Annotated in this window: 42 protein-coding genes and 1 tRNA gene; 29 read left to right on the top strand and 14 right to left on the bottom strand. The window is 45.8% G+C overall.

Annotation, left to right across the window (positions count from 1 at the left end):
* Positions 1 to 56: 56 nt before the first annotated feature.
* From DXD25_RS02855 to DXD25_RS02835, 5 genes are all read left to right on the top strand, one after another.
* Positions 57 to 1,553, top strand: a complete 1,497-nt coding sequence (locus DXD25_RS02855) for a UxaA family hydrolase (protein WP_117661708.1) — start codon at positions 57 to 59, stop codon at positions 1,551 to 1,553.
* Positions 1,554 to 1,569: 16 nt separating this feature from the next.
* Entirely contained in the window at positions 1,570 to 2,880 is a 1,311-nt protein-coding gene (locus tag DXD25_RS02850) for a Na+/H+ antiporter NhaC family protein (RefSeq protein WP_117661707.1), read from the top strand.
* Positions 2,881 to 2,928: 48 nt separating this feature from the next.
* A complete protein-coding gene (locus tag DXD25_RS02845) occupies positions 2,929 to 3,624 on the top strand; it encodes a hypothetical protein (RefSeq protein WP_117661706.1) in 696 nt (231 codons plus the stop codon).
* A 67-nt stretch (positions 3,625 to 3,691) separates the two neighbouring features.
* Positions 3,692 to 4,378 carry a glycoside hydrolase family 25 protein gene (locus DXD25_RS02840; RefSeq protein WP_117661705.1) on the top strand — a complete coding sequence of 229 codons (687 nt, stop codon included), beginning with the start codon at positions 3,692 to 3,694 and terminating at the stop codon, positions 4,376 to 4,378.
* A 131-nt stretch (positions 4,379 to 4,509) separates the two neighbouring features.
* Positions 4,510 to 5,778, top strand: a complete 1,269-nt coding sequence (locus DXD25_RS02835) for a zinc ribbon domain-containing protein (RefSeq protein ID WP_117661704.1) — start codon at positions 4,510 to 4,512, stop codon at positions 5,776 to 5,778.
* Positions 5,779 to 5,901: 123 nt separating this feature from the next.
* Here DXD25_RS02835 and DXD25_RS02830 read toward each other — a convergent pair whose 3' ends face one another.
* A complete protein-coding gene (locus DXD25_RS02830; protein ID WP_117661703.1) occupies positions 5,902 to 6,681 on the bottom strand; it encodes a DnaJ domain-containing protein in 780 nt (259 codons plus the stop codon).
* 111 nt (positions 6,682 to 6,792) lie between these two features.
* Here DXD25_RS02830 and DXD25_RS02825 point away from each other — a divergent pair, with 111 nt between their 5' ends.
* From DXD25_RS02825 to DXD25_RS02815, 3 genes are all read left to right on the top strand, one after another.
* A complete protein-coding gene (locus tag DXD25_RS02825; protein ID WP_117661702.1) occupies positions 6,793 to 8,556 on the top strand; it encodes a bifunctional UDP-sugar hydrolase/5'-nucleotidase in 1,764 nt (587 codons plus the stop codon).
* A gap of 87 nt (positions 8,557 to 8,643) precedes the next feature.
* Entirely contained in the window at positions 8,644 to 9,417 is a 774-nt protein-coding gene (nudC, locus tag DXD25_RS02820) for an NAD(+) diphosphatase (RefSeq protein ID WP_117661701.1), read from the top strand.
* An 81-nt stretch (positions 9,418 to 9,498) separates the two neighbouring features.
* Entirely contained in the window at positions 9,499 to 10,677 is a 1,179-nt protein-coding gene (locus DXD25_RS02815) for an MFS transporter (protein ID WP_117661700.1), read from the top strand.
* 263 nt (positions 10,678 to 10,940) lie between these two features.
* Here DXD25_RS02815 and DXD25_RS02810 read toward each other — a convergent pair whose 3' ends face one another.
* Complete coding sequence (locus DXD25_RS02810) at positions 10,941 to 11,384, bottom strand: DUF3127 domain-containing protein (RefSeq protein WP_117661699.1); 444 nt, start codon at positions 11,382 to 11,384, stop codon at positions 10,941 to 10,943.
* Between the two features lie 307 nt (positions 11,385 to 11,691).
* Between DXD25_RS02810 and dnaN the strand changes: the two genes are divergently transcribed.
* The 7 genes from dnaN to DXD25_RS02770 all read left to right on the top strand — a co-directional run bounded on the left by dnaN (position 11,692) and on the right by DXD25_RS02770 (position 19,649).
* Positions 11,692 to 12,813 (top strand): DNA polymerase III subunit beta, encoded by a 1,122-nt coding sequence (dnaN, locus tag DXD25_RS02800; RefSeq protein WP_089542583.1) that lies wholly within the window; start codon positions 11,692 to 11,694, stop codon positions 12,811 to 12,813.
* Between the two features lie 64 nt (positions 12,814 to 12,877).
* A complete protein-coding gene (locus tag DXD25_RS02795; protein ID WP_117661697.1) occupies positions 12,878 to 13,741 on the top strand; it encodes a 3'-5' exonuclease in 864 nt (287 codons plus the stop codon).
* A gap of 1 nt (position 13,742) precedes the next feature.
* Complete coding sequence (gene coaBC / locus DXD25_RS02790; RefSeq protein WP_117661696.1) at positions 13,743 to 14,987, top strand: bifunctional phosphopantothenoylcysteine decarboxylase/phosphopantothenate--cysteine ligase CoaBC; 1,245 nt, start codon at positions 13,743 to 13,745, stop codon at positions 14,985 to 14,987.
* The gene (locus DXD25_RS02785) at positions 14,923 to 15,888 is read left to right on the top strand and encodes a DUF4835 family protein (RefSeq protein ID WP_117661695.1); all 966 of its coding nucleotides are present in this window, start codon (positions 14,923 to 14,925) and stop codon (positions 15,886 to 15,888) included. Before coaBC ends, DXD25_RS02785 begins: the two co-directional genes overlap by 65 nt.
* Positions 15,889 to 16,018: 130 nt before the next feature.
* Entirely contained in the window at positions 16,019 to 17,677 is a 1,659-nt protein-coding gene (recN, locus tag DXD25_RS02780) for a DNA repair protein RecN (protein WP_117661694.1), read from the top strand.
* On the top strand, positions 17,674 to 19,323 hold the full coding sequence (locus DXD25_RS02775; RefSeq protein ID WP_117661693.1) for a lipopolysaccharide assembly protein LapB: 1,650 nt from the start codon (positions 17,674 to 17,676) through the stop codon (positions 19,321 to 19,323). Before recN ends, DXD25_RS02775 begins: the two co-directional genes overlap by 4 nt.
* A gap of 251 nt (positions 19,324 to 19,574) precedes the next feature.
* A tRNA-Arg gene (locus DXD25_RS02770) sits at positions 19,575 to 19,649 on the top strand.
* Between the two features lie 131 nt (positions 19,650 to 19,780).
* Here the strand turns inward: DXD25_RS02770 and DXD25_RS02765 are convergent.
* Entirely contained in the window at positions 19,781 to 23,695 is a 3,915-nt protein-coding gene (locus tag DXD25_RS02765) for a glycoside hydrolase family 2 TIM barrel-domain containing protein (RefSeq protein WP_117661692.1), read from the bottom strand.
* 268 nt (positions 23,696 to 23,963) lie between these two features.
* Here DXD25_RS02765 and fucO point away from each other — a divergent pair, with 268 nt between their 5' ends.
* On the top strand, positions 23,964 to 25,118 hold the full coding sequence (gene fucO, locus DXD25_RS02760) for a lactaldehyde reductase (protein ID WP_089542590.1): 1,155 nt from the start codon (positions 23,964 to 23,966) through the stop codon (positions 25,116 to 25,118).
* 163 nt (positions 25,119 to 25,281) lie between these two features.
* On the opposite strand, the gene DXD25_RS02755 is transcribed toward fucO, so the two are convergent.
* From DXD25_RS02755 to DXD25_RS02740, 4 genes are all read right to left on the bottom strand, one after another.
* Positions 25,282 to 25,617, bottom strand: a complete 336-nt coding sequence (locus tag DXD25_RS02755) for a type II toxin-antitoxin system RelE/ParE family toxin (RefSeq protein ID WP_117661691.1) — start codon at positions 25,615 to 25,617, stop codon at positions 25,282 to 25,284.
* Positions 25,607 to 25,867: a hypothetical protein gene (locus DXD25_RS02750; RefSeq protein WP_117661690.1), complete on the bottom strand. Its 261-nt coding sequence runs from the start codon at positions 25,865 to 25,867 to the stop codon at positions 25,607 to 25,609. Before DXD25_RS02750 ends, DXD25_RS02755 begins: the two co-directional genes overlap by 11 nt.
* A 667-nt stretch (positions 25,868 to 26,534) precedes the next feature.
* Positions 26,535 to 27,011 carry a lipocalin-like domain-containing protein gene (locus DXD25_RS02745; RefSeq protein WP_117661689.1) on the bottom strand — a complete coding sequence of 159 codons (477 nt, stop codon included), beginning with the start codon at positions 27,009 to 27,011 and terminating at the stop codon, positions 26,535 to 26,537.
* Between the two features lie 16 nt (positions 27,012 to 27,027).
* Positions 27,028 to 28,611, bottom strand: a complete 1,584-nt coding sequence (locus DXD25_RS02740; RefSeq protein ID WP_117661688.1) for a capsule assembly Wzi family protein — start codon at positions 28,609 to 28,611, stop codon at positions 27,028 to 27,030.
* Positions 28,612 to 28,774: 163 nt separating this feature from the next.
* Between DXD25_RS02740 and DXD25_RS02735 the strand changes: the two genes are divergently transcribed.
* Genes DXD25_RS02735 through DXD25_RS02715 form a run of 5 tightly spaced genes read left to right on the top strand, consistent with a single transcriptional unit; the run spans position 28,775 to position 34,048 of the window.
* Entirely contained in the window at positions 28,775 to 29,857 is a 1,083-nt protein-coding gene (locus DXD25_RS02735; protein WP_117661687.1) for a chain-length determining protein, read from the top strand.
* A 14-nt stretch (positions 29,858 to 29,871) separates the two neighbouring features.
* On the top strand, positions 29,872 to 31,128 hold the full coding sequence (locus DXD25_RS02730; protein ID WP_117661686.1) for a DUF6337 family protein: 1,257 nt from the start codon (positions 29,872 to 29,874) through the stop codon (positions 31,126 to 31,128).
* Between the two features lie 3 nt (positions 31,129 to 31,131).
* Positions 31,132 to 32,373: a flippase gene (locus tag DXD25_RS02725; protein ID WP_117661685.1), complete on the top strand. Its 1,242-nt coding sequence runs from the start codon at positions 31,132 to 31,134 to the stop codon at positions 32,371 to 32,373.
* Entirely contained in the window at positions 32,370 to 33,239 is an 870-nt protein-coding gene (locus DXD25_RS02720; protein WP_117661684.1) for a hypothetical protein, read from the top strand. Before DXD25_RS02725 ends, DXD25_RS02720 begins: the two co-directional genes overlap by 4 nt.
* Positions 33,239 to 34,048, top strand: coding sequence for a glycosyltransferase family 2 protein (locus DXD25_RS02715; protein ID WP_117661683.1), 810 nt, complete (start codon positions 33,239 to 33,241; stop codon positions 34,046 to 34,048). Before DXD25_RS02720 ends, DXD25_RS02715 begins: the two co-directional genes overlap by 1 nt.
* 16 nt (positions 34,049 to 34,064) lie before the next feature.
* Here the strand turns inward: DXD25_RS02715 and DXD25_RS02710 are convergent, their stop codons facing one another.
* Entirely contained in the window at positions 34,065 to 35,309 is a 1,245-nt protein-coding gene (locus DXD25_RS02710; RefSeq protein WP_117661682.1) for a hypothetical protein, read from the bottom strand.
* Positions 35,310 to 35,476: 167 nt separating this feature from the next.
* On the opposite strand from DXD25_RS02710, the gene DXD25_RS02705 reads away from it, so the two are divergent.
* Both DXD25_RS02705 and DXD25_RS02700 read left to right on the top strand, forming a co-directional pair.
* A complete protein-coding gene (locus DXD25_RS02705; protein WP_117661681.1) occupies positions 35,477 to 36,286 on the top strand; it encodes a glycosyltransferase family 2 protein in 810 nt (269 codons plus the stop codon).
* 56 nt (positions 36,287 to 36,342) lie between these two features.
* Positions 36,343 to 36,978 carry a sugar transferase gene (locus DXD25_RS02700; protein WP_117661680.1) on the top strand — a complete coding sequence of 212 codons (636 nt, stop codon included), beginning with the start codon at positions 36,343 to 36,345 and terminating at the stop codon, positions 36,976 to 36,978.
* A 207-nt stretch (positions 36,979 to 37,185) separates the two neighbouring features.
* On the opposite strand, the gene DXD25_RS02695 is transcribed toward DXD25_RS02700, so the two are convergent.
* From DXD25_RS02695 to DXD25_RS02680, 4 genes are all read right to left on the bottom strand, one after another.
* Positions 37,186 to 38,460 carry a TolC family protein gene (locus DXD25_RS02695; RefSeq protein ID WP_117661679.1) on the bottom strand — a complete coding sequence of 425 codons (1,275 nt, stop codon included), beginning with the start codon at positions 38,458 to 38,460 and terminating at the stop codon, positions 37,186 to 37,188.
* A 31-nt stretch (positions 38,461 to 38,491) separates the two neighbouring features.
* Entirely contained in the window at positions 38,492 to 41,683 is a 3,192-nt protein-coding gene (locus tag DXD25_RS02690; RefSeq protein ID WP_117661678.1) for an efflux RND transporter permease subunit, read from the bottom strand.
* Positions 41,684 to 41,724: 41 nt separating this feature from the next.
* Positions 41,725 to 42,978, bottom strand: coding sequence for an efflux RND transporter periplasmic adaptor subunit (locus DXD25_RS02685; protein WP_117661677.1), 1,254 nt, complete (start codon positions 42,976 to 42,978; stop codon positions 41,725 to 41,727).
* Positions 42,979 to 43,126: 148 nt separating this feature from the next.
* Entirely contained in the window at positions 43,127 to 43,549 is a 423-nt protein-coding gene (locus tag DXD25_RS02680; RefSeq protein ID WP_147327827.1) for a hypothetical protein, read from the bottom strand.
* Between the two features lie 172 nt (positions 43,550 to 43,721).
* Here DXD25_RS02680 and DXD25_RS02675 point away from each other — a divergent pair, with 172 nt between their 5' ends.
* The 4 genes from DXD25_RS02675 to ligA all read left to right on the top strand — a co-directional run bounded on the left by DXD25_RS02675 (position 43,722) and on the right by ligA (position 49,946).
* Positions 43,722 to 45,800: a cytochrome c biogenesis protein CcdA gene (locus DXD25_RS02675; protein WP_117661675.1), complete on the top strand. Its 2,079-nt coding sequence runs from the start codon at positions 43,722 to 43,724 to the stop codon at positions 45,798 to 45,800.
* Between the two features lie 85 nt (positions 45,801 to 45,885).
* A complete protein-coding gene (locus DXD25_RS02670; protein WP_117661674.1) occupies positions 45,886 to 47,193 on the top strand; it encodes a GTP-binding protein in 1,308 nt (435 codons plus the stop codon).
* A 245-nt stretch (positions 47,194 to 47,438) separates the two neighbouring features.
* Complete coding sequence (locus DXD25_RS02665; RefSeq protein ID WP_089542609.1) at positions 47,439 to 47,963, top strand: N-acetyltransferase; 525 nt, start codon at positions 47,439 to 47,441, stop codon at positions 47,961 to 47,963.
* 15 nt (positions 47,964 to 47,978) lie between these two features.
* Positions 47,979 to 49,946 (top strand): NAD-dependent DNA ligase LigA, encoded by a 1,968-nt coding sequence (gene ligA, locus DXD25_RS02660; protein ID WP_187360419.1) that lies wholly within the window; start codon positions 47,979 to 47,981, stop codon positions 49,944 to 49,946.
* Positions 49,947 to 50,007: 61 nt separating this feature from the next.
* Here ligA and DXD25_RS02655 read toward each other — a convergent pair whose 3' ends face one another.
* Together DXD25_RS02655 and DXD25_RS02650 are read right to left on the bottom strand one after the other, a co-directional pair.
* Positions 50,008 to 51,297 (bottom strand): serpin family protein, encoded by a 1,290-nt coding sequence (locus DXD25_RS02655; RefSeq protein WP_117661672.1) that lies wholly within the window; start codon positions 51,295 to 51,297, stop codon positions 50,008 to 50,010.
* A 74-nt stretch (positions 51,298 to 51,371) separates the two neighbouring features.
* Positions 51,372 to 52,439, bottom strand: a complete 1,068-nt coding sequence (locus tag DXD25_RS02650; RefSeq protein ID WP_117661671.1) for a hypothetical protein — start codon at positions 52,437 to 52,439, stop codon at positions 51,372 to 51,374.
* Between the two features lie 171 nt (positions 52,440 to 52,610).
* Here DXD25_RS02650 and DXD25_RS02645 point away from each other — a divergent pair, with 171 nt between their 5' ends.
* Positions 52,611 to 53,801 carry an ATP-binding protein gene (locus DXD25_RS02645; RefSeq protein ID WP_117661670.1) on the top strand — a complete coding sequence of 397 codons (1,191 nt, stop codon included), beginning with the start codon at positions 52,611 to 52,613 and terminating at the stop codon, positions 53,799 to 53,801.
* Between the two features lie 60 nt (positions 53,802 to 53,861).
* Positions 53,862 to 57,440, top strand: coding sequence for a pyruvate:ferredoxin (flavodoxin) oxidoreductase (gene nifJ, locus DXD25_RS02640; RefSeq protein WP_117661669.1), 3,579 nt, complete (start codon positions 53,862 to 53,864; stop codon positions 57,438 to 57,440).
* The last annotated feature ends 231 nt before the right edge of the window (positions 57,441 to 57,671 follow it).

Below are 57,671 nucleotides of genomic sequence, written 5' to 3'. Positions count from 1 at the left end.
ATGAAGAGACAAGAATAGAATTATAAATGATAAATAAACAAAAACAAAACTACAGAATGAAACTATCAAGCTTTATCAAGATTAACCCTGCCGACTCGGTAGTGGTTTGTTTGCGTCCTATGCAGAAGGGCGAGGTTATCGAGGTGGATGGCAAGAGTATCACTCTCTTGCAGGATACTCCAGCTGGTCATAAGGTGCTCATCGATGATGCTGCCGAGGGACAGAACATCATCAAGTATGGCTACCCTATCGGTCATGCCAAGCAGAATCTGAAGCAGGGTGAATGGGTGAATGAGAACAATCTCAAGACCAACCTTGCCGGTACGCTGGAATATACCTATAATCCAGTAGATGAGCAGTTGGACATTGCCAAGGAATCACGTACCTTCCAGGGCTATGTACGCAAGAATGGCGAAGTAGGTGTAAGAAACGAGGTGTGGGTAGTACCAACCGTAGGTTGCGTGAATGGTGTTGCCGAGAAACTCGTAGAGCTCCTGAAGAAGGAGACTGGCTGTGAGGGCATTGATGCCATCCACGCTTGGCATCATAATTTCGGTTGCTCTCAGCTTTCCGGCGACCACGAGAACACCCGCAAGATTCTCCGTGATATCTGTCTGCATCCGAACGCTGGTGCTGTTCTCGTTCTCTCATTGGGTTGTGAGAACAATCAGCCTGACGACTTCATGAAGATGTTGGGCGATTACGATCAGGATCGCATCAAGCTCCTGGTAACCCAGAAGGTTGAGGGTGATGAGATCGAAGAAGGAATGAAGATTCTCCGTAATCTCTATGCCAAGGCTAAGGAGGATAAGCGTGAGGAGGTACCGGTAAGCAAGCTTCGCGTAGGTTTGAAGTGTGGTGGTTCTGACGGCTTCAGTGGTATCACTGCCAACCCTCTCGTTGGTGAATTCTCAGACTGGTTGGTTGCTCAGGGCGGAACCAGCATCCTTACCGAGGTGCCTGAGATGTTTGGTGCTGAGACTATTCTGATGAACCGTTGTGAGAACAAGGAACTCTTCGACAAGACCGTTCATCTCATCAATGATTTCAAGGAGTACTTCCTCAGTCATGGTGAGCCTGTTGGTGAGAATCCTTCTCCAGGTAACAAGGCAGGTGGTATCTCTACTCTGGAAGATAAGGCACTGGGTTGTACCCAGAAGTGCGGTCGTGCTCCTGTCAGTGGCGTGCTGCAGTATGGTGACCGTTTGGAGACAACAGGTCTGAACCTCTTGTCAGCACCAGGCAATGACCTCGTGGCAGCAACCGCATTGGCTTCAGCAGGCTGTCAGCTTGTGCTTTTCACAACGGGTCGTGGTACCCCATTCGGAACATTCGTTCCAACCATGAAGATTTCAACCAATAGCAAGCTTGCCCAGAACAAGCCAAATTGGATTGACTTCAATGCCGGAGAACTGGTTGAAGGCACCGATATGAAGGAGTTGGCAAACAAGTTCATCGATAAGATCATAGCAGTTGCCAGTGGCGAGGAAGCCCGCAACGAGTACAACGGCTATCGTGAGATTTCCATTTTCAAGAATGGAGTAACATTGTAATAACTTAAAAAGAAACATGAGTAATAAGAAAGGATTGTTGGCGTTGTCGCCATTGTTTTTATTGATTGTCCTCATCGTGGCATTCACCGTCTATTCAGTAGATGCCAGTCATAAGGATACTAACTTGTCGCTTACCGTGGCATTTATGATCTCCAGTATCTATGCCATAGCGATTTCTGGTGGTATGCCCATCAAGAGTCGTGTAGATACCTATAGCAAGGGTGCCGGTGCCAACAATCTGATGCTCATGTTGTGGATATATGTATTGGCAGGTTCCTTCGCAGCTTCGGCTAAGGCGATGGGAGCTGTCGATGCAACAGTCAATCTTGCACTCAGCATTCTTCCGGCAAGTATGATTCTGCCGGGACTGTTTCTGGCAGCCTGCTTTATCTCCGTATCCATCGGAACAAGTGTAGGTACTGTTGTGGCACTTGTTCCGATAGCTGCGGGACTCGCCCACTCCATGGACGTTAATACAGGTATGATGACAGCTATCATCGTTGGTGGAGCTTACTTTGGAGACAATCTCTCCTTTATCTCTGATACCACGGTAGTTGCTACCCAGACTCAGAATTGCAAGATGAGCGATAAGTTCCGTGTCAACTCTCTTATCGTAGTACCTGCCGCCGTAATAGTACTGGCTATCTATGCCGTGATGGGTATCGGTCTGCAGGCACCTACTGATATTCCGGAGGTAGAATATGTCAAGGTAGTCCCTTATCTGGTAGTGCTTGTCACTGCTGTGGCGGGTATGAATGTAATGGCGGTTCTTACGATGGGAACATTGCTCTGTGGTGTGATAGGTATAAGCTGTCAGCTCCTGGGTGCTACCGGAGGTTACGATCTCTTCGGCTGGTTCTCAGCCATGGGTAACGGAATCATCGGTATGGGCGAACTGGTCATCATCGCAATGATGGCGGGTGGCATGCTCGAAATCATCCGTGAGAATGGCGGTATCAATTATATCATCGACAAGATTACGGCACACGTCAGCAACAAGCGAGGAGCCGAACTGTCTATTGCCGCACTGGTTTCCATGGTCAATGTATGCACTGCCAACAATACGGTTGCCATCCTCACGGTAGGCAATATAGCCAAGAAAATCGGTGATAAGTTTGGAGTTGACAACCGCAAGGCAGCCAGTATCCTCGATACTTTCTCCTGTACGGTTCAGGGCTTGATACCTTACGGAGTACAGATGCTTCTGGCAGCAGGTCTTGCCAATCTGAGTCCGATGGATATCCTTCCATACCTCTATTATCCTCTGGCTATCGGTATAGCTGCGCTGTTTTCGATACTATTTCGTTACCCGAAGCGATACAGCTAGAATGGAAGTAGCTTATTGCCAATTGTTTAACTTTTAAATGAATACACGATGGATTTTTTACAGAGAAACCTTTTTGTCAAGCTGCGTTCCGATCACTTTCATACGAAGGAGGAGATGGAACCGATGACTACCTTCAAGCAGAAGAAGATAGCCCAGATGATGAAGAACCTCAGCGATGTGCCTGCGGGTGAAGTACGCATGAACAATGGTTTCCTGAACCGACGTTTAGCCAGCATACAGGAAAACGAGCGTCATGCCATCGACACCTCTATTGAGACCATTCATTTACTTCGCATCATCGTATCCAATATCAATGGAATATTAGCCAATGGCGTTAATCTCGGTGGCATCATCGAGATGGGAAACTACCTGCGCACCAAGGGCGACAAGGTAGATTTCGTAAAACTGGAAAATTGGCTGCGCAAGCTCCGCATCCAGCGTATGGCGCAGTTGCAGGGCAGTGTACTTATCCTTTTCTTCGAATTTGAACAGGATGAGATACCTTTCGTGCGCCGTGTAGAACGTGGTGCCTACAAGCTGACCCTCCGTTCGCTTTATTATAATAGTCTCGATCAGCAGGAAATTTTATTCGAGCAGACCCAGGCTGGATTCGTTCGCACCACCGGTGGCACGATGCGCAAAAACCTGCGCCGCAGTATGCGGTATCTGGAATATGCGCCCATAGAAACTATCAGCAATTTCTGCAATAACTTCTACCGCTCGCTCTCAGAAATCGAAGAATAATATAAAATATATAAAAAATAAGCATACTCTGTGACGAATTTCAAGCGATTTTCGTACCTTTGCATCTATGAAACGATTTTGTATAACAATAATATCATCTATTATAACACTATGCGCAAGTGCGCAGGTGCAATGCGAGGATACCTGCAGTCATGTGCATGGCATAGACCTCAGCCACTATCAGGGCAATGTGTTCTGGGAAACGGTGGGCGATAACTCCAAGATGGCGTATGTTTATCTGAAGGCTACCGAAGGTGGAACCAATGTAGATAGCAAATATAAGCAGAATATTGATCTGGCTCATAGATATGGACTCAAGGTGGGTTCATACCACTTTTACCGTGCCCGTATTCCGCAGAAGACCCAGTTGGAGAATTTCATGGCTCAATGCCGACCGGGCGACCAGGATCTCTTGCCTATGATTGACGTAGAGACCAAGAGTGGTTTGGAAACAGAAGAATTTTGCGACTCACTCTTTAAGTTCCTGCATCTCGTGGAAAAGGCATACAAACAGAAGCCGCTCATCTATACGGGTGCCAACTTCTATGACCATTATCTCTTGGGAAAGCTCGACAGTTACAAACTGATGATAGCACAATATACCAAGCGAGAACCAGTGCTCAAGGATGGAAGAGACTTTGAAATGTGGCAATATACCGGTAAGGGAAAGCTGAACGGTATCAATGGCTACGTGGATAAGAGCAGATTCATGGGCAGGCATCGATTGAGAGAGATTAGATTCAGACACAGATAAGACATTGGAACTTTGAACTTTGAACTTGGAACTTTGAACTTTATGATTAGTTTTAAGGTAAAGAGTGAATAGGGTCTGAAAGCATAGAAACAAGAATATATTTTAGTAAAACATAAACTTTAAATAAAACTATGGCAATTATTAAATGTCCAGAATGTGGCCGCCAGATTAGTGACAAGGCTCCAACCTGTCCTAGTTGTGGCGTTGAGATAGCTGGAAAAATCACTAAATGCCCTCATTGCGGTGAGGTTTATTTCAGCAGTCAGGAGATGTGCCCAAACTGCCATGAGATAGCAGTAGGGGTAACTCGTCCTCTTGCGGAAGCAACATCACCGGTGTCGTCTGCAGCATCGTCAGCAACACCGCAGGCTCCTGCGGCTCCAACAACTCCAACAACTCCAACAGCTCCTTCTGTCCCTCCAACCCCTCCTGTCCCACCAGTACCTCCTGTACGTCGTCCTGGTGTTACTGCGAGCGGAAATGATGGCGGAGAGGGCAATACTCCTCAGGAACCACAGAAGAAAAAGAACACCCGCTCTATCTTCATCATCTCATTCATCTTTGCTGTCTTGGCGTGTGGCATTATGTATTACTTCTACGACAGTGCCAATCGCAACAAGGAGATGGAAGCTTATGAGTATGCGATGCAAAGCAGCGATCCGATGGTACTGCAGAGTTATCTCGATACCTACAAGGATGCGGATGAAGCACATCGCGATTCCATCATGGCTCATCTAGACCTGTTGAAGCAGAACGACCAGGATTGGACCAATGCGGTAGTGAGCGGATCGAAAGAAGCTTTGGAAGCATATCTCCAGAAGTATCCTAACAGTTTGCACAAACAGGAAGCTTTGCTTAAAATAGATTCCCTCGACTGGAATGTAGCTAAGGCTGCAGATACAGCTGATGCCTACCAGGCATACCTGAATGCTCATACAGATGGTGCTCATATCGAAGAGGCAGAAAATGCCCTGAAGAAGGTGAAGAGCCGTGACCTCCAGCCAGAAGAAAAGCAGATGGTGAGCGGATTGTTCCGTCAGTTCTTCCAGAGCATCAATTCCCGTAATGCGGATGGATTGACAGCTACCTGCGAGGATATTCTCTCTTCCCTGCTTGGTAAGAACTCGGCTACCAAGGCTGATGTCGTTACCTTTATGGACAAGCTCTATAAAGATAATGTAGCCAATATGAACTGGCACATCAACAACGACTACCAGATAAAGAAGCGCGAGGTTGGCGATGAGGAATATGAGTATCAGGTACAGTTCTCTGCCCGTCAGGACGTAGATTTGACAGATGGCACCAAGAAGGAACAACTCTTTAAGATTTCTGCAGTTGTTTCACCTGATGGCAAAGTTTCTGCCTTCAATATGAACAAGGTTTCTGAGCCACAGCAATAGAATTGTTCTGATTAAAAGATTCGTAGTTCAAAAACAATATAAAAGAATCATAAGATTCAAAAACAATATAAAAAGAAAGCTCCGATGGATTTGTTGAGTCCATCGGAGCTTTCTTTTTTCCTTTTACTTTGCTTCCTTCATCTGTCGGAGCAATTCCTTCTGTTTTTCATTCAGACCAGTAGGCAACTTCACGTTATAGGTAATCATCAGATCACCGAAGGTTCCATCACCTCTGTCATAACCCTTGCCGCGAACACGTACCTTGGTACCGTTCTGGGTTTCTGGTTTGATCTTCAGTTTAATCTTCGAACCATTGCTCAATGTGATGATACCCTCACCACCGAGCAGTGCGGTGTACATGTCGATATTCACATTCATGTTCATCTCGCCCGTATTCGTTCTGGCGCTATGACCACCGCAGCCGCCGTTGCATCCGCCTGTACCATATTCAGCACCGGCACCGAAACCAGCACCTGCTCCGCCGAATCCGCCAAAGCCACCGAAACCGGCACCTTGTGAACTGCGGGCACAACCTCCGCCGAAGAGATTTTCGAAGAAGCTGGAGAAACCGCCTCCTCCACCACCGAAGCCACTGAAGTCGAAGCCTTCGAATGGGTTTCCACCTGCGGTACCTCCGCCGGCAGCTCCATCATAGCCTCCACCACCGAAGCCTCCTACATTCTTCCACTGTTCGCCGTACTGGTCGTACTTAGCACGCTTTTCCGGATCGGAAATCACCTCATACGCCTCGTTCAGCGCCTGGAACTTAGCCTTTGCCTTTGGGTCGTTAGGATGCAAATCCGGATGAAACTGTTTAGCACGCTTGCGATATGCAGCGCGCACATCCTTCTGCGGGATGTTCTTATCTACACCGAGAATCTTGTAATAATCTACAAATGCCATAGTATAATACCTCCTATTTTTATGATTTTTATAAGAATCCAACAAAAAGTATGCCGTAATTGCCAACTTTTTTGTAATTTTGCAGTTGAAACAAAAAAATCGAGAAAAAGTATGAAACAGTTATTCGCAGCGCTCTTGTTGGCGCTCACTTTTAATTCGCAGGCAATGGCTCAGCCGCGCACCGTCAAACTCAGAGTGATTCAGACGAGTGATGTCCATGGTTCTTTCTTCCCATACGATTTCATCAATCGCAAACCGAAGGCAGGAACCCTGGCACGCGTATCCTCTTATGTAAACGATCTGCGCAAGACCTATAAGGACAATGTCATCCTCCTGGAAAATGGCGATATCCTTCAGGGACAACCTACCTGCTACTTCTATAATTACGTCAACACCCAGGCTCGTAATGTAGCAGCTGATGTCGTCAACTATATGAAGTATGATGCCCAGGCTTTCGGTAATCACGATGTAGAGACCGGTCATGCGGTTTACGATAAGTGGATCAGGGAGTTAAACTGTCCGGTGCTGGGTGCCAATATCATTGATACCAAGACCGGTAAGCCTTATGTGAAGCCTTATATCATCCTGAACCGTGAGGGCGTGAAGATAGCCGTTCTCGGTATGCTGACTCCAGCTATTCCTAACTGGCTGACAGAGAATCTCTGGAGCGGAATGAAGTTTGAGAATATGGTGACCAGTGCCCGTAAATGGATGAAGATTATCCAGGAGAAGGAGAAACCGGATGTTGTCATCGGTGTCTTCCACAGCGGTAAGGATGGCGGTATTGTCACTCCCGAATATGAGGAGGATGCCTCCCTGCGAGTAGCAAAGGAGGTGCCAGGCTTCGACATGGTACTCTTCGGACATGACCATACCCGCTGCAATGAGACGATCCTGAATGTGGAAGGTAAGCCTGTGGTGTGTCTCGATCCTGCCAATAATGCCCTGAATGTGGCAGACGCCGAGGTGACCATTACCCTGGACAAGAAGAAGGTGAATGGCAAGAAACAGTATGTTGTGACAGACAAAAAGATAGTTGGCAGTCTGCCAGATGTGACAAAATGTCCTATTGATGAGGATTTCATGAAGGCATTCGAGCCACAGATTGCAGAAATCAACAAGTTTGTCAGCAAGCAGATCGGAACTTTCAAGAATACCATTCACAGCCGCGAGTCTTTCTTCGGCAGCTGCGCCTTCAATGATTTTATCCTCAACCTGCAGCTTCAGATCACGAATGCTGATATTGCCTTCAATGCGCCCCTCCAGTTTAATTCTACCATCAAGGCGGGACCTATTTACGTTGGTGACATGTTCAATCTCTATAAATATGAGAATCAGCTCTACGTGATGCGCCTTACCGGTGAGGAAATCCGCAAGCATCTGGAGATGAGCTATGACCTCTGGGTGAATACGATGAAGAGTCCTGATGACCATCTGCTCCTGCTCGACACCCAGACTAAGGGCGATCAGCAGCGTCTGGGCTTCAAGAACCTCTCCTTCAATTTTGACAGTGCTGCCGGCATCGATTATGAGGTAGATGTTACCAAACCAAACGGCGAGAAGGTGAAGATTCTGCGTATGAGCAATGGCCAGCCTTTCGATGAAAAGAAATGGTATAAGGTGGCAGTGAACAGTTATCGTGGCAATGGTGGCGGCGAGCTCCTTACCCGTGGTGCCGGTATTCCAAAGGATAGTCTGGATAGCAGAATCATCTATCGCAGTGAGCGCGACCAGCGTTACTACCTGATGGAGGCCATCGAAAAGATGGGAACCGTAGAAGCCAAGCCAAACAACAATTGGAAGTTCGTGCCGGAAGCATGGACCAAGCCTGCAGCCCAGCGTGACTATGAGTTGCTTTTCGGAAAAAAGCAATAGCCCACTAGTCCCCAAAAGCCGCCGGGAACTACCCGTCAAAGCATATCATAAAGTTCAAAGTTCAATATTCAAAGTTCAAAGTAAAGAATGAAGTATTGGTTTATATTTTGCAAGACAGATATCTTGCTAGAGAAGAGAGAAGACGGAACCTATACGATTCCATGTAGTGAGGAAAGTCCGATAGCAACCAAGCCTTGGACCCATATCCTCAATATCACACCGATGAATGACGGTACGGAAGTGAAGACTTTCACCATTCCAGAGCCCGTAACCGACAATCCGAAATATGAGATGTGCGGTTTACGTCCTAGCTTTTACAAGCTCTCCCCAGAGTTGTATCAGAAGGCGGGAAAATGTCAGGAACTGAACTATTGGGATATGAACACCCAGTTTTGCGGTGTATGCGGTTCACCGATGAAGATGTCAACAGATATCAGCAAGAAGTGTACCGAGTGTGGCAAGTCTGTCTGGCCTTCTCTCGCTACAGCCATCATCGTTCTTATCAAGAAGGGCGATCAGGTGCTGCTGGTTCATGCCCGCAACTTCAAGGGTAACTTCGATTCCTTGGTAGCCGGTTTTGTGGAAACAGGTGAAAGTCTGGAGGAAGCCGTTCATCGTGAGGTAATGGAAGAAACCGGTCTGACCATCAAGAACCTCAAGTATTTCGGTTCCCAGCCATGGCCGTTCCCAAGTGGCTTGATGGTAGGATATACAGCCGAATATGTAGATGGTGAGATTCATCTTCAGAAGGAAGAGCTTTCCCGCGGCAAATGGTTCAGCAAGGACAATCTCCCTGTTTTGCCGGAGAAATTGTCGATTGCCCGCAAACTCATTGATGCCTGGTTGGAGAATAGAATATAAACTTCCCTAACTTCACTTAACTTCCCCACATGCGAAAGTTCAGTATAGGGTAGAATCTTGAAATTAAGAAATACAGAAGAGATGAAAGAAAAACTTTGGAATGCGAATTACATCAAGGTGATGACCACCAACTTTCTGCTCTACTTTGCCTTCTATCTCCTCACCCCACTCCTCCCACTCTATCTGAGTGAAACTTTCGGGGCTACGAAGGATGTGATAGGCATTGTTCTGAGCGGATATACGGTGGCGGCACTCATCATCCGTCCCTTTAGCGGATATGTAGTGGATGGATTTTCCCGTAAGAAAGTGCTGATGGTCTGTCTGACGGCTTTTGCCATCTTCTTTGCAGGATACATAGCAGCCAGTACTATCCTGATGTTTGCCATCTGCCGAACCCTGCATGGTGGACCTTTCGGAGCGGTAACTGTTGCCAACAGTACCTGTGCCATCGATGTCTTGCCATCGAGCAGACGCAATGAGGGTATCGGTCTTTATGGATTGAGCAACAACTTCGCCATGGCGATAGCCCCTTCCATAGGTATCTATCTGCACAATCTGGTGGGTAGCTATATGGTACTTTTCTGGATAGCCTTTGTGGTGGCCATTGCTTCTGTAGTGATAGCTGGAACGGTGAAACTTCCAGAGAAGGAAATCATCAGAAACAAAGAGAAGCTCTCGCTCGACCGCTTCTTCCTGACCCGCGCCTGGCTGTTGGCCATCAACATCTGCATGTTTGGTTTCTGCTGGGGTGTATTGAGCAACTATCTCGCCATTTACAGTAAGGAGGAATTAGGCATTACCGGAGGAACGGGAACCTATTTTGCAATCCTCTCTATGGGATTGTTCATGAGCAGATTGCAAGGCAGAAAGGCTTTGAGTCAGGGTAAGCTGACCCAGAATGCTGCCGAAGGAATGCTGATATCGCTCGTTGGTTTTACGATATTCGTAGCCATCAAGCATCCGGTAGCCTACTATCTTTCAGCTGCATTGATAGGATTGGGAAATGGTCACCTGTATCCAGCCTTCCTGAATATGTTTATCAATGTAGCCCGCCACGACCAGCGTGGTACTGCCAACAGCAGTATTCTGACCGGTTGGGACCTGGGATTCGGAATCGGTTGTCTTCTGGGTGGTGTTGTAGCCGAGCATTTCGGTTATAGTGGTGCCTTCTGGATGGTAGTGGTCGAAAATGCCGCCGCAGTGGTATTGTTCTTTGCTGCCTCCCGGGCATTCTTTGAAAAAAGAAGACGAAACGATTAGTAAAGGAATAAAAAAGTATAAGTTTTTTCCAGGTAAAAGTTTAGCTTCCATCAAGGGCTAAACTTTTACCTTTAAGGCTAGAAATATTTACCCTTAAGGGAAATTATATTTTTCCTTAAGGATAAATCTTTTTTTCCTTAAGGGTAGTTTACTGCTGGTTTTAAACTGGTATAGAAGTCAATTAAAGAAAAAGAGCATTCGTAAGGATTGTGGAAACAAACCCTTTCGAATGCTCTTTGCAATTTTCTTACATGCTTTCTCTCTTAGAATGGGAGATCGTCTGCGCTGCCACCTGCTGCAGGAGCTGCTGGCTGAGCTGGAGGGAATGGAGCTGTTGCACCCTGAGCAGGAGCTGGAGCTGCCTGAGGAGCTGCACTTACTGGAGGGAATGGAGAACCAACTGGCTGCATGCCACCCTGCATGGCAGCAACAGCATTAGGATCTACACGCTGAACATTCCAAGCGCGGACACTGTTGAACCAACGACCATTATATTCGTGTGCATCCAAATCAAAAGAAACCAAAAGTTCCTCACCACTCTGGATGTTGAACTGAGCAAGACGGTCTGCTCCGAAAACATCGAAGCAAAGCTTCTTTGGATACTGCTCGTGAGTTTCGATAACGAACGACTGAGCCTTCCACTCACCTCTTGCAGAAACGCCGCTTCTTTCAGGTAAAACGGCAATTACCTTTCCTTGTAATTCCATATTATTATTTTAAAAATTGTTTCAATCCTTCGCCTGCCGAGCCCCATTTTCATCGAGAATCAAAAGATGTATAGAGAGGCTCAAAAACGAGTGAATCTATCTGTTATTTTTCTTTCTGACTGCGAAATTACTAAAAATAGTTTTAAAACAAAAACATTTCTTCGATTATTTTTGTCTATCCCCAATATTTTTTGTATTTTTGTGCTCATAATTGCGCAAATGCTCCAATTTACCCATCAAGTAAGGAGCATCAGCAATGAAAATGAGATAAGTAATATAGAAAATTAATAATATAAAATAACGACTCATGAGATTTACAGTTTCAAGTTCAGCATTGAACAGCAAGCTCAATATGCTTGCTAAGGTGATTGGCAGCAAGAATTCTCTGCCTATCCTTGACAATTTCCTGTTTCAAGTTGCCAACGGCGAGATGACCATCACCGCAAGCGACAGTGACAACATCATCAAGAGTACCATCGCTCTCACTGACTGCGATGGCGAAGGCGAGTTCTGCGTTGCTAACCGCGTCATCCTGGATGCATTGAAGGAGTTGCCTGAGCAGCCTCTCAGCTTCGATGTAGATACAGATAGTTATGCCATTAAGATTGTATATCAGAATGGTCTCTATAATTTCACAGGCTTGAATGCTGAAGACTATCCTCCAACACAGGACATGGGTGATGCCTGCACTACCCTCGTCTTGCCAGCACAGGTGCTGATCGACAATATCAACCGTTCTCTCTTTGCAACAGCCAGCGATGAGCTGCGCCCTGTAATGAATGGTATCTATTTCGACCTTACTCCCGAATCGCTTGCCATCGTTGCAAGTGATGGCCATAAGTTGGTAAGAAGCAAGAACTTCACTGTCAAGAGTGAGACTCCTTCTTCATTCAACCTGCCTAAGAAGCCAGCATCATTGCTGAAGAACATTCTGAGCAAGGATGATGAGGCAACCATCAAGTTTGATGCACGCAGAGCTGAGATTCAGTTTAGCGATGGCGTATTGAAATGCCGCCTCATTGATGGTCGCTATCCTAATTACAACTCAGTGATTCCTGCCAACAACCCATGTGAGATAACCGTAGATCGCAAGGGCTTGCAGAGTGCATTGCGCCGTGTTTTGCCATTTGCCAGCGAGAGCAGCCAGCTGATCCGTTTCCATATCGAGAGCGGCCGTTTCGAGGTTTCTTCAGAAGACATCGATTTCTCTACTTCTGCCAAGGAAGTTTTGGCTTGCGAATATAGCGGTTCCAGCATCAGCATCGGTTTCAAGGGTAGCAGCTTGATGGAAATCCTGGGTAATCTGAACAGCGATCAGGTTGTCTTCCACTTGGCTGATCCTAGCCGTGCCGGTATTATTGTACCAGCTGAGCAGCCAGAAGACGAGGACATCCTCATGCTCATCATGCCAATGCTCCTTAACGAATAAGGAGCTTGGTTCATCTAAACACCCCTTCCCTATCAGTAATATATAGTAATAAATACTAGAAGTAATGAAATTAAATCTTACTAAGCCTCTGATCGTGTTCGACCTAGAGACTACCGGTCTTGACATGGTAAAAGACAGAATCATCCAGATCTCCTATATCAAGGTGTATCCAGATGGAACAGAGGTTCGTAAAAACCAGTTTGTCAATCCCGAGAAGCCAATTCCTGAAGAGGTGGTTGCTCTTACAGGTATCAGCAATGATGATGTGAAGGATGCACCAACCTTCAAGCAGTTGGCGGCTACCTTCAACCAGGAGTTCTCCGGTTGTGATTTCGCTGGCTATAACTCCAATCATTTCGATGTACCTATGCTTGCAGAGGAATTCCTGCGTGCAGGCATCGATTTCGATTTCTCCAAGAGTCGCCTCATTGATGCCCAGAATATCTTTATGAAGATGGAGCGTCGTAACCTGGCTGCTGCCTACAAGTTCTATTGCGGCAGAAAGATGGAGGAAGACTTCGAGGCACACCGCGCCGACCAGGATACCGAGGCTACCTATTGCGTACTGAAAGGCGAGCTGGACCGTTATGCCCCTGGTGTTCAGGAGGAAGCCGACCGTGTGCTTAACAATGACATGGACGAGCTTGCGGAGTTCTCCAAGCGCAACGACAATGTAGATTTTGCTGGCCGCATCGTTTGGCAGGAGTTGAAGGATGCTGACGGCAATGTGATACTCGACGAAAAGGGCAATCCTCGCAAGCACGAGGTATTCAACTTCGGCAAGTACAAAGGATGGGATGTGGCAGAGATCCTGACCAAGGATCCTGGTTACTTCACCTGGGTATTGGGAAGCGATTTCACCAACAATACCAAGCAGGTACTCACCCGTATCCGTCTGCGCGAGTTCAACAAGAGAATGGGAAAATAATATGTTAAAAGGAAAGAAAATCGTATTGGGCATTACGGGTTCCATTGCAGCCTACAAGTCATGCCTTATCATCCGTGGTCTCATCAAGAAGGGAGCTGAGGTACAGGTGGTCATTACGCCTGCCGGTAAGGAGTTCATTACCCCTATCACCCTCTCTGCGCTGACCCACAAGCCTGTGGTAAGCGAGTTCTTCTCACAGCGTGATGGTACCTGGAATTCGCACGTGGATCTCGGTCTCTGGGCGGATGCGATGGTCATTGCACCATGTACGGCATCTACCATGGGCAAGATGGCGCATGGTATTGCAGACAATATGCTCATCACCACCTATCTCTCCATGAAGGCACCAGTCTTCATTGCTCCTGCTATGGACCTTGATATGTACAAGCATCCTTCTACCCAGGCCAACATGAAGACCCTTCTCGGCTATGGTAACCATATCATCGAACCGGAAGTGGGATTCCTTGCTTCAGGATTAGAGGGAAAGGGACGCATGGAGGAACCGGATGTCATCGTGAATTACCTGGATAGATACTTCAACATGATGGAGAGTGCCGATGAGGTTGCTGATGTAGAATCAGAGAACCAGAAGACTGCAGGGAAAGATCTTTGCGGTAAGAAGGTGATGATTACTGCGGGACCAACCTATGAGAAGATAGACCCAGTGCGTTTCATCGGCAATTATTCTTCAGGAAAGATGGGATTCGCACTTGCCGAAGAATGTCTTCGCCGTGGTGCGGATGTTACTTTGGTGGCAGGTCCTGTTTCATTAGACTGTAGTCCTGCTATCCACCGCATCAATGTGGAGAGCTGTGAGGAGATGTATCAGGCAGCCACAGCAGCCTTTGCTTCTTCTGATGCAGCCATTCTCTGTGCAGCCGTAGCAGACTTCCGTCCTGCCAATGTAGCTGATAAGAAAATCAAGCGCGAAAAGGATGACCTGGAGTTGACACTGGTGCCTACCCATGACATCGCAGCAGCTTTGGGACAGATGAAACAAAAGAATCAGCGAATCGTAGCTTTCGCCCTGGAAACCAACGATGAAGAGAGTAATGCCCAGAAGAAGAGAGTGAAGAAAAACGCCGACTTCATCGTGCTCAACTCTACACGTAATCCGGGCACTACTTTCCGCACTGACGACAATCAGATTACCATCATCTCTGAAAAGGGAAAGAAAGAATATGAAAAGAAACCGAAGACTGAGGTGGCTCGCGACATCATTGACGAGCTGGCTCTCCTGTTTTAGTCCGGTATCTTTAGCTGGTGGCCTCCTGTGCTGCAGTCCTTCTACGATTTCAGCACAGGAGCTGCAAGCTAAGATTACCATCAACCATGCCCAGATCTCGGGTACGGAAAAAGGCGTATTCGACAATCTGCAACAGACCTTGCAGCAATTCGTCAACAATCGCCAATGGACTCATCTTCAGTTTCAGAAGAACGAACGCATCATCTGCAACTTCAATATCACCGTCACCAAGTATGACAGAGACAAGAATCTCTTTACCTGCAAGGCGCTGATACAGGCCAATCGCCCCGTCTTCAATTCGGCATACACCTCCACCTTATATAATAATGTGGACGATAACTTCACGTTTCGTTTTGCAGAATACGACCAGTTGGAGTTCAATGAGCAGCAGATAGACAATCAGCTTACAGCTCTCTTTGCCTATTATGCATATCTTATCATCGGTATCGATCTGGATAGTTTTGCACCCAAAGGTGGTGAAGACATCCTGCAGCGCTGCATGAATCTGACAAACAATGCCCAGAATCTGGATTATCCCGGATGGAAGGCTTTCTCTGATGACCGCAACCGATATGCTATCATCTCAGACTATCTGGATGGAGCGTTGGAACCCTTCAGACAGTTGCAGTATGACTACTATCGGAAAGGACTCGACGAGATGGCGAATAATGCGGAAAGAGGTCGTATCGAGATAACCGCCGCCCTGGAAACAGGACTGAAGAAGGCGAAGGAAAACCGCCCACTCAGTTTGTTGCCACAGATATGGACCGACTTCAAGAAGGATGAACTTGCCAACATCTATCGCGGCAAGGGAACCCAAAAGGAAAAGGAGAGCATCTATGAACTCCTCTTCTCCATCAATCCTTCACAGAATAAATATTGGGATCAGGTCAAGGAATAATCTTTCAGGAATCATCTGTCTGGATAGATTTTTCAGGTTGGAATCTTCATGAGATCATCTTCCAGAACGGAAGCTTCTGAAAATCAGAATCAGCTTTCCCTTTATATCTTTATCAAAAAGTAGAATAAATATGCTCAAGCAATTATATATCAAGAACTTCACGCTCATCGACGAGCTGAACATCTCTCTCTATCCTGGCTTCTCCGTCATCACGGGTGAGACAGGAGCAGGAAAGAGTATCATCCTCGGTGCCATCGGACTGCTTCTGGGTAACCGTGCCGACAGCAAGGCGATCAAGGCAGGAAGAGACCGTTGCGTGATAGAGGCTCACTTCGATCTCTCCAGATATGGTATGCAGAAATTCTTCGATGATAACGACATCGACTATGATGCCGATGATACAATCATCCGAAGAGAGTTGACTGCAGCCGGTAAGAGCCGTGCCTTCATCAATGACACCCCGGTGCCTCTCACCCGTATGAGAGAATTGGGAGAGCAACTCGTGGATATCCATTCGCAGCATCAGAATCTTCTTCTGCAGAAAGAAGACTTCCAGTTGAATGTGGTGGATATCATCGCTCAGGATGCCGACCAGCTCAAGGTTTACCAAAAGGAGTATTATGCCTATCGCAAAGCCAAGGAACTTCTGGAAGAGCTGAAAGCCGAGATTGCCAAGAACCGTGAGAACGAGGAGTTTATGCGCTTCCAGCATAAAGAGCTGGAGGATGCAAATCTACAGGAAGGCGAATTGGAACAGCTGGAACAGGAAGCAGAAACCCTGAGCCATTCGGAGGACATCAAGACCGCTCTCTACGAGGCAGACAGTGCGCTTTCAGGAGAAAACGACAGCATACTTGACAAACTGAAGAACGCCACTCATCAACTGGAAAATATCTGTGATGTCTATCCAAGTATGGCTGATGTGGCTGGCAGAATGCAGAGCAGCTATATCGAACTGAAGGACATCGCACAGGAAATCAGCAGTAGTGTAGATCACGTGGAATTCGATCCTAACCGATTGGATGCCATCAATACCCGTCTGGACAAGCTCTACACCCTGCAGCAGAAGTTCCATGTGGAAACGGTGACTGAACTCATTGCTACCCGTGACCGCATAGCAGAACAGCTTTCGCATATCGATAATGGCGATGAAGACATCGAAGAGAAGGAAAAAGAAGTTGCTGCTCTCCTTGTCAAGGCTGAAAAGCAAGCTGCCCTACTCACTTCCATCCGTCAGAAATCAGCAAAGGAGATCGAAAAAGAGATGAAGGGCAGACTCATCCCGCTGGGCATTCCGAATGTGAGATTCGAGATTGCTTTCGCAGATAAACCACTGTCTGGAAATGGTGCCGATAAGGTCAGCTTCCTCTTCAGTGCCAATAAGAGTACCCAGCTACAGCCTGTCAGTCAGGTTGCTTCGGGCGGTGAGATTGCCCGTGTGATGCTCTCGCTGAAGGCAATGATCAGTGGAGCCGTTAAGTTGCCAACCATCATCTTTGATGAGATTGATACCGGCGTAAGCGGCAAGATAGCAGAAAAGATGGCAGATATCATGGAAGAGATGGGACTCCAGAACCGACAGGTACTCTCCATCACTCATCTACCACAGATAGCAGCCAAGGGTAGCCATCATTACAAGGTATTAAAGGAGGAAACCGAGAACGGAACCATCTCGCACATGAAAGAACTCAACAACCAGGAGCGCATTGAGGAAATTGCCCAGATGCTCAGTGGCAGTGACATCACACAGGCAGCTCTTGCCAATGCCAAAGAATTATTGAGAATATGAAAAGAATAAATATGATACTGATGGGACTGATGCTGGGTGCATCATCCCTCTTCGCTCAGCCAGGCTCTGTACAGAAAGCCGCCAAGAGCGTATTTACACTCACCACCTTCAACAAGGATGGTAACATCATTTCTTCTACACAAGGTGTGTTTATTGATAACAAGGGAACGGCTATCGGTACCTTCAAACCGTTTATCGGTGCTGTGAAGGCTACCATCGTGGATGCCAGCGGAAAGTCGATGGACGTGGATGCTATCCTCGGTGCCGATGAACTTTACGATGTGGCTAAGTTCAGAGTATTGGGTAATACCACGGCAGCCAACATTGCAACGGCAGAATCACCTGCGGGCAGCAAGGTTTGGCTCGTTCCTTATTCTATCAAGAAGTCACCTTTCCAGCAGGAGGATATCGCAAGCGTTGAGAAGTTTAAGGAAACTTACAATTACTACATCTTCTCCAACACCGTACCGGACAATGCAGTGGGTTGCCCATTCGTCAACAAAAGCGGACAGGTGATTGGTATCATGCATAGCAATGGTCAGGTAACTGCCATTGATGCCAACTATGCCAAGGAGTTGAAGGTGACGGGTCTTTCTACACTGGATGCAGCCCTTCGCGAAACAGGCATCCGTACCGCTCTTCCTGATACCGAACAGGAGGCGATTACGATGATGACGCTCAACAAGTCTCAGGTGTCCCGCGACATCTATGACAAGTATGCAGATGAGTTTATGACCAAGTTCCCTGCTTCAGCATTCGGCTATAAGGAAAAAGCAACTCTTCTTGTAGATAAGAACGAGTTTGCCGAGGCTGCTAAATGTATGGAAAATGGAATCAAGAAATCTTCTGCCAAGGATGAAGCCCACTCCAATTATTCTGATGTCATCTATCAGAAACTGATCTATAAGGGTGATTCTGCCTATACAGCCTGGACTTACGACAAGGCGATAGAAGAGGCACAGAAGGCATACGCCATCAATGCCAATCCTGTATATCAGCATCAGGAGGCACGCATCATCTTTACCAAGGGTAATTATCAGAAGGCATACGATATGTTCATCGCCCTGACCAAGACTTCGGTCAAGAATCCGGAAATCTTCCTGGAGGCAGCTCAGGCTAAGATTCAGCTCAAGGCTCCTGCTACGGAGATTAAGGTTTTGCTGGATAGTGCAGTCAATGAGGCTAAGAACTCGGGCACCATGGCAGGTCCTTACTATCTGGCTCGTGGTGATTTCCAGGCGGAACAAGGAGAGTATCGCAGTGCGATAGCCGACTACAATATGTATGATTCGATTGTCCGTCCTGTTAATCCTGCATTCTTCTATGCAAGATACAAGGCTGAGACCAAGTTGCGCATGTGGCAGCCAGCGCTGATTGATATTGCCCGTACCTGCTACCTCGCTCCAAACGAGCCTACTTATTTTGCAGAATGGGCTAGTCTTGACTTGCGTGTGAAGCGATATGCAGAAGGCATCAGTGCAGCCAAGCATTGCATAGAGATTGCTCCAGAATATGCCGATGGCTATCTCCTCCTCAGTTTGCTCCAGATGGAGAACAAGCAGAAGGAAGAGGCTCGCAAGAACCTGGAAAAAGCAAAGGAACTGGGAGATACCCGTGCTGAGGGTTATCTCAAGAAACTGAAATAATAAAATTAAAGGTACATCAAAGGATTGCACTTTCAAACGCCCTGAAAGGGCAAAAGCTCATAGGAGGGTGTGCCATAAGTCACATACAATACGCCCTGAAAGGGCAAAAGCTTTAAAAATAATCGAAGAAGATGCTCTTGCTATAAAGAATTTACGTAATATTGAAATAAAAGAAAAAAATATCCCAAAATATTTGGTGGATTCACAAAAAAGTATTACCTTTGCACTCGCTAATGAAAAATGGCAGTGTTGGTTCCGTAGCTCAGTTGGATTAGAGCAACAGCCTTCTAAGCTGTGGGTCTTGGGTTCGAACCCCAACGGAATCACAAAAGTGGATTAATCGAAAGGTTAATCCACTTTTTGTTTATATACATCCCGGGAAAAATGAAAGCAATATATGTTTTAACTAAAAAAGGCCGATGCAATATGCACCAGCCTTTTTCTTATCTTCTACTTATTATTCAGTAATCAGTGTAAACTCTGAACCCGAAGCATAATCCTGGCCATTCTGCTCATTCAATGCACGCAGACGGAAGTAGCGAGCCTTGACAGGCTTGTTCAACATCACCTTCTGCAGCTTGGCTGTCTTCTCAAAATGACCCTTCAAGATTGGCTCACCCCAAGTCTTGTTGTCGTTGCTGACGTAGATTTCATAATCCTTGATGCAACCATTCAGGGAACCATCCTGGCGAGCCAGATAAGTAAAGCCCTTGATGACCTTCTGCTTGCCAGCATCGAAGTCAACCCAGTGAGGATACTTAGCCAATGTAATGGAATACATCGTATGCCAGAATGTAGAAGGATCGCCATCTACCAAGTAGGCAGCATCACCTTCATCAGGCTCCTGGCTGGAAGCAAAGGCAATCTGAAGACCGGATGTCTGCTGATTCTGCTGCATCTTCTTCATAACCTCCTTCATCATTTCACGACCGGTAGCTGAAACCTTCACGATATTTCCAAGCTCTGACTTCACCGCAGGACGGATAATGAATCCGAATGTGGTAGGAGTACTGCGTACCTGATCTGGTGTCAAAGGACCACCCTGTCCACAGCTGGCACCGCCCAATCCTGTAACCTTTGCATCGAGGTGCAAGTGAGTACCGCTGCTCTTTGGCAACTGATATGGATGTGCTGCCAAAGTCAACTCCTGCTGACTCCAAGGCAATGCTGAGGCAGACATTGTACTGTCAGAGATGAATACTACACCCTGCTGGCTGTCGTTGGTAACGGCACACCAACGAACCTCCTCGCGGTTGCCCTGTGCCTGTGGCTTAGGAAGCATGATGCCCTGCTCTGCTACCGGACTGTGGTACCAACCGATAAACTGGCTGGTCTTGCGGTCGTTATAGTTGTTGACAGGTCCACGTCCATAATAATCATACTGGTTCAACTCGCTTGGCAATACCATAGAATAGCCGATACGAGGCAAGATGACCTTGGAACGGTTAGCACCGATGGCACTCTGCATCTCGATAGAACCATCCTTATAGATAGTATAGATCTGGCGTGAAGTGAACTTCAGGTCAGCATCAGTCAAGGCATGCTTGTTCTTCTCGAAGTTATAGCAAGACTCTGGGTCACGGTCGCGGTTGCTGTAATTCACATCGCATCCCTCCTTACCCTGACTCTCTACAGTGAAGTCGAGCTGGTAAGAACCATCCTTCTTGGCAGTATAGTTCCAGTTCTTCACTACATGCTGCAGGTCGTACAGACCATTCTTGAACCATGCATTGTGGTATCCGATACCGGCATCGTTGTCTGTAGGAGCACGATATGCATCGAGCTTAGGACCATTGCCATCCTTGATGATATCCTGGCTGCCATACTTCAGGCTATAGATAGCACCGGTATTCAGGTCGAATGCCACCTGGAAGTTGCCGCCATGGATGTTGGCACGCTTAGCCGCCTTATCTACCGAAAGCTTCATCGCCTTACCGTTCTTGGCAACAGTAGCGATAGAAGGAGCAGCAACCTCAGCGCCCTTCACTCTCAACTGCTCTTCCATCTGAGGATACCCCTTGGCAGCCCATGGCATATCCTTACCCAGAAGGAACTGAACTGTTACGAAGTACTCGCTCTTTGGATCGAGGCTTGCATAATCGTAAGGCAAGGTATAGAAGCCCTTCTCGCGAGGACCCACGATATTCTTGGCACCCTGCAATGGCTGATTCTTTGAAATGCAGACGCCATCCTTATAGAGAGACCATACAATCTGGTAATTCCTGAGAGGCTCGAAGTAGTTCTTGTTGAAGATTTCAATCTGTCCCTGCTTCATATCCACAGCCTTCACGCCTACATTCTGATAAACCTTCTTTACCTCGTAGTACTGAGCCTTAGGTGAGAAGTCTGGGCGAAGGATACCATTCATGCAGAACATACCATCGTTTGGCTTGTTGTCCTTACCGAAGTCACCACCGTATGCCCAGTAGGTCTTTCCGGTTACAGGATCCTGCTTGTTAAGGGCCTGGTCAACCCAGTCCCAGATAGCTCCACCCATGAAGAAGTTAGTGCTCTCGATGGCATCCCAGTAATCTATCAGGTTACCGCAGGCATTACCCATAGAGTGAGCATACTCAGAGATGTGGAACGGATATTTCAGCTTGTACTTGCCCTGTACGGCTCCCTGAACCCAGGCGATGGAAGGATACTGGTTAGAACCCATATCCACGATATCATTGTTGCGCTCATACTGAACTGGGCGGCTGGTATCATAAGCCTTGATGGCATTATAGCAATCTACGAAAGTCTTGCCAGGACCAGCCTCGTTACCCAAACTCCAGATTACTACAGAAGGATGATTCACGGTAGCGTGTACCATCTCCATGTTTCTGGCGATATGAGCGTTGCGGAACTCAGGTACATGAGAAAGACTCTGCTTGCCATAGTAGTACTCATGGCTCTCGAGGTTAGCTTCATCCTCCAGATAGATACCATACTTATCGCAGAGATAATACCAGTAAGGTGCATCAGGATAGTGGCAGTTGCGCACATGGTTGATGTTTCCACGCTTCATCAGGAAGATTTCGTTCTCCATCTGCTCGCGGGTAGCAGTATGACCTAACAGTGTATTGTTCTCATGACGGTTGACACCCTTCAGCTTGATAGGCTGTCCGTTGAGATAGTAGTATCTTCCAGCTAATCCGAACTCATCCTTCTCGGCAGGAGTCTCCTTGATTTCCACCTTTCTGAAGCCAACGATGGTAGAGAAGGTCTGAACCGTTCTGCCCTTGGCATCCTTCAATTCTCCTACCAATGTATAACGGTAAGGAGCTTCTGCACTCCAGAGCTTCACCTTGTTGGCTGCATCGAGCGTAGTCTCCAGCATAATCTCGCCCTTGGAATTCAATTTTCCTACGAGAGGAGTAGAAGCTGTAACGCCTTCCATCAGGTCATTGTCGTCGGAATAGAGACGGTTGGCATAGAGTGAATACTGCAAGGTATAACCCTTGATTGCCTTCTTGGAAAGGTTCTGCAACTGGGCAGAGATATGCAAGGTGGCATGGCTGTAGGTTTCATCCAGGTCAGGAATAGCCTTGATGTCTCTTACCTGAACCTGTGGTTTGGCAACCAAAGCCACGGTGCGGAAGATACCAGGCAAGCGGAACATATCCTGACTCTCCAGGAAAGAACCGTCTGAATGGCGATAAACCTCTACAGCTACCGTATTCTCCTCACCCTCCTTATTAAGATAAGGTGTAATGTCGAATTCAGCCAGGTTGCGTGAGTTCTTGGAGAATCCCACATACTTACCATTTATATATAGGTAGAAGAATGAATCTACACCATCGAAGTTGAGATAGATCTGCTGCCCCTTCCAATCTGCAGGTACGGAGAAGGTTCTGCGATAAGAGCCCACCTCATTGCGGTTGCGATAGGTCATCCAGTTGGTAGGAGGTGTACGCATCACTCCACCCTTCCAGTCGTTCATCGGCTGCCAGGAGTGCTGGAAGATGACACGCTGGTTAGAATAGAGCGGATCTCCATACTTGTTCTTTCCATCTTTCTGCAGTCCAGCCAAATTCCAGTTCATAGGCACCTTGATATCGTCCCACTGAGAGACATCATAGTCTGTACGGTAGAAATCCTTAGGACGCTCATCCGGATTTGGAGCCCAATGGAACTTCCATAATCCATCGAGAGATTTCCAGTAAGAACTGTTCTCCGGTAAAACCTTTCTCGCCTCTTCGACATTGCGGAACGAGAAGAACCAAGCATGCGGCTGCTGCTTGTTGACAGCTACGGAATCAGGACTTTGCCACTCCCATCCCGTAGGCGCAGCCTGCTGATTGTAGAAGTAGCCTCCTAAAGTACCATCTGCCCATGCCGATGAGCAAATGAGTCCGGTTAAAAGTAATAAATAAGTTTTCTTCATAAGTTGATGTTATTGTTTCTAATTATATTCTTTGCAAAGTTACGCTTTTATTTTGAAAGAGCAAAATAGTAGAAGGGAAAAAGCGAGAAAACACCCGATTTTTTGAGATAAGCCTTTAATCTTTGCCCTACCCGATGATTTTTTGCACGAAAAACTTGGCAGAATCACAGAAAAGCTGTATCTTTGTCGCATACAATCAATCTTATGGCAATATAGATATACTAAATATATTATTAATTAATAAATTCAATCTTAAACAAAGACATTTATGGTAAACAGATTCATTCTTAATGAAGTTTCCTATTTCGGTCCAGGTGCCCGCAAGGAGCTTCCTACAGTAATCGCTAGTCGTGGTTGGAAAAAAGCTTTGGTTGTAACAGACAAGGGCTTGATGAAATTTGGCGTTGCCAAGATGGTACTCGACGTATTGGACGAGGCTAACATTGCTTACGAGGTATTTGATGACGTAAAGCCAAACCCAACAGTTTCCAATGTTACTGCAGGTATTGAGGCTTGCAAGAATGCTGAGGCAGACTTCATCATCGCTATCGGTGGTGGCAGTTCTATGGATACCGCAAAGGGTATCGGCGTGGTTGTTACTAACCCAGAGTTTGCCGACATCGTTTCTCTGGAGGGAGTTGCACCTACCAAGAACAAGTGCTTGCCTATCGTAGCTCTTCCTACTACTGCTGGTACCGCAGCAGAGACCACCATCAACTATGTGATTATCGACGAGAAGCGCCAGCAGAAGATGGTATGCGTGGATCCTAACGATATTCCTGCCGTTGCTATCGTAGATGCTGAGCTGATGTACTCTTTGCCAAAGGGTCTCACCGCAGCTACCGGTATGGATGCGATGACTCACGCTATCGAGGGCTTGATTACCAAGGCAGCTTGGGAGATGAGTGATATGTTCGAGCTCAAGGCTATCGAGATGATTCATAAGTACCTGCCTATCGCAGTGAATGACCCTACCAATCCTGAGGGTCGCAACGGTATGGCTGTAGCTCAGTATATTGCCGGTATGGCATTCTCTAATGTTGGTTTGGGCGTTGACCATGGTATGGCTCATCCAATGAGTGCCCTTCATGATGTTCCTCACGGAGTAGCATGTGCCATCCTGCTTCCTACCGTGATGCGTTTCAATATGGAGGTAAGTGTACCTAAGTATGTACAGATAGCCAAGGTTGTGGGTGTTTACAAGGATGGTATGACCGACCAGGAGGCAGCAGAGGCAGCATGCAATGCTATCGAGGAGTTGTCTAAGTTGGTAGGTATTCCACAGCATCTCAGCGAATTGGGCATCACAGAGGCTGACATCCCTGCCCTTGCCGAGCAGGCATTCACCGATGTATGTACTCCAGGTAACCCTCGCGAGGTTTCTAAGGAGGATATCATCGCCTTGTATCACAAGATTTTGTAATATAGGCTAAAGATACAATCATACTTTAATATTTTAATCGCCCTGAAAAGAACAAGCATAAATAATGTTTCACCTTTCAGGGCGATTTTTTTATTCATTTAATCTCTCAATTAGGCTTTTAATTTCTTTTCCTTCATATTTTCCTTCTTTCTTAAATCGCATATCAAACTAAGCCATTCTTCTTCAACAAATCTGTCAATTCTTTCCCCTTTAAAGTACTTCGCTCCGATTTATCATAAATATAAAGCAAGCCGAGACCATCCTCTATATCAGCTAACACCACTGTTATAATACGGGCACCGCCACTTTTACCAGTTCCTTTCGATTTGATAGCCATACGAACCTTACGCAAACCACCACCTAAATCTGCACCCAAAGAGGGGGAAGAACTTAATTCATTCATCAATTCTTTCAAATCAGATTTAAACGACTTATAGCGCTTATTCAATCGTTTAGCTTCCCTTTCAAAAGAAGGGAACGTATATATCTTACAACTCATTCAACACGTCCTCCAATGGTTTAAGCTCTAGCTTTCCTTCACGATAGGATTTCAGCTCATGGAGGGCATTGTCAAAACCTGATAGAATTTCTTCTTTAGTCATACAAGGCTCCTCTTGAACCATACACGCCTCATTTGCCTCTTTATTTGCAAAGAGGTTTCTTATCCTATCCAAAAGATGGATATCTTGTGTATTAAGCACCTGACGAATAATTTCATTCTGTGCTGCTTGTATATTTAATGCTGTCATACAACTCCTTTTTATTTGCTTTAAAAATACCGAATATCACTTATTTCCTGCAAAATTACACAGAAGTTTTCAAAATGCCAAATATTTCCAGGCAAATCTACAAAAAGGTTAGTGTTTTCTTTGATTTTCAGAGAATTATTCGCATTTTTGCATCGTTATAGGATATAAATTCTTTATATGTCAGAGATACTATATGCCCTCTCCCATCTTCCCCGCAACTCCAAGCAAAGTGCACGAGTGAGAAACAAATATATCATCAACATAGCTGACAAAGTTGTATTTGGAGCTTTAGATACTTCTAGTTCACTTGCAAACCTAACGAAAGATGCAGAAGGAATAGGTTCTTGTACCATTAGCAAGCGTAATAATCAATCGTAAAAAGCAATGGAAGTTGTAGGAACATATAGGAGAAGTTGCCGGAAAGATTAATATCTGTTTTCGGGAAAGTTAATATCTCCAGCCGCACAACAGCTGTTGTGCGCTTGCATAACAGCTGATATGCGCTTGTACAACACGTGTTGTGCAAGCGGAAACCAACTGCTGTGCACCAACTTATCCAGTCTTTTCCTTTCTCGTATCATCAGTCAAAACTCCTTTCACCATTAAGCTTCTGATAATCAGAAAGTATCAATTGGTGTGAAAGGAGAATTGAATTACGAATTGTTTTTTAGAATTTGGTGAAGTATAGCCTCAACATCTTAGAGCGGAGCATCATTTTATCGCCCTTGAGCTTCTCTTTGTAAAAAGCTTCTCGCAGATTGTTGATGCCGTAGCTTCTGATGCTGTCATTCACAACGGTTGCAGGAATATCACCACCATTTTCTCCATGATCCTGATGCCAGTTGTTCTTGTAAGGCGAATGCAGAATCAGACTGTCACCAGTCTGTTCGAATCGGAAATAATAGCCACGGAAACTTGCCGTTGTGCCTGTGATGTTCGCACATGAAATTAACTTGTGCTGCACGCCCCAAAAAACTCTTTCTTTCGAGAGGTTCAATTTGCCTCCGGTAGCGAGCGTATCAACTTGCTCCAAATGCCAGTAACCATCCAGGTCGCCATTGTCGCTCATCTCGATGGTGCATGCCGATTGGAAACAGAGAACCAACATTCCAACTAGCATTAATATCAAATGTTTTCTATTCATATCCTTCCCGTCTTAATTAAAAGTTTAATATGCCTTGTTTGCTCACCGTCAGTTGGAAGCCAGCGTTATGCCCCAGCATTTCCTCGCTACCGAAGTCCATGCCGTAGGCAGCCTTCAAGCTCCATCCCTTGTTGAAATGGTAGCAGCCTTCCAACAAGGTGCTCACGTTGTGATGAGCCTTCGTAAAAGGCCATACATATCTGCCCCATCCTTTCTGATAGGTCAGTAAGGCACGATACGTTAACCTGTCGCATGGCTCGCCATCAAAGCCCAAGTGATAGGCGATGAAGCGATTGTTTTTCACCTCTATCATACCATCGTTGTTGTAAAGAGGGGAACGGTAAAGGGGATTTCCCATCACCTGCCCCCAATGCTGCCAACCCGGATAGTTGCGATGATTGTAATAGTCGTCTACGCCCGAAAGATGATCGGGGATGTTGGCGGTGTGGTCATGGTTGTAAGGTCCACTCTGATACTTGGTGTAGATGTATTCCAAGACCAGATTGCGCAACCATCTGCCATACTTGATGTTGATTTCGGCTCCCAGCATATTGTCCTTGAGCGAGTACTTGAAGTATCGGCGTGTTTTCTTTACTTGCCAATCCTTTCCCTCTCCATAGCCATTGTAGTCCATCATCAGCATCTGGCTATCATCCTCGAAGAAATGGTCGGCATAGATACCCAGTTTCCAAGTGTCAGCGTCGTAGTTAATGCGCATTACCCACGACCCCAACAAATTACCAGAGGCATTGGCATATACTCCATCGCTCTCCTCCTTACCGCCAGGCATAAAGGCATGCCATAAGCCCTTGAGGCCGCCCTCTGTCTTCATAGGAATCATTTTACCCTTGCTATCAGGAGCATAAGGGGTACCTCCAAACTGCGCTGCCATCTCCAAGCCAAGTTCCACGCTCAGTGGACAGAAAAAGCCCTCGTTTCCGATGCGCAGATACCCAGCTTTGCTATGATACAGCACTCCATCTGAGTACTTAGTTTTGCGCTGCGTGAAGTCGTGCTGCCAATTTTGGTCGGTAAACTTTCCATAGGCTATATGGCCCTTCATCTGTAGCCATCCGTTCAGGATAGGTACCGTCCAGTATTCAGGCAGAGACAGTCGCACCTGTGGAACAGGTCGGGCGTTGATGCCCAACGTCTGGCTACCGCTAGAAAGCGTCTGGTTCTTCAATTCCATCGGATATTCCTTGGCACCTACGCTGAGCACACCATGCAACCATCTTACCTCAGCAAAAGCCTGTTGCACCACCAGCTTACTCGTGAAATGATAAGGTACAACAACATCAACCCCATACCCTATTCCCCAATGGTGAGCGTTATCGGTGGCAAGCGGACGCAACAAACAGCCTCGAAGGTAGCCATTCTGCTTTTCTAGGGAACTCAGTCCGTATTTATTAGCATTCAGCCAAAGCGGAGTCTTTTCGTTCGAGAAAGATCCAGAAGTCTCCAATCGGTATTCCAATCCATCGCCAAGGCTTTGTTTTGCAGAATCTGCCCCTTCTTGCCACTCATATTGAGCGAGTGAAGAAGTAGGATTCGAGCTTAGGGCAATCAGAAACATAGCTATCGTACAATATTTATTCATTCTTATATTTAAGTTGATTTGCTTACAAAAATACGATAATTCTGGCATAAACATACTAAAATTAACATTCCTTACATAATTAGTGCAAAATTATTTGCTTAAATTAAAAAAATAGTGTACTTTTGCAAACATAAAGTGCAATTATGTAGCAAAAATATATAAAATGACAGATATTCTTGAAAAGAAACAAATAATTGAAACAGACGCAGAACAGATAAGCCTTCCAGGCTTTGTAAGATTGGTAAAGGCTCGCAAGAAGCTGTTCTATGTTGTCATGCCCATAGTGCTTGTGGTGGCAATCTGTATCCTATACTCCCTGCCAAGATATTATACCACACAGACATCCTTGGCACCAGAAGTGGAGAACACTTCTATATCGGGTGGCGCACTCGGTTCGCTGGCATCCTCGTTTGGAATAGACTTGAACAATATGCAATCCTCTGATGCCATCACACCTTTACTCTATCCAGACTTGATGAACGACAACAAGTTTGTGGTAGATTTGCTTCGGATTCAAGTGAAAGCCATCAAGGAAAACCTTCCTCCCCATACCAACTACTATACATACTTGACTATGTATAAGAAAAAGTCATGGATGGAAAAATCCTTGGAGAGTATGAGCAACTTGCTGAGCCATGAGGAGACTGCAGTGAAAAGCCTCGAAAAAATCAATCCCTATATGCTCACCAAGAAGGAAGACGGCATCGTGAAAGATGTACGAAACAACATCCGTATAGATATCGACAAAAAGTCTGGTATGATTACAGTCTTTGCCACCGCACAAGACCCATTGATTTGCAAGATTTTAGCCGATTCCGTTTCAGAGAAATTAAAGGCTTTCATCATCAAATATCGCACTTCCAAATCTCAGAAAGACGTAGAGCACTATAAGAAGTTGATGGCAGAATCGCAAGCGGCCTACGAGAAGGTAAGGCGTCAATATGCCAGCTTTGCTGATGCCAACAATGATGTAATTATGGAGAGTGTTAAGTCAAAGATGGAAGATATGGAGAATGATATGCAGTTGAAATACAACCAATATACAGCATATAACACGCAATATCAGGCTTCCATTGCAAAGTTGAGGGAGCATACCCCTGTGTTTACCGTCTTGCAGGGGGCTTCCGTGCCAGTAAAACCTGCTGGACCTAAGCGAATGCTGAGCATTCTTGGTATCTTGACGTTCTCCTTCTTCGTCCTCTTGGCAGGTATCATATCCAAGCAGTTATTGAAAGAATTAAAATAGCAATTTAGATAAGTATGTTAGGTATATTGCTTTTGGCTCTTTTGCTGTTGGAAGTATATGTGTTGGGCTATCTGGAGTTTATCTCTTGGCGAACCATCTATACTCCCCTATGTTGCCTGATGTTTCCGTATCTATTGGTGTTGTTGATTTCCATGGCTGTGGCAGGGCACTTGGGATTCGTCAATTTCTACTACTCTAGCATCAGTGTATGGTGTGTCGGACTTCCTGTCTTCGCCATCCCAAGTTATCTTCTCTCGTTGGCAAAGAACAGATATCCCTTGATATTCGGCGAGAAAGTTCAAGAAGGTAGATACCCTGCCACGCTAGGTGTCATCTCCCTTCTGTTGGCACTGCTATTCTTATGGAGATTCCATAGTGTATGGAACAGTAGTACAGCTATGTTTGGTACAGATGATTTTGCCGAGGATTTTGCGGGTCATGGCATTTGGGCACACTTGCGTACCCTGGCAATGCCGCTGCTCATTGTCGCTGTGTATTATTTCAAGCGGAAGCAATGGTATCTATGGGGCATTATCTTTGCCTTGCTCCTTATACAACTCTTGTATATGGTGAAAGGTGCCATCATCATAGGTGTGGCATCAGGTCTGCTCATCCGTCTCATGGCTGGCAAGATGCACTTGAATCTGGGGCTTATTCTCAAGGTGAGCTTGGGTGCTTTCGCTATCTTTCTGCTCACTTATATGGTTCTTCCGCTACTAGGCAATGAGAGCGCAGAGGCAAACGTCGAGCTTTTCGAGATGGTGGCAGGACATTTCCTGCATTATCTTACTAGTGGAACGTTAGGGTTTAGTTATGACGCAAATCTCAACTTCCCCGATATGGGAAACTTTGAGATATTGGTATCTCCTTTTGTCAATATTTATAAGACGCTTACGGGCGACCCAAACTTGCTTTCGCCAGTCAATCCTCTCTATTTGCATACAGGCATCTCCTATACCAATGTGAGAACCTTCTTCGGTACGATGTTCATCTATTGCAATAGTTGGCAATTCATAGCCTATACGCTGATATTGAGCAGCTTGATCTATTCCATCCAATTGGGTTCGCTTCGCAGTGGCAATATGTTTCTATATACCCTACTCAGTTACTATTGCGGACTCTTGGGAATGGGATGGTTTGAGTTCTATTATTTCCACTTAGCCATCCTGGAAGTTCCTGTCATGATTCTGATGCTAATGGGCATTGCCAATGTCGAGAATAAATTTCGTGAGAAAATCCGCCAGAAACATCTCGTTGAATTAAAAAAATAAATTATGAGCATACGCAACAACTTTAAATATAGTTTGATTCTCACGCTCAGCACCTATTTAGTGCCTCTGCTGGTGTTTCCGTACATCAGTCGAGTGCTGGGTGCAGAACGTATTGGAGCTATAGACACGGTTGATGGTATCATAGATTATCTCGTACTCTTCTCCATGATGGGTATGCAGGCACTTGGCATACGAGAGATAGCTCGCCATAAGGATGATAAGGCAGAACTCCAATCTGCCTTCAATGACCTCTTTTGGCTTAACGCCATCACAATGGTCGTTGCCCTCGTCATATTATACTTCGCCTCCTGCTTTGTGCCAGAGTTACAACAGAGGGGAAGGCTGCTGCTGATAGGGTCTTTCAAGTTGGTGGCAAACCTATTCTGGATAGAGTGGTTCTATCGTGGGCTGGAGAATTTCCGATACATCACTATTCGTTCCATCATTGTCAGGCTCTTATTTGTAGCTTCGGTTTTTATTTTTGTTAGAGATGAAGGTGATTTCGACATCTATTATCTGCTCTTTGTGGGCATCGTGGTTCTCAATGCCTTTTGCAACTGGACTTATCGTAGCCGATTGGTTTCACTGAGTTTGCGCCACGTGAATCTACGTCGTTATCTCAAGCCTTTCGTGATGTTAGGCATTTTTGCCATACTCTCTGCTATATATACCAAACTCACCTTGCCAATACTGAGTTTCCTGTGTGGCGACGAACAGGCGGGGTATTACTCTGTGGCAGTAAGGATGTATCAAGTCATCATCGCTCTTATTTCCTCGCTCATCAGCGTGCTCATCCCTCGAATGAGTGTGCTTATTAAACAGGAACGATGGGATGAGGTAAATCACTATTATACTAAAGCTATCAAGCTACTCGTTGTGCTTGCAGCATTGATTATCATCATTATGGAAATCCTAGCCCCTTATGTGATATACATATTTGCAGGAAAAGGATTTGAACCAGCCATCCTGCCTATGCGCCTCGTGATGATTCAAGTGCTAGTGGTTGGATTAGAACAGATATTGGTATTACAGCTGCTGATACCCCTTCGGGAGGATAAGACCATCGTGAAATGTGGTTTGTGCGGTTCTCTCACCTGGTTGCTTCTCACCTTCATACTGATTCCTAGATTTCAGTGTGTAGGAGCAGCTATCGTATGGATTGCCTCGGAAACCATGGTATTGATCCTTGCAGCGAGGAAAGTGAACAAGAAATTGAAAGAGGTTAATAAAAGACGAACATTATGATGAATCATACAGCTATTATTATCGTAACATTCAACCCTTCGTCAGAGGATTTGCAGCACATTAGAAATTTGTCTGCTTCCTGTGAAGGCTACATTGTTGACAACTCCCCTTCCCCTATTTTACAGCAAAAAGAGATAGGAAAAATGAATTATAACTGGATGAAAGGGAACAAAGGAATTGGCGAAGCCCAGGAATATGCCTTGATACAAGTCCTGGCGCAAGGAGTCTACACGTATGTCGTGTTTCTTGACCAGGATAGCAGGATTGATGCAGAGTATGTTCGGATGATGGTGTCGGAATATGAAAGAGTGTTGCAGGAAAATCCCAATCTGGGAATACTCGGTCCTACCATTTTGAATACGGCGCAGCAAGAGGAATATCATTCCTATATCAGAAAAAAACAATATCACGGGGATGGATTCCTCAAAAAGGAGAATATTATATCTTCTGGGAGCTGCATCAGTTGCAAGGTCTTGGAAAAGATAGGATTTCCTGATTCCAGACTATTCCTCGACTATGTGGATAGTGAGTGGTGCTGGAGAGCGCACAAGCGAGGTTTCATCTGTGGACAGACAGATCGTTGCCAGTTGTCACACCAAATCGGAATCAAGACCATCCATCTTGGAGTCATGCAAGACATTCTGTCGGCACCCATGCGTTATTATTACCAATATCGAAACTTCTTATGGTTGCTACATGTGAAATACGTGCCGAGATATTGGAAGTTGACGAACGCCGCAAAACTTCTTTTGCGTCCTTTCTATCTTCCATTTGTCACAAGTCACATCACACCTTATTATATATATATGTTGAGGGGTGTTTGGGATGGTATCACACAATATAAGAAATACAAAAATCACAAATAATGAAAATAGCTATCTATTGCGTCACCTACCATACTTATCAGGAACTGGACGCTTATCTTAGTAATATCGAAGAAAGACTTCAAGGATGTACGCAAATCGAATTGTCCGTGAACGTATGTGACAATACTGAAGGTGAGATTCTGCCTATCAATTACAAGCCCAAAAGATTCACAATCAACGTGTTTGGTGTCCATCGAAACCTCGGATACTTTGGGGGAATACGCTATATGATGGAAAGGGTGAATCCTGAAGATTTCGACATCTCCATCATCAGCAACGTGGATGTAGCCATCTGTGATGATTTCTTCTTGCGATTACAGAATTTGCTCATCCGTCAAGAGACTGGTTGGATTGCACCCTGTATCTTTTCGCATCGAGAGCAAATAGACAAGAATCCCAAGATCATCGTTCGGTATAATAAGCGCAAGCTTTATCTGCTCCGAATGCTCTTCAGTTTTTCTCTACTCTACAATCTCTATAATCGTTATCTGCACAAAGGCAGAAAGAAGGTTCAGAACACCCAGTGGCAGAAAAAGTGGGTGCGCAAGATATATGCAGGGCACGGTTCCTTCATCATTCTCACCAAAGAATACTTCAAGAGGTGTGGCATCATCAATTATCCTTGCTTTTTGTTCTGCGAGGAGATATACCTAGGGGAGCAATGCAAGGAGCATCAACTGGATGTGGTTTATGAGCCAAGCCTTCGCATTGATGATGAAGAGCATGCTTCCACCGGAAGCTTCAAAGGCAAGAAATACTGCCAATTCAACTATCAAGCATTATCGTATATAATCAAGAAATACTATTAGCTCAATGCCATCCTCATTACAAGGATGGCATGATGCACAAGCTTCGCTTACCCGTATGCACGGAGTCAAAGCATATCCACTTGCCGTCGGCGCTGCATCTAGGATGTAGGTCGCACTTCCAATGCTTGTGTTCGGAAGGAGACACGAAGCACTTCGGACTCTTGGCATCGGCTAGTAGGACTATTTCATCCGTCACTCGGTTTACTTTGTATAATCTGACATGGCGCCATTTGTCAGGATAAGTATCCACCAGGAACCAGTCGTCGTCGATGAAATGCTGATGCCCATCACTGTTGAGAACAGGATAGGCACATCTTTTCCACTCCTTCATTTCGGGAGAAGAGAAATATACATGAGAATCCACATCTTCTACCCTGCAATATGCCACAATGCCATTGAGATGGTTCCAGGCATAATGAGAAACCATGCCCGTGGTAGGAGAAGCCATCAGTTGATTCTCTTGGAGGTCATAGACCATCAGGCGGGTATGACGAGATGCCCCCTTATACCAACGATGCAAAAAAGCCACGTAACGATTGTCGTAAGAGAACTCTGTATGAGTTACAAAGTGCATTTTGTCATCCATCGAAGGCTCATGCTCAAATTCTGATATTTGCTGTATGCTGAGCAGCATCTTTCGCGTGTTTCTTTCCATATCTATCAAGTACAAGCCTGTTTTTTCTGTTATGCCTTCTGAAAGGACAGCATCGGCATCACTGACACAGTATCCATATCCTGGCATATTCTGCTCCAATCTGCCATAACTGAAGTTAGTGGCAAGCTTTCCGTCATAAGAGACGGTGTCTATCGGATAGTTCAATTTTTGAATCATATTACCCTTCATATCTATTACTTTAGCGCAGAGTTGTCCGTTTTCGCTGTCATTATAGACAATTCTTTCGTCCTTTGTCCATTGGAGTCTGCACCCCTTGTGATAATTCCAGGCATGGGTCTTGGCAAGACAATGCCAATCCGAAAAATCCTTGCCATCCAGATAGCCTATCTCCAAGGCGTCCTGCGGAGTCGGCATTCGCAAGGGAATGAGCAAACGATTGCAAAGAACTTTCTGGGAGTCTCGACTGAAAGGATCTAAATCGTGAAATCCGAAATAATACCCCTCACGGACCAGTAGCGATGAGCTGAACTTGGAGTCATAATTAGGTAACAAGTCGAAGAAACCTTGATAAATATTGCGCAAGGAGTTCTTTAACAGATAATTGTTCTTTACCTTTTTATATACGTATGATTCTATTTTATTCATCTTTTTCTATTTTTATGCCTATGCAATAATTAGTTATACAATGCAAAAGTAGAAGAAATAATTGAAAGTACCAAATAATTTGCACTTTTTTGTGTCATACTGCAATAATAAGACATCCCAAACGTTATTATAGATATAAACAAGAAAATAGAAAGAACAATATAGAAATGGATAGGAACAGGTTAGTATCAGTTATCATGCCTACTTATAATGCCGGCAAATTTCTTGCCGACAGCATCAGTAGTATCCTAGACCAAACCTATCCTGACCTGGAACTGCTGATTACAGATGACGGTTCCACGGATCCGGTAACTCTGGATATTCTGCACAAGATAGAGGAAAGGGATAGCCGGGTGGATGTGCTCTATCTTGACCACAACCATGGAGCAGGATACGCCCGGAACAAGAGCATAGAACGTGCCAGGGGAAGATACATCGCTTTCTGTGATAGTGACGACCGGTGGACACCGGATAAACTGGAAAAACAAATCGCATTCATGAACCAGAAACAGTGTGCTCTATCCTGTGCCTCATACATCATCTTCAATTTGAACGAACAAAAATCTGTAGGCATCAATATCGCACCGCCTAAAATCACCTTCTCTATGATGAAGCGGGATAATAAAATAGGTTGCCTCACTGCTATCTATGATACCCAACTGCTGGGCAGAAAATACTATATGCCCACTTTACGTAAGCGACAGGATTGGGCTCTCTTCCTGCAAATCCTGAAAGATTGCAAGGTGTGTTATTCCTACCCCAACCAGCCGCTGGCTGTGTATTGCCGCCACAGGCATTCCATATCCAGCAGCAAGTTATCACTTGCTAAATACAATATAGCTGTTTATCGTAGCATTCTGGGGTATGGATGGTTGAAGGCTTGCTTCTACTTTGCTTTTTTGTTTTTGCCAACATACATTCTGAAACTAATGAAGCGAAAACAGGATAGTTACTGCTTTGTTAAAAGAAAAGGATAGCTAAATATAATATATCGCACAACTTTACGTTTATATAGTAAATGGAATAACTCTATATGAGAAATAGTATTGTTAAGACAAAAGTCATAGCAGATGGAATGAGTGCTATGGAGCGAAACGTCAAGCGAGCTGGCGACTTCCTGTTAGCAGCAATCAGCTTACTGCTCGTTTCGCCTCTCATGCTTCTAATATATATAATGGTAAGATGTGAAGATGGTGGACCAGCTATTTTCAAGCAGGAACGAATCGGACGGTTTGGGCGCCCCTTCAACATCTATAAATTCAGAAGCATGACGGTGGATGCAGAAAAGAATGGTCCTCAGCTCTGTTCCCATAAAAAAGATAAGCGACTTACACGCATAGGCAAGTTTCTGAGAAAACATCATCTGGATGAACTTCCTCAACTCTGGAACGTGATTTGTGGCGATATGTCGTTTATTGGTCCAAGACCAGAACGAAAGTTCTACATAGACCAGATTATGGAACGTGACCCTAGATATAAGAATCTGTATCAGATTCGCCCTGGTGTTACTTCCTACGCAACCCTCTATAACGGATACACAGATACGATGGAGAAGATGTTGCGCCGCCTGGATATGGACCTATACTACCTGGAGCATCGTTCATGGTGGTTTGATGCCAGAATCTTAGGCAAGACTTTCATCAAGATTATCTTCGGAAGAGTGTTCTAAATTCATATAGAAAAGATTCGACCTGTACGGTTGAAATTACCCAATACGCCCTGAAAGGACAAAAAGCTCTGAAATTGAATGCTTTTGCCCTTTCAGGGCGACTTTGTTGTATTTATTCTAAAACCCAGGGCGCTGCCCTGGGCTAAGAGCTTCTGCCCTTTCAGGGCGTATGGGATGTGGCTTATGACACACCCCTTTTTTTGTTTCTTACAGATGATTCGAAAGCCCCAGCAAAGCCAAGGCTGCCTCATTATATTCATTGATGACATCAGCCTGCTTCATACCCATATCTATCGCCTCCTGCAAGGCATTGGCATATTCCACATAGCTGATTTCGCCACTCTCATACTCGGCAGTACTAAGGCGAACGATTTCTTTTGCCTTTGAAATGTTCTCGCCGTTATAATAAGCCATGCGTTTGGCTGCATTCTGGAAACGGTTGTAGCCTAGGCGATAATCACGTTCCTTTTCTCTCCGCTCCTGCTGCATCTCCAGTTCTGCAACCTCACGATCCTTCTTGGCAGCCTTCACCTTTGCCTTGGTAGCGCCGTAGAAGAGAGGCACGCCTACTCCAATCTCAAAGCCGAAGAAGTTACCCTCGGTAAAACGCTGACGGTCGATGTGATAAGGATCCCAACTGGAAATGAGTGCCTGGGTACGGAGCGTAAGCGAAAGAGATGGCGCATAACCAGTCTTGGCGCACTTCACCTCCTTGTCGAGTGCCTTCAGACGGTCTTGCTGATACTGCGCGTCAGCAGTCTGCTGATAGTTGAAGGTTCCGCTGACAGGAGATTCCAGTGCAATGAGATAAGATTCGGCTGGCAAAACAGGCTGATCGGTATTCAATAAAGCCATCAGTTCCAACTGCTTGTTCTCAGCCTCACTCTTCACATTTACCATCTCTAAATGGTTTTCATTACGCAAGCGCTCGGCTGTAAGGAACTCCAGCTGTCTGGCTTCGCCTGCCTTGTAACGCTTCTCGGCTACATCGCAATAACGGTCGAGGATAGAATCCTGACGCTGAAGGATACTCAGACGATGAGTCTGATAGAGCATCGCATAATAAGCAGAAGCAATCTCAAGCTTAATCTGCTGATCAGTTACACCCAGACGACTTTTCTCTGCCTGAGTTTCTGCCTTAAGCTGACCACGGCGGGCGGTATAAACCGTTGGAAATTCGATGCCCTGTGAAAATGCAAGAGCATTATCGGTATCGCCGCTTGAAGCCGGATTCTGTCCGAAAGCAATCTCTGTCTTGTCCACATCCCATGCCGTTCCTTCCATTACCTTGGCACGTTCTATCGATTTTCGTCCAGCCTGCAACGTCAGGTTCTGCTTATCTGCCAACTGGAAACACTGCTCCAAAGTCATCTTCGTGCCGGGAATAGTAGCATCGAAAAGATGAGCCTTTGCCTCTGAAGGGGCCAGCAGCATCAAAACAGCTGCCAGCCCGAATATAGTTTTCTTTTTTCTATTGTTCATCCTAAATGTTTTATGTTATCTTCTTAATTGCCTATTTCTTGGTGAATGTCTTGTAGATAGCAGGCAACACCAGCAAGGTGAGCAGCGTACTGGTTATCAGACCACCTATCACCACCGTAGCCAGTGGTCGCTGTACCTCTGCTCCATCACCCTGGGAAAGTGCCATTGGCAGGAAACCCATAGAGGCAACAAGTGCCGTCATCAAGACCGGACGCAAGCGAACCATACAGCTCTCGATGATGCGATGATGAATCAATTCTGTAACTCCAATGGATGCTGACAGTTTGTCAGCAGTCTTTTCTTCACGTTGCATCTGGTTCATCTGTCCGATAAGTACGATTCCATTGAGCACCGCTACACCAAAGAGAGCTATGAAGCCGACACCTGCCGAGATGCTGAAAGGCATACATCTGAGCCACAAAGCCCAGACGCCTCCGATGGCTGCCAGCGGAATGGCAGAGAAGACGAAGAGCGACTCACGAACATTCTTCACCGTAGCATAGAGCAACAGCAAGATAATGACAAGCGCTATCGGTATTACTACCATCAGACGGTTGGTTGCACTCTGCAGGTTTTCAAATTCACCACCATAATTATAATAGTAGCCATCCGGCAACTTCAGCTTCTCATCGAGAATCTCCTGGATGTCCTCCACGGTACTCTGCACATCCCTGCCCTTCACGTTGAATCCAACGTAGATGCGGCGGGCACCATCTTCATGAGAAACCTGAGCCGGCGCTGGTGAATAATCAATATCTGCCACCTGGGACAACGGAATATTCGTACCATCCTTGAGAGGTATGCTCAATTGCTCAAGCGTCTCTACGTTGCGCTGCGAAGGATCCATGCGGAGCACAATATCAAACTTCTTGTCTCCTTCGTAGAGAGAACCAGCCACGGCTCCGGCAAAGGTGGTTTCCAATATCTCACTGATATCATCCACACTAACCCCGTAGGCTGCCATCTTCTCATGGTTGTATTTTACCTGGATCTGAGGCAAACCGGCAACTTCCTCCACAAAGATACCACTCACGCCCGGCACACCTTCTATCATCTTCTTCACCTTTCCTGCCTGCTGAGTGAGCACGTCCAGATCTTCGCCAAATATCTTGATAGCCACATCCTGCTTGATACCTGTCAGCAGCTCATTGTTGCGCATCTGGATAGGTTGAGAAATCTCTGCTTCCAATCCAGGAATGGCACTCAAGGTTTCCTCCATCTTCTCCATCAGTTCTGGAGTAGTCTTGGCAGAGGTCCATTCAGCCTTCGGTTTCAGTGCAATCATGATGTCGGCACGTTCTACCGGCATCGGGTCGGTAGGAATCTCTGCACTACCTATTCGGCTAACTACCTGCTTAATCTCAGGATATTCCTTCTTGAGCAGCTTTTCAGCCTTGGTACAACTCTCCACCATCTGCGACAATGAAGTTCCCTGCGACATACTCATCTCCACGGCAAAGTCTCCTTCTTCCAGACTTGGGATGAATTCGCCTCCCAGATATTTGAAGCCCACGATACTGACGCAGAAAAGAGCCACAGCTCCTGTGATGACATCCTTGTTACGTGCCAAGACCCAGTCGAGAACCGGACGGTACCATGCCTGCAACTTTTCTATCACGCGGTCGGAGAATGTTTTTCGGGTATGAACCTTTCGACTTAACATCAGCGAACTTGCCATCGGCACATAGGTAAGCGAGAGAATGAAGGCTCCCAGAATGGCAAAGAATACCGTAAGTGCCATCGGACGGAACATTTTTCCTTCGATTCCTACCAGTGTCATCAGCGGAATATATACAATCATAATGATGATTTCACCGAACGCAGCACTCTGTCGGATTCGGGAAGCAGAGAAATGAACTTCCTCGTCCATCTGTTTCTGAGTCAGGGCAAATGGGGTTGCTGCTCCGCCATTCTGACATTGAGCAAGATAAGCAGCACGAACTTCCGGCTGCGAGAAATGACCGGTATTGATATGTGTCACCACAGCTTCAACAATGATGACCGCAGAATCCACTATCATACCAAAGTCGATGGCTCCCAGCGACATCAAGTTTCCGTCGATGCCGAAGGTCTTCATCATGCCAAAGGCAAAGAGCATACTGAGCGGAATGACACTCGCCACCACCAGTCCTGCACGCCAGTTGCCCAGAAAGATGACAAGCACGAAGATAACGATGAGTCCACCTTCGATGAGGTTGCGGGCGATGGTACCCTCTACTCTATCCACCAGGTTGGTACGGTCGATAAACGGTTCGATGACCACACCTTCGGGCAATGATTTCTGAATCTGACTGATTCGCTCCTTCACGTTTTTGATTACATCCTGGAAGTTCTCGCCCTTGAGCATGATGGCGATACCTGCCACCACCTCGCCTTCACCATTGCGGGTAACGGCTCCGAAACGGGTGGCATGGCCCAACTGAACCTTTGCTACATCGCCCACCTTGACTGGTGTTCCATCCACCGTCTTCACCGTGATGTTGGCAACATCCTCCAGATTCTTCACCACACCGATGCCTCGGATATAATACTGGTTGGAATTCTGCTCGATGTAGCTGCCACCCGTATTGGCATTGTTGCGCTGCAAGGCATCAAACACCTCGCTCACGGAGACCCCGCTGGCGTTCAGCTGGTCGGTATTGATAGCCACCTCGTATTGCTTGACATAGCCGCCCCAACCGCTTACTTCGGCAACGCCCGGGGTTCCGGAAAGCTGTTTGCGCACAATCCAGTCCTGCATGGTTCGGAGCTGGGTGAGCGAGTATTTATGCTCGTATCCCTCCTTGGCACGAATGGTATAGTGGTAGATTTCGCCCAATCCGGTGGCAATAGGTCCCATCTCGGTTTCGGTGTTCTTTGGCAGTTCTTTCTCCAACTGTTCCACTACCTGACTCACCTGCGAACGTGCCCAATAGATATCGGCGGCATCATCGAAGACAAGTGTGATAACCGAGAGTCCGCTTCTTGAAATGCTACGGCGTTCCTGGATGCGGGGAATATTTGCAAGCGCCATCTCTACAGGAGTGGTTACATATTGCTCCACCTCCTGAGCTCCCAGCGAAGGAGCCTGAGTAATAACCTGCACCTGATTATCTGTAATATCCGGGGTGGAATCGAAAGGAAGGTGCACCAGCGACCAGACACCCCATATCGCCAGGGCTATAGAGAGTACTCCAATCACCAGTTTGTGGCGAATGGAATAAGTAATAAGTTTCTGAAACATAAGCTTTAATCTAAAAATGATTCGTTGAAAACTATTAAAGCTTAATGCGCATGCTCACCATGTTCGCCTGTAAGCGAAGCGAGATAATAAGCGTTCGCAGTTACAATCTTCGTGCCGGCAGCTCCATTCTTACCCTTCAGCAGATGGTTGCAAAGCTTCACCTCTGTATATTTACCATCCGAAGCGCCTGTGGTCACCTCATGACGGGAGAAGCTGTAGTTACCCTTGCTGGGAGCTCCATTGAGAGCGAAGACATACTGCTTTCCATCTGCGCTCACAATTGCATGGGATGGCAAAGCGAGACACTGCTGGCTGCCTGTAGCTATCTTTCCGCTTACATACATACCTGCGAAAAGCTTTCCGCCATGAGTATTGCCTGAAGAAGAATGCAGATAACTCTTCACGCTTGCAGCATCTAGCTTTACGTGAACAGCAACGGCTTTCGAATTATCGTTAAAGTATTGGTTCATACCATAAACTGTTCCTGAAAGTTTTACGCCAGGCTGGTTAGTCAAGTTTATGGTCACCCGATTGCCCACCTTGACCTTCGCCAAATCCTTCTCGAAGACATTGAGGTCGCATTCCACTGCCTGGGTGTTTCTGATCTTCATCAGAGGAGTCTGCATATCAGCATAACTTCCCAGACTGGCAGTCATCTCGCTCACGATGCCGGAGATAGGCGCATGCAAAGGGAACGCTGTGGTAAACTTGCCTTTGGATACAGCGGAAGTAGAAATACCCATCTGGCTGAGTTGCCTGCCAATACCCAAAAGATTGGCATGAGCCACTTGGTAATCTTTCTTGGTCTGCTGTAAGGTACGCTTCACACCTGCTCCCTGCTTACTGAGCAGAAGTTGGCGCTCCAAATCAGCCTTGGCAAGTTCACACTCCTTGGCTGCAGAGTAGTACTCACGCTGAAGACTTACCACATCTGTATTTTCAACGGTAGCAACAACCTGTCCTTTATGAACAAGCTGCCCTTCTTTTACAAAAATAGATTTCACGATACCGCCCATCAAAGAGGCAACATCCCCCATCGCCTGTGCACGCAGTACGAGCGATCCTTTCGCTTTTATGGTGGCATCCATCTCGCGCTCCACAGCCTCACCCATCTTCAAATCTACGGTGCTTACCTGCTTGGCAGTCAACGGAATATGATCAAAATCCACTTCTTCTTCATGTTCATGCTCATGTTCCTCATGTGCATGAGCCTCTGAACCGGTCTGCTTCCCAAAGAAAGCGAATCCAGCCCAGGCAATCGCCGTAACGGCGACGATCAAAATTATTCTTTTCATGTTTTTTCTATTTTATAATTCTACACTACAATTTGACACAACGAATCTTATCAAAAATCCGTTGGCAAAAGTACACGAAAAATCTTGCAACTCAGTTGCATTCGAATCTTCAAATCGATTTTTGCAACCAAGTGGAAAACTTGTAAAATCATAAAATAGAAGGAGGTCCCCGTCTGCTATAGCCTGCCGCCAGTTCCTCTGCAAGAGGAGAAGCTGCCACATGCTGCCATCTCACTGAAATGAGTGAGAGACGAGGGAGGGTTAAAAGGGAAGAACAGGACAGGACCACAAGCTGATGGTTCTCATCAACCTGCAACTTGCGGATACCCTTCACCATCTTGGAATTGACGACAAACTGATGCATTTGACGAACGCTACAGTTCTCACGGTCGCTATCATTTTCCTGATCATGATGGTCGGTATGTTCATCATTGATGTTGCCATCCTGCTCACATTGCTCCTGAATCATACAGATACGCCCCATGTGGTGATGATGGGTCATCACCGTGGATAGCAATATGCTCAATGTAGCTATCCAGAGGCTGAATATGTATAATCTTCTTTTTCTCATTCGCAATTTGGCTACAAAATTACAGTTTTTTTGCAATATTACCAAGATGACGTGATGATTTTATAGCATTTTTTCTAAAAAAAACTAAAAGACTAGTAACCGTACTTGGTTCATAGCCGTATTTAAAACAAAATTTAGTATCTTTGCAATCAAAATTAGTACATAAATAAAAATGAAAAAGTTTATTGCAGTTTTACAGTTACTCTTAGTAGTAATGTTGGCTCATGCGCAGATGATGAACCCTGTGAAGTTCTCTACCTCGCTCAAGACCAATGGAACCGCTGTAGCGGAAATCGTGTTTAATGGAAAGATCCAACCGGGATGGCATGTCTATTCTACAGGTTTGGGCGCAGACGGACCTATTTCAGCCACTTTTAACGTAAACAAGCTTGACGGTGTAGAACTCGTAGGCAAGTTGCAGGCTCGTGGCCATGAAATTTCAAAGTTCGACCCTCTCTTTGAGATGAAGTTACGCTTCTTCGAGGGTAGCGCTACTTTCGTACAGAAAGTGAAGTTCACCAAGCCTACCTATCTTATCGATGCTTATTTAGAGTATGGCGCTTGCAGCGACCAGAATTGTCTTCCTCCTAGCGAGGCAAGCTTCAAGCATAGTGGTAAATCTCCAGCTGTAGATGGCAAGGATGCTGTCAGCTCTGAAGATGCGAATGCTAACGGAAAGGCTGAAGATCCAGCAGCTATCGCTAAGGCGAAAGCAGACTCTTTGGCTCAACTTGCCGTAGCAGAGAAAGTAGATAGCACCGCTGATATTGATACTTCATTCTCTGTAGATGGTGATGATGCTAAGGCTTGGTGGAAACCGGTTGTAAAGGAGCTTCAGGCGTTTGGTGGCAACAATGATATTGCCAACCATTCACTCTTCTATATCTTCATTATCGGTTTTGTGGGCGGTTTGCTCGCTCTTGTAATGCCATGTATCTGGCCTATCATTCCGATGACAGTAAGCTTCTTCCTGAAGCGTGCCAAGAATGACAAGAAGAAGGGTATCCGCGATGCGATCACTTATGGTTTGAGTATTGTCATCATATACTTGGCACTCGGTCTCACCGTTACTGCCATTGCAGGTCCTAGTACCCTCAATGCGCTTAGTACAAGTGCGGTATTCAACATCATCCTCTTCTTGCTTCTGGCAGTCTTCGCATTCTCATTCTTCGGATGGTTCGAAATCAAGTTGCCAGACAGTTGGGGTAATGCTGTAGATAATAAAGCTTCCAGCACAACCGGACTCATCAGCATCTTCCTGATGGCGTTCACACTCGTGCTCGTAAGTTTCTCTTGTACCGCTCCTATCATCGGCTTACTTCTGGTACAGACTGTTACATCGGGTGACTGGTTGGCGCCAACCATTGGTATGTTTGGTTTTGCCCTTGCTCTCGCCTTGCCATTCACCCTTTTTGCACTCTTCCCATCTTGGCTGAAGTCAGCTCCTAAGTCTGGTTCTTGGATGGAGACCATCAAGATTGTGCTTGGTTTCATTGAGCTTGCTTTCTCTTTGAAGTTCTTGTCTGTAGCAGATTTGGCTTATGGCTGGCACATTATGGATCGCGAGGTATTCCTCTCACTCTGGATTGTCATCTTCGGTCTGCTCGGTCTCTACCTGATTGGCAAGTTGAAGTTCCAGGTAGATGCCATCGGCGGTGACCTCAACAAGCCAATGCCAGTAGCTTGCATTATGCTTGGTCTTTGTTCTTTGGCTTTCTCTGTTTATATGATTCCTGGTCTTTGGGGTGCTCCTTGCAAGGCTGTAAGTGCTTTTGCTCCACCAGTAAATACCCAGGATTTCAACTTGAATACCAAGGTGGTAGAACCGGCTTATAAGGACTACGAGGAAGGTATGGCTGCAGCGAAGGCAGCAGGCAAGCCTGTACTGATTGACTTTACCGGCTATGGTTGTGTCAACTGCCGTAAGATGGAGGCTTCTGTATGGACAGACCCTAGTGTTACTGACATTTTGACAAAGGACTACGTACTCATCTCTCTCTATGTAGATGACAAGACTCCATTGTCACAGCCTATGGAGGTGACTTTCAATGGCGAAAAGCGTACATTGAGAACCATCGGTGACAAGTGGAGCTACTTGCAGGCAAGCAAGTTTGGTGCTAATGCCCAGCCATTCTACATTCCTGTGGATAATGAGGGAAATCCTCTGAACGCTGCATTCAGCTTCAAGGAGGATGTCAGTGCTTATCTTGACTTCTTGCATAAGGGTCTTGATAACTATCGTAAGTTATAATTAACTTTTCATAAGGCGGGAGTGGCATATTATTTGCTGCTCCCGTTTTTGTAATTAAAGTATAACACTATAAAAAGAGGCATTTATGAACAATAAAGAAGTTCCAGTCCTGCTTTTGACAGGCTATCTGGGTAGTGGCAAGACTACCCTGCTCAACAAGATTTTGGCTAACAAGAAGGGTATCAAATTTGCCGTTATCGTCAACGATATCGGTGAGGTGAATATTGATGCAGCTCTCATAGAGAAAGGTGGTGTGGTAGGTCAGAAGGATGATTCCCTGGTTTCACTCCAGAATGGATGTATTTGCTGTACCTTGAAGATGGACCTTGTAGAACAGCTCAAGGAAATCGTAGATATGAAGCGTTTCGACTATATTGTAATAGAGGCAAGCGGTATCTGCGAGCCTGCACCTATAGCACAGACCATCTGCTCTATCCCATCCCTGGGTCCTCAGTATATCAAGAATGGTATCTTGCGCCTAGACAGCATCGTTACTGTAGTTGATGCACTTCGTATGAAGGACGAGTTTGCCAATGGTTCTGATTTGATGAAGCCAAACCTCGATGAGGAGGATCTCGCTTCTCTCGTCATCCAGCAGATGGAATTCTGTAACATCATCCTTCTCAATAAGGCCGCAGACGTAGAGCCTAAGGAGTTGGAGCACCTGAAGCAGATTATCCGCGCTATCCAGCCTAAGGCAGAGATTTTCGAATGTAACTATGGTGATGTAGATCTCGATCTGATTGTCAATACTCACAAGTTTGACTGGCAGACTGTTGCATCATCAGCAGGCTGGATTCAGGAGATCGAATCTGAACGAAGCGGAGAAGAGGACCATGAAGAAGAAGAGCATGAGCATCATCACCACCATGATGAAGACGATGGCGAGCACGAGCATCACCATCATGATGAAGAAGAGGACGAACATGAGCATCACGATCACGAGGATCATGAACATGGTCATCATCACCATCATCACCACGATCATGACCATGACCACGAAGGTGGCGAAGTTGAGGAATATGGTATCGGAACCTTCGTATATTATCGCCGCAAGGCATTCGACCTGGCTCTCTTCGATGAGTTTGTTGCAAGAAAATGGCCTCGTGACATCGTTCGTGCCAAGGGTATCTGCTATTTTGCTGATGAACCAGACATGTGCTATGTTTTCGAGCAGGCTGGTCAGCAGAAGACAGTCAAGCAGGCAGGTCAGTGGCTCGCAACAATGCCAGCCGACCAGCTCGCAGAACTGCGCAAGAACAATCCGCAGCTTGAAAAGGAATGGGATGAGGAACTTGGTGACCGTATGATCAAGATTGTATTCATCGGTCAGCACATCAAGGACCAGAAGGATGCTATTATCGCCGAACTTGATAAGACTTTAGCACTCTAAGGGAAGTCGCCCTGTCAGGCAAAAGCATGAAGATATTTATGTTTTTGTCCTCACAGGGCGTTATATTTTACTTGTAAAACTTAAGAGATAATAGCGCATTTTAACTACCGAAAAGGCGAAAAAAACAGAAATTAAAGGAAAAATGCGGGTAAAAATGCAGTTTTTTCTTCGTTTGTACTTTTAATTCGTTTTTTTTTGTTAAATTTGCACCCGATTAATAAATAATTAAGTGAATTTACAAAGAAATGAAGACCGATTTTCGACCTGCATATATTAAGGACTTTGAGGCGTGTTGGAACATCATTGACCAGGCTCGTCGCTCTATGATTGCATCAGGACGTCATCAGTGGACTAATGACTATCCTGCTGAGCACGATATAAAAGACGACATCAACAATGGTAACGCATACGTACTTACCGTAGATGGCGAGGTGGCTGTCTATGGTGCAGTAGCACTCAATGGTGAACCACAGTACGATTTTATCGATGGCGACTGGCTTACCACAGGCGATTATTATGTAATACATCGCTTTGCTACGTTGCCTAAATATCAGCGTGAGGGTTTCGCACGTATATTTATTAATAAGGTGAATAGTCTCTGCGAGGTAGAAAAGGTTCCTAGCATCAAGGTAGATACCAATTTCGATAATCTTCCGATGATCAACTTGCTCTCTTCCATGGGCTTCTGCATCTGCGGAAGAATCAACTATGGGAACAGAGGTATGCGCTTTGCTTTCGAAAAGCAAACGATACAGCCACAAATACAATAACGATTTATAGACATTATGGAGGATAAATTAAATAGAATGAGAAGCTTGGTCAATCAACTGAACCAAGCTTCTGATGTTTATTATAACGGCAAAGGTGAAATCCTTACCGATTACGAATGGGATGCGCTGTTTGACCAACTCAAGAAGCTGGAAGAGGAAACCGGCGAAATTCTCCCCGATTCCCCTACCAACAAAGTTTCTGAAGATACGATCGTCGGTCAGAAGGAAGAACACGAGTTCGCAGCTCTCTCTCTGGCAAAGACCAAGAAGGTCAGCGACCTCGTCAAGTGGGCAGAAAACCGCCCTATCTGGATTTCCTGGAAGCTGGATGGTCTCACCTTGGTTGTGACATACGACAATGGCAAACTAACCAAGGTGGTAACTCGTGGTAATGGTCATATTGGTACCAACATTACGCATCTGGCACCAGCTATCAGTGGTATTCCGCAGTCCATCAGCGAAAAGGGACATATCGTGATTCGTGGCGAGGCTGTCATCTCCTATGCCGACTTCGAGCAGTTTATCATCGAAAGCGAAGGTGATTACGCCAATCCCCGCAATCTTGCATCCGGATCTCTTTCCTTGAAAGATGTAGAAGAAGTAAAGCAACGCCATATCCAATGGATTCCTTTCACCCTGGTTTATTGCGAACAGGAAATCACATTATGGGGTAAAAGAATGCAGTGGCTGGAAGAACTTGGTTTTCATCCGGTAGAGCGCCAGATCATAGAGCAGCCATCTTCCGACAACATCCAAATGGAAATTGATGCTTTTACAGCTAAGGTGACCAACAAAAAGAATCCTTTCCCTGTAGATGGTCTCGTCATCTGCTACGATGACACCTCCTATGCTGCTACTGGTTCCGTAACAGGTCATCATGCAACAAGAGCCGGTTACGCCTTCAAATGGCAAGATGAGCACGCCGATACCGAACTCGACCACATCGAATGGTCGTGTGCAGCCAATACCATCACTCCAGTGGCTGTCTTCAAGCCTGTAGAACTGGAAGGCACAACTGTTCAGCGTGCCTCTCTCTGCAATGTAAGTGAATGCGAGCGTTTGGGTATCGGAGGCAAGGGAACCCGATTGCAGGTAATCAAGGCCAACAAGATTATCCCAAAGGTGATCAATGTGACAGAATCACTTGGTGTTTTTGAAATTCCTGAAGTGTGTCCTGTCTGTCATGCTGAAGCTATCGTTAGAGAAAGCGAAAGCGGTACGAAAACACTGCATTGTACCAATCCTCAATGCGCGGCGAAGCAGTTGAAGAAGTTCACGAGATTCGTAAGCAAGGAAGGTTTGAACATAGAAGGTATTTCAGAACAGACCATCTGGAAGCTGGTAAACGAAGGCCTGATCAGTGAGTATGCAGACTTTTATCATCTTTCCGATCATGCCTATGTCATCTCTTCCTGGGAAGGATTCGGTAAGAAGAGTGTAGGCAATATGCTGGAAAGCATCCGCAAAAGCCGAAATACAGATGGGCGTCATCTGCTCTATGCACTGAACATCCCGCTGTGTGGAGGTGATGTCGCCAAAAAGCTCATTGAACGCTATCCTGTCAAGGAACTGATAGAAACCGCACGGCTCTGCATGTTTGATGATGAGTTTGCCAGCATCGACGGCATTGGACCGGAAAAGAGCGCCAAGTTCATTGGCTGGTTCAAGGACGATACCAACTTCGCTCATGTACAGAATCTGATGAAGGAACTGGAAATCGTAGAGCAGGAACCGGTGGAGAAAGGAAGCGCCTGCGACGGCTTGACCTTCGTTGTAACGGGTGATGTTCATCATTATAAAAACCGCAACGAGTTGAAGGCCTACATCGAGAGTCAAGGTGGCAAGGTGACGGGAAGCGTAAGCAAGAGTACCAACTATCTGATTAATAACGATGCTGCCTCGCAGAGTTCAAAGAACAAGAAGGCACACGAACTCAACATCCCTATCATCACGGAAGATGAGTTCGTTGAGAAATTCGGATAAAAAGAAATCCCTTAGACTTCCACAAGCCTAAGGGATTTTTTTATTCTGTTATTCTTGAGAATTAGTGTGTTCCGCAATATTGACCCATAAAGAGGATACCGCCACTCTGACTGTCCTGAATCATATACACGAATGGACGGTCGGCGATGAACTCCACATTTCTTGTCTCCTCAGGTGCCATGGCTGTCAGCATCACGGCAGCTGTTACAGCAGCAGCCTTTGTTCCCTGCTCATTCACCTCTATCTTTGCCTTCTGGAGCATCTTGCTTACAAAGAAATTGCCGTCAGCAAAATGACTGAAGTTCGCTTTGCCGGCCACAAACATAGAAGGAGCACCCAAATCACTGATGATCGCATTCAGAGGCAGTTCCTGCTCGATGGTAAATTTAGGCAACTTGAGATTCACCATACAGTTTTCCATATTCTGCGAAATCTGATTCAGCTTCTCTTCATCCAATCCTTTCATCATTTCCTGAATATTCTTGCCCTCATTTGGCAGAAGTACCAGCATGCGATAGCTACCATTGCCATAAGGAAGATCTACAGCCTTGAAATCCTTGTTCTCAGCATAGAAGAGCTTCTTTATCTGATGCATCATTTCCACTTTCTGGATATCACGTGTATAGCCACGGAAGTTCTCCAGCTTAGTGTCCTTGGCATTGAACTTGTTCTGCCATGTTCCCTTGAAATAGATGGCATTCATCAAATACGATACCGCATCGGCTGAAACCTGATCAATAATACGTGGAATCATGCCGTTGGTCTTTTCCTTGCACCAGCCATTGATGCGGTCTGTTGACTTGGAAGAGGTGAAATCCAGACTTTCAATACCAGCCTGATAGCCATCACTTACCTGTTGGGAGAAATCCTTGTTCAGTTTGAAGTTCTTGTTTACTGCGATGTAATTAGCTATATTCACGGTTGTCTGCTTATCCTGCTTGTTAGCAGTAAGAAGCATAGCCTTATAAAGCTCATTCAGATCGCTGACAGAAACTCCCTCGCAACCGATAGCTTTCAATATCTCCTGTTGAGTAATTCCATCCGCACCATTTGCCAGCATTCCCATCAGATAAGATACGCTCATAGGTGAAATCACCTTAGACTCCATATCTGTAACCTTATTGAAGAGACGAAGCGCAAATGCATTGTTCTTCTTCACAATATCCTGCTGGGTGTCAGAAAGAACAAGATAGCTATTATCCAAATCCTCTTCATTCTTACCCATTTCGCTGTCCTTGCTTACATTGGAATCACCGTTTATTTTCTTGCTGCTAGCACAAGAAGTCATAGCCATTGCAGCCATCATCATCAAGGCTGCCATAGTTATCTTACTGTCATTTCTCTTTTTCATAATCTTTTAATTTTGTTGATAATCTGTCTATGAAATGCAGGTTGCTGCAATTCCTTGCATCGGAAGGCTAAAATTTAAGACTCGTTAACTGCCTCATTACCTGGCAACACACGCAAATGATATCTGTTACCATCAAAGTCAACACGCATCAGACTCTGAGGTTTGGCTATCTTGGCTAACTCAAGAGCCACATGCCCCATCGTTCTGCGAAGATTCAATTCGATACAAGATACAAGCTCTAACTGGCCATCCTTTGCAGCAATCATCATATCTACTCCAAACGGACCATTATAGTTTTCCTTTAACGCAGGCTCAACTATATCTATAATTCTCTGTCTAGCAGAGAAAAGTGCATCTTCACTGATGTATTTCTTCATCATTTCAATCTTCTCTTCTTCAGAGCAGAGCAAGTTGCCGGTATAGGCATTCTTGACGGTATCGAAGAGCGAGAGTCCCAGATAGTGTACCTTGCCGTCACGCATCTCGAATTCCATACCAAAATCTTTCACCTTATTATAATATGGCTCTACGGTCACACCACCCTGCCGGAAGATGATGTTGCTTACCCAGCGTTGGAAAGCCGGATATTCACCATTTGTCCGGAACTCATCGACAGAAACATATTTCACGCCTCTTCCACTGCTGCTCCAAGGAGCCTTGACTACAGCCTTGCCCCACTTCATCACGCATTCCTTAACCAGAGCAAAGTTATCTGCATACACTACATTCTGCTGCAGATGTCCAGCAGCCCATTGGCGGCTGCTTATCGCGCGTACCTTATCTAATACCTCATCAGTAGGCAGCATAATCTCTGGCAAACCGATACGTTCCAGCTCGCCTTTCAGACTCAAGTCCCATCCCCAGGGATGCACGCAGTCTATAAACTCCGTCTTAAGCAGATGCTCAAGCTGCAGTTTGGTTATAAACTCAACTTTTTCCAACAGGTGTTCTCCAAAATGGCGCACCTTATCGCGTGCATTGTCTATGTCGTCAACAAGCACCAAGTCACCCTGATCTGCCCACAAGGCAGGAATAAATGCAAGGTCGCTTCGCAACTGTCTTCCTGCATGTGGAGCGGTAAACTGTCGCAAATGAGCGGCCAATGCCAAATCGTGTTCTGGATTGAAGATATGTAGTTTCATACTGCAAAGATACAAATTATTGAGATAAAAACGGCAAAATAGGGTAAGTTTTACTTAGAAAAGTGCTAAATAATGAAAAAAATGTTAGTTTTTGCTATCTAGAGTTTGCAAATTTAAAATATATTATTACCTTTGCATCGTAAAAAACAAATATGAATCAATATTAAACGCATGGAAGAAGCATTCTTCAGAACACATACATACCTAGTTGAGCATACAGATGCTCCAGTCAGACGAACCTTGATGGATGAGATTGACTGGAACGATCGTATGATTGGCATCAAAGGCACTAGAGGCGTAGGCAAATCTACCTTTCTCCTCCAGTATGCCAAGGAACACTTTGGACCATACGATCGCAAGTGCTTGTATGTGAACATGAACAACTTCTATTTCCAGAGCAGAGGTATTGCCGATTTTGCAGGTGACTTTGTGAATCAAGGTGGACGCACACTTCTGATAGACCAGGTTTTCAAGCAGCAGGACTGGAGCAAGGAGCTCCGCAAATGTTACGACTTGTATCCTGAATTGAAGATTGTGTTTACAGGTTCCAGCGTCATGCGCTTGAAGGAAGAGAATCCAGAACTCAATGGCATCGTGAAGAGTTACAATCTCCGCGGCTTCTCATTCAGAGAATATATCAATCTGAAGACGGGCAACGATTTCCAGCCATACGAGCTCGAAGATATTCTCCGCAATCATGAACACATCATCAAGCAGATCCTTCCCAAGGTGAGTCCGATGAAATACTTCAATGATTATCTGCATCATGGCTTCTACCCATTCTTCTTGGAACAGCGTAACTTCACAGAGAATCTACTAAAGACAATGAACATGATGACCGAGGTTGACATCCTCCTCATCAAGCAGATAGAACTGAAGTATCTGCCAAAAATAAAACGCCTGTTCTACGAGTTGGCTGTCGAAGGCGCCAAGGCTCCCAACGTGAGCCAGCTGGCCGAAAGCATCAATACAAGTAGGGCAACCGTGATGAACTACATTAAGTATCTGGCTGATTCCAGACTCATCAACATGATCTATCCGGAGGGTCAGGATTTTCCGAAGAAACCATCTAAGGTGATGATGCATAATACTAACTTGATGTACGCTATCTATCCTATACAGATTGACAAGCAGGAAGTGATGGAAACATTCTTCGTCAATTCACTTTGGAAAGACCACAAAGTTCACCAGGGCGGCAAAGACCACTATTATACAGTGGATGGCAACAGGAAATTCAGAATCTGTGATGCACAAACTCCCAACAAGATGCGTAGTAATCCAGATACCATCTATGCCCGTTACAATACGGAGGTGGGCAAGGACAACAAGATTCCGTTGTGGCTCTTGGGATTCCTGTATTAACGAAATTTCGAAAAGAAGAATTAAATACAAAACATTTTTAATATTTTATCTAAAAGTAAAATGGCTAAAGAGAAAAAATTTATCACTTGTGATGGTAACACAGCTGCCGCACACGTAAGCTACATGTTTACAGAGGTTGCTGCTATCTACCCTATTACTCCATCATCTCCAATGGCGGAGCATGTAGATGAATGGGCTGCCAAAGGTCGTAAGAACCTTTTCGGTCAGCGAGTTTCTATCCAGGAAATGGAGTCTGAGGCTGGTGCTGCCGGTGCAGTTCACGGTTCTCTCCAGGCTGGTGCCTTGACTTCAACTTACACTGCTTCTCAGGGTTTGTTGTTGATGATTCCTAATATGTACAAGATTGCTGGTGAGTTGCTTCCTTGCGTATTCAACGTATCAGCTCGTACATTGGCTTCTCACTCACTTTGTATCTTCGGTGACCACCAGGACGTAATGGCTTGCCGTCAGACAGGCTTCGCTATGTTCTGCTCTGGTTCTGTTCAGGAGGTGATGGACCTCTCTGCAGTTCCTCACTTGGCTACATTGGAGACAAAGGTTCCTTTCATTAACTTCTTCGATGGTTTCCGTACTTCTCACGAGTACCACAAGATCGAGGAGATGGATATGGAAGACATCCGTCCATTGGTTAAGGAAGAGTTCATCGAGGACTTCCGTAACCGTGCTTTGACTCCTGAGCGTCCTGTTACTCGCGGTACCGCTGAGAACCCAGAGACATTCTTCACACACCGTGAGGCTTGCAACCCTTACTACGATGCAATCCCTGAGGTAGTAGAGAAGTACTGCCAGGAGATGACTAAGATCACTGGCCGTGAGTACCACCTCTTCAACTACTATGGTGCTGAGGATGCTGAGAACATCATCATCTTGATGGGTTCTGCTACAGAGCCAGCTCGTGAGGCTATCGACTACTTGAACAAGCAGGGCAAGAAGGTTGGTATGGTTGCAGTTCACCTGTATCGTCCATTCTCTGTTGACTTCCTGAAGAAGGTAATCCCAGCTACTGTTAAGCGTATCGCTGTTCTCGACCGTACTAAGGAGCCAGGTGCAGAGGGTGAACCATTGTACCTCGACGTTAAGTCAGCTCTCTACGATGACGAGCGCAAGCCATTGATCGTTGGCGGTCGCTACGGTCTCGGTTCTTCTGATACAACTCCAGCTAAGATTGTTGCTGTATTCAAGAACCTCGAGTTGCCACAGCCTAAGAACCACTTCACTGTAGGTATCGTTGATGACGTTACATTCACTTCTCTCCCAGAAGAGGAGGAAATCCCAATGGGTGGTGACGACTTGTTCGAGGCTAAGTTCTACGGTTTGGGTGCTGACGGTACTGTTGGTGCTAACAAGAACTCAGTTCAGATTATCGGTAACAATACCAACAAGTATTGCCAGGCATACTTCTCTTACGACTCTAAGAAGTCTGGTGGTTTCACCTGCTCTCACTTGCGTTTCGGCGACAGCCCTATCCACAGTGCATACCAGGTAAATACTCCTAACTTCGTAGCTTGCCACGTACAGGCTTACCTCCACATGTACGATGTAACTCGTGGTTTGCGTAAGAACGGTTTCTTCCTGTTGAACACTATCTTCGACGGTGAGGAGTTGGTTAACTTCATCCCTAACAAGGTAAAGCGTTACTTCGCTCAGAACAACATCACTGTTTACTATATCAACGCAACTAAGATTGCTCAGGAGATTGGTCTCGGCAACCGTACCAACACCATCCTCCAGTCTGCATTCTTCCGTATCACAGAGGTTATTCCTTTGGATCTCGCTGTAGAGCAGATGAAGGCATTCATCGTTAAGTCTTACTCTAAGAAGGGTCAGGACGTTGTTGACAAGAACTTCGGCGCTGTTGACCGTGGTGGTGAGTACAAGCAGTTGACAGTAGATCCAGCTTGGGCTAACCTCGCTGACGATGAGGCTAAGGAGGATAACGCTCCAGCATTCGTTAAGGAGCTCGTTCGTCCTATCAACGGTCAGGCAGGTGACCTCTTGAAGGTTTCTGACTTCGTTAAGCACGACACAGTTGACGGTACATGGCAGAACGGTACTGCAGCATTCGAGAAGCGTGGTGTTGAGGCATTCGTACCAGTATGGAACGTAGAGAACTGTATCCAGTGTAACAAGTGTTCATTCGTTTGTCCTCACGCAGCTATCCGTCCATTCGTATTGACAGATGAGGAGCTCGCAGGCATCGAGGGTCTCGAGACTCAGGACGTTAAGGCACCTAAGGCTTTGGCTGGCATGCACTTCCGCATCGAGACTTCAGTACTCGACTGTCTGGGTTGTGGTAACTGTGCTGACGTCTGCCCAGGTAAGAAGGGTGAGAAGGCGTTGACAATGGTTCCATTCAACGTTGATGCAGAGGATATGGTCAAGGAAGCAGCTAACTGGGAGTACCTCGTACACAACGTTGCTTCTAAGCAGGATCTCGTAGATATCAAGCAGAGCCCTAAGAACTCTCAGTTCGCTCAGCCATTGTTCGAGTTCTCTGGTGCTTGCTCTGGTTGTGGTGAGACTCCATACGTTAAGTTGATTTCTCAGCTCTTCGGTGATCGTCAGATGATTGCTAACGCTACTGGTTGTTCTTCTATCTACTCAGCTTCTATCCCATCTACTCCATATACAAAGAACGCTAAGGGTCAGGGTCCTGCATTCGACAACTCATTGTTCGAGGACTTCTGCGAGTTCGGTCTCGGTATGGTAATGGGTAACAAGAAGATGAAGGAGCGCATCGCTCACTTGCTCGAGGAGGCTAAGGCTAGCGAGAAGGTTTCTGCTGAGTTCGTAGCTGCTGCTGACAAGTGGATGGCTAACATGAACGATTCAGAGGGTTCTAAGGAGGCTGCTGCAGAGTTGAAGCCTCTCATCGCTGCCTGCGCTGAGAAGGGTTGCCCTATCTGCAAGGAGCTCAAGACTTTGGATCACTACCTCGTTAAGCGTTCACAGTGGATCATCGGTGGTGATGGTGCTTCTTATGATATCGGTTACGGTGGTCTCGACCACGTATTGGCTTCTGGTGAGGATGTTAACATCTTGGTACTCGATACTGAGGTTTACTCTAACACTGGTGGTCAGTCTTCTAAGTCTACTCCACTCGGTGCTATTGCACAGTTCGCTGCTCAGGGTAAGCGTATCCGCAAGAAGGATCTCGGTTTGATGCAGACTACATACGGTTACATCTACGTAGCTCAGGTAGCTATGGGTGCTGACAATGCTCAGACATTGAAGGCTATCCGTGAGGCTGAGGCTTATCCAGGTCCATCACTCATCATCGCTTACGCACCATGTATCAACCACGGTTTGAAGCGTAAGGGCGGTATGGGTCGTTCACAGCACGAGGAAGAGTTGGCTGTTGAGTGCGGTTACTGGCACTTGTGGCGTTACAACCCACTGTTGGCTGATGAGGGTAAGAAACCATTCACACTCGACTCTAAGGCTCCAAACTGGGAGAACTTCCGCGACTTCTTGCTCGGTGAGGTTCGTTACCTCTCTGTACAGAAGGCATATCCTAAGGAGGCTGATGAGCTCTTCTCTCAGGCAGAGAAGATGGCTAAGCTCCGTTACCAGACTTACGTTCGTAAGAGCCAGGAGGACTGGAGCGAGCAGATCTAATCAAAGAAGATTTTAGATTCTAACATAATTGGCCTTGGTTGCTATTTTGGCAACCAAGGCTTTTTCTATCTTCCCCTGATGCTGCCATAATACCTAGGGTGCGAGGTATCTAAGAGGGTGTTCAGTATTCAGTATTCAGTTTTTTTTCGGGATAGTTACCCTTTCTATGGTTATAAATTATAAGTAATTATTTTATATTATATATATATAATTATATATATATAATATACT

The organism is Prevotella sp. TF12-30, from assembly GCF_003436715.1.
GTDB classification, from domain to species: Bacteria; Bacteroidota; Bacteroidia; order Bacteroidales; family Bacteroidaceae; genus Prevotella; species Prevotella copri_A.
The sequence above is the reverse complement of the archived record's forward strand: the minus strand, read 5'-3'. Positions and strand labels throughout refer to the sequence as shown.

What these genes read in the sequence shown, in the direction of transcription:
- DXD25_RS02775 (WP_117661693.1), top strand. Translation starts at nt 17,674, where the DNA reads ATGAAAAGAATAAATATGATACTGATGGGACTGATGCTGGGTGCATCA.
- DXD25_RS02815 (WP_117661700.1), top strand. Translation starts at nt 9,499, where the DNA reads ATGAAAGAAAAACTTTGGAATGCGAATTACATCAAGGTGATGACCACC.
- DXD25_RS02715 (WP_117661683.1), top strand. Translation starts at nt 33,239, where the DNA reads ATGAAAATAGCTATCTATTGCGTCACCTACCATACTTATCAGGAACTG.
- DXD25_RS02840 (WP_117661705.1), top strand. Translation starts at nt 3,692, where the DNA reads ATGAAACGATTTTGTATAACAATAATATCATCTATTATAACACTATGC.
- DXD25_RS02835 (WP_117661704.1), top strand. Translation starts at nt 4,510, where the DNA reads ATGGCAATTATTAAATGTCCAGAATGTGGCCGCCAGATTAGTGACAAG.
- DXD25_RS02745 (WP_117661689.1), bottom strand. Translation starts at nt 27,011, where the DNA reads ATGAATAGAAAACATTTGATATTAATGCTAGTTGGAATGTTGGTTCTC.
- DXD25_RS02810 (WP_117661699.1), bottom strand. Translation starts at nt 11,384, where the DNA reads ATGGAATTACAAGGAAAGGTAATTGCCGTTTTACCTGAAAGAAGCGGC.
- DXD25_RS02845 (WP_117661706.1), top strand. Translation starts at nt 2,929, where the DNA reads ATGGATTTTTTACAGAGAAACCTTTTTGTCAAGCTGCGTTCCGATCAC.
- DXD25_RS02785 (WP_117661695.1), top strand. Translation starts at nt 14,923, where the DNA reads ATGAAAAGAAACCGAAGACTGAGGTGGCTCGCGACATCATTGACGAGC.
- DXD25_RS02825 (WP_117661702.1), top strand. Translation starts at nt 6,793, where the DNA reads ATGAAACAGTTATTCGCAGCGCTCTTGTTGGCGCTCACTTTTAATTCG.
- DXD25_RS02725 (WP_117661685.1), top strand. Translation starts at nt 31,132, where the DNA reads ATGAGCATACGCAACAACTTTAAATATAGTTTGATTCTCACGCTCAGC.
- DXD25_RS02675 (WP_117661675.1), top strand. Translation starts at nt 43,722, where the DNA reads ATGAAAAAGTTTATTGCAGTTTTACAGTTACTCTTAGTAGTAATGTTG.
- DXD25_RS02705 (WP_117661681.1), top strand. Translation starts at nt 35,477, where the DNA reads ATGGATAGGAACAGGTTAGTATCAGTTATCATGCCTACTTATAATGCC.
- DXD25_RS02685 (WP_117661677.1), bottom strand. Translation starts at nt 42,978, where the DNA reads ATGAAAAGAATAATTTTGATCGTCGCCGTTACGGCGATTGCCTGGGCT.
- DXD25_RS02695 (WP_117661679.1), bottom strand. Translation starts at nt 38,460, where the DNA reads ATGAACAATAGAAAAAAGAAAACTATATTCGGGCTGGCAGCTGTTTTG.
- DXD25_RS02765 (WP_117661692.1), bottom strand. Translation starts at nt 23,695, where the DNA reads ATGAAGAAAACTTATTTATTACTTTTAACCGGACTCATTTGCTCATCG.
- DXD25_RS02650 (WP_117661671.1), bottom strand. Translation starts at nt 52,439, where the DNA reads ATGAAACTACATATCTTCAATCCAGAACACGATTTGGCATTGGCCGCT.
- DXD25_RS02710 (WP_117661682.1), bottom strand. Translation starts at nt 35,309, where the DNA reads ATGAATAAAATAGAATCATACGTATATAAAAAGGTAAAGAACAATTAT.
- DXD25_RS02755 (WP_117661691.1), bottom strand. Translation starts at nt 25,617, where the DNA reads ATGAGTTGTAAGATATATACGTTCCCTTCTTTTGAAAGGGAAGCTAAA.
- fucO (WP_089542590.1), top strand. Translation starts at nt 23,964, where the DNA reads ATGGTAAACAGATTCATTCTTAATGAAGTTTCCTATTTCGGTCCAGGT.
- DXD25_RS02720 (WP_117661684.1), top strand. Translation starts at nt 32,370, where the DNA reads ATGATGAATCATACAGCTATTATTATCGTAACATTCAACCCTTCGTCA.
- DXD25_RS02670 (WP_117661674.1), top strand. Translation starts at nt 45,886, where the DNA reads ATGAACAATAAAGAAGTTCCAGTCCTGCTTTTGACAGGCTATCTGGGT.
- DXD25_RS02750 (WP_117661690.1), bottom strand. Translation starts at nt 25,867, where the DNA reads ATGACAGCATTAAATATACAAGCAGCACAGAATGAAATTATTCGTCAG.
- DXD25_RS02665 (WP_089542609.1), top strand. Translation starts at nt 47,439, where the DNA reads ATGAAGACCGATTTTCGACCTGCATATATTAAGGACTTTGAGGCGTGT.
- ligA (WP_187360419.1), top strand. Translation starts at nt 47,979, where the DNA reads ATGGAGGATAAATTAAATAGAATGAGAAGCTTGGTCAATCAACTGAAC.
- DXD25_RS02700 (WP_117661680.1), top strand. Translation starts at nt 36,343, where the DNA reads ATGAGAAATAGTATTGTTAAGACAAAAGTCATAGCAGATGGAATGAGT.
- DXD25_RS02855 (WP_117661708.1), top strand. Translation starts at nt 57, where the DNA reads ATGAAACTATCAAGCTTTATCAAGATTAACCCTGCCGACTCGGTAGTG.
- nifJ (WP_117661669.1), top strand. Translation starts at nt 53,862, where the DNA reads ATGGCTAAAGAGAAAAAATTTATCACTTGTGATGGTAACACAGCTGCC.
- DXD25_RS02740 (WP_117661688.1), bottom strand. Translation starts at nt 28,611, where the DNA reads ATGAATAAATATTGTACGATAGCTATGTTTCTGATTGCCCTAAGCTCG.
- nudC (WP_117661701.1), top strand. Translation starts at nt 8,644, where the DNA reads ATGAAGTATTGGTTTATATTTTGCAAGACAGATATCTTGCTAGAGAAG.
- DXD25_RS02655 (WP_117661672.1), bottom strand. Translation starts at nt 51,297, where the DNA reads ATGAAAAAGAGAAATGACAGTAAGATAACTATGGCAGCCTTGATGATG.
- DXD25_RS02730 (WP_117661686.1), top strand. Translation starts at nt 29,872, where the DNA reads ATGTTAGGTATATTGCTTTTGGCTCTTTTGCTGTTGGAAGTATATGTG.
- DXD25_RS02850 (WP_117661707.1), top strand. Translation starts at nt 1,570, where the DNA reads ATGAGTAATAAGAAAGGATTGTTGGCGTTGTCGCCATTGTTTTTATTG.
- DXD25_RS02680 (WP_147327827.1), bottom strand. Translation starts at nt 43,549, where the DNA reads ATGAGAAAAAGAAGATTATACATATTCAGCCTCTGGATAGCTACATTG.
- DXD25_RS02735 (WP_117661687.1), top strand. Translation starts at nt 28,775, where the DNA reads ATGACAGATATTCTTGAAAAGAAACAAATAATTGAAACAGACGCAGAA.
- coaBC (WP_117661696.1), top strand. Translation starts at nt 13,743, where the DNA reads ATGTTAAAAGGAAAGAAAATCGTATTGGGCATTACGGGTTCCATTGCA.
- DXD25_RS02690 (WP_117661678.1), bottom strand. Translation starts at nt 41,683, where the DNA reads ATGTTTCAGAAACTTATTACTTATTCCATTCGCCACAAACTGGTGATT.
- recN (WP_117661694.1), top strand. Translation starts at nt 16,019, where the DNA reads ATGCTCAAGCAATTATATATCAAGAACTTCACGCTCATCGACGAGCTG.
- dnaN (WP_089542583.1), top strand. Translation starts at nt 11,692, where the DNA reads ATGAGATTTACAGTTTCAAGTTCAGCATTGAACAGCAAGCTCAATATG.
- DXD25_RS02645 (WP_117661670.1), top strand. Translation starts at nt 52,611, where the DNA reads ATGGAAGAAGCATTCTTCAGAACACATACATACCTAGTTGAGCATACA.
- DXD25_RS02795 (WP_117661697.1), top strand. Translation starts at nt 12,878, where the DNA reads ATGAAATTAAATCTTACTAAGCCTCTGATCGTGTTCGACCTAGAGACT.
- DXD25_RS02830 (WP_117661703.1), bottom strand. Translation starts at nt 6,681, where the DNA reads ATGGCATTTGTAGATTATTACAAGATTCTCGGTGTAGATAAGAACATC.